Origin of the sequence: Exobacillus caeni, assembly GCF_005747095.1 — a bacterium.
GTDB lineage: Bacteria > Bacillota > Bacilli > Bacillales > Guptibacillaceae > Exobacillus > Exobacillus caeni.
The window spans coordinates 115,343-173,013 of record NZ_SWLG01000003.1 but is presented as its reverse complement, the minus strand read 5'-3'; the positions used below and the strand labels follow the sequence as shown (position 1 = coordinate 173,013).

Here is a 57,671-nt window from a genome sequence, read left to right as displayed (position 1 = left end):
TTAACGCAACGTCTAAATTGATGTTCTTTTCTTTCAGCCCAAACCCGCTTGCACCATTATCGTGGTCTCCGTGCCCTGCATCAACTACAAGTTTCTTTCCGGCTAAAACACCAAACCCATTTGTAAGTGATGTTGCCACACTGCCTCCAACAGAAGCAGATCCGCCTAAAATAGTAAAGTCTTTGATTCCTTTTTCAGTAATAACGTTTACTGTTGCTTCCGGCAAAGTATCAGTTTTAGTTAGAAGCAATGAACCATTTTGTTTGGCAGCTAGGACAGACCCAGTAAGAGCATCTGCAAATGAAAAACCGGTAGCAATGAATCCTCTTGCCGGTGTTAAGTTCAAGTCTCTTATGATATTGGCAGCTACTTCATAACGATCACTTCCGCCAATTCTATTTCTGCCTGGCAGTTGATTATAAACCTCAGCGCCTACACTACCTTCTCCTCCAACAACAATTGTTTTTGATTTTGAAGCAAGAACATTCTTAGTAGCATCTGGCAATCGATTTTGATATGTAAGTAAAATCGGATAACCGTTCTGTGCTGCGTATGGAGCTATTGCAAGAGCATCTGGGAAAGTAAGGCCATTAGCAACAACAGCTGTAGAAGCTCCAGATAACTGCTTTGCAATTTTCCCTGCTACTTCGAAACGGTTTTTACCATCTATTCTTTCAACTGTTGGAATAAAAGATTTCAGTTCTTTTTCAACACTTCCAGAAACACTTGCCGTACCACCTACAATGACTACTTTTCTTGCGTTTAACCGTTGAATTTCACTCTTAGTAACAGATGTCAATCGGTCAGGGTGCGTTAATAAAATAGGGGCATTCATACTGTATGCATAAGGGGCAGCAGATAATGCATCAGCAAATGCCAGGTAGTTAGAAATAACAACTGTATTGGAAGATGCCCATCCTTCCTTAGATACATTTACAGCAACTTCAAAACGATCTTTTCCATCTAAACGTTCAATTGAACTAGCGTCAGCATAACTTGCATTTCCTAGTAGAATTAACAACGGCAGCAATAGCAGAATAAAACCCTTTCTCAATTCTTGTTTCCTCCTGAAATTTTTATGTTTATGTTTTTTTCTTTTCGGGTATATAAAAAAATGGGTATATAAATATTAGAGTAAATAACATTGTTAAACCTGCCAATTCTGGCAGGTTTAACATACTGATCCAGAAATTATAAGTTAATTTAGATCTGTTCCTGGATAGTAATGACTAAGGATTTCCTGATATTTCTTTCCTGATTCAGCCATTTCCTGGGCGCCATGCTGGCTCATGCCAATCCCATGCCCATAGCCACGGCCAATAATCTTATAGCTGTCAATAGTCGAATCATAAGTGAAACTGTCTATTAAACTGCTTTTTATATTGCCAGCTCCAAACGCCGATCTCATTATAGTCGTATTGGAGATTGTTTTAGAGAGTTTCTTTAATTGCTTTTGCTCATTCATTACAAACTCTCCTGTGTCTGGATTTCGGACAAAAAATTCAACTACTATATTGGTTGATTTAGCTCTTGTTCCTGTACCAAGAGTAAACTCTGAAAAACCAACTATCTTGATATCCTGATCAGCGTATCCGTTACGTTTAATCCACGATTTGATACTATATGACACAGAGCTGTCTTTCTCGGATACAGACCACCACCAATGGCCGGGATTTTGCAGCGCATCATGCTCTGGATGCAGCTTTTGTAATTCATTTAAATCGATTTGGGTTTTATTAACTGTTAAGTCAAATTGGATCTTTGGATCGTATGGATCTTTTTGTTGCGGAAGATAAGGAAGAGGAGTCCCTCCCCATACATTTGCATTAGACTCAGTTAATCCACCGTTACTTGATGAGTAAAAAGCTCCGATCAGTTTTCCGTTATAGCGCAAAACTTTTCCGGTTGTTTCATTAACTGCTTGATTCGTTTTAGAATGCCAGCTGCCAAAACCACTATAGACCTGGTAACTCTGGTCATCTTTTACAACTTTTCCTATATCATCAAAGGAATAGGTTCTCGCTGCTACGGTTTGGGCTTTTAATGCTTCTAAACTCCAGGAAGCAGGCATTTCATTAGGAACAACTCCCTTTAAATAATCCTCAAAAGGAATATCCCTGTTAATTGGACGGACATACCCATTCTCTAGAGTGAATTCCATATCACCGATATAAGTACGGCTATTATTTAACATCATTCTAGAATTTGAAGTATATCGGTCCGGCTTTACAGTGAAAGATGCCCCTAAAGCTTTAACTCGTTCGCCACCCTTGTACAGAACAAGGTTTTGATCCGCGCTCTTAACATAATAAACTTTGTTTTGTTCAATTGGAATTCCACTTGGCAATGTAGACATTACCTCTGAACTAATAGAAGCGGTTCCTCCCAAAACAGAGAAGTTAGGAATAGATTTGTCAGTAATTAGACCAAGAGTTGCTTGCGGCAGGCGTTCTGGGCGGGATAAGAGCAATGGCGCTTCTTGTTTTGCAGCAAGTACTGAACCAGTTAAAGCATCTGCGAAAGTTAATCCTGTAGCTAAGAAAGCTTTTTCCGCAGGCAGGTTTAATTCTCTTACGATGTTCGTAGCTACTTCATATCGGTCAGCTCCCCCGATACGCTTTCTACCTGGCAACTGGTCATAAACGCTCTGACCGACACTTCCCTCACCACCGATAACTAAAGTTTCATTCTTTCCAGATAAAGCACTTTTAGTAGCTGTTGGCAACCTATTGTCAAGCGTTAATAGAATTGGATAACCTTCTTTGGCCGCATAAGGAGCAATCGCAAGGGCATCCGGAAACTTAAGGCCGTTAGCAATAACTGCTTTCGAAGAAGTTCCTAAATCCTTTGAAATGTTATATGCAACTTCAAAACGGTCTCCTCCACCTATTCTATCTACGTTACCTACTAATTGCTTAACTTGATTTCCAACATTAGTTGAGATACTAGCAGTACCACCTATTAGAATAACTCTTTCTGGATTGAGTCTTTTAATTTCTTCACGTGTAGCGTCTGTTAAGTTATTAGGGTGCGTTAGCAAAATAGGTGCATTTTCTTTATAAGCAAGTGGTGCTGCGGCAAGAGCGTCAGCAAAAGCTAAATAGTTAGCAATAATCACTGTTCCGGCCGTGCTTGTCCACCCCTCTTTTGAAACATTGACTGCCACATCAAACCTGTCTGATCCATCTAATCTTTCATTTGCACTTCCATCTGGTATCACAAAATCCCCGACAGTGTAAAAAGGAATCGAAGTTTTATTACCTATGTAGTTCACAAGTTTAACAGAAATCGTTGGATCAGCTGCTTTAGCAGCCTGGTAAGGAAAAACAGAAACAACTAACGTTAAAACGACAAATAAAGACAAAGCTTTCCTTCCAAACAACCTTTTATTTCCCCCTTATAAAATTCATTTTGTTTTTTAAAAAAACTTCCCTCTTTTATCCCCTCCTGTAAACTTTTGCTAAATAAAGTATAGCAAAATTCAAAATGAAAACATCACAAATCTCGAATTTTGCTAGAAATAGTAGTTTAGTTGTAGAATTATGTATATATGCTCGAATTATGTAAACAATTGCTAAAAACCTATAAAAAAGTCAGCAATGTAGTTACCCCACAATTCGTTTCCTTCTGCATTTGGTTTATTATTTTCATCTAAATATCTTTTTACCTCGTTGCTATCTGAGTCTGGCCATACCTCCCAATAATCCAAATAGGTAAAATTATTTTCTAAAGCATATTTTTTTAGTTCATTTGTGTTTCCTTGATAGTATCCCCCTTCATATATGGGATTGGAAGGCTGAATTACAATTTCTAAATCTTCTTTTTTATCCAATAGATAGTTTAGTAAGAAAGTAAGGTTTTGGTGACTGCTTTTAATTGGTATTAATTTATTATCATTCAAAACAAACGGTTCAATAATTAATATATCGGCATCAGAATAAGGAATATTTATATATAAGTTTTCTCTCACTATCTTATCTGACGTAGCGTTTCCAAAGCTAACTCTTTTAATTTTAAAAATATCTGGTCCGTAAGCAGCATTAAGTCGCTGTTGGAAGACTGAAGACCAGTTTGAGCTTTCATCAGAAAGTGCAGAAGAGCCTACAACAACTATATTGACTTCATTTTTGGCTTCGACTGCCTCCATAATTTTTCCACTTAAAGATGCAGGCAAATGTTCAGAAAGTTGTTCAATAGCTTTTTTATTTTCTTTATTAGATTGAGAAGTTTCTTTGCCCATGGTTGGATTTGATAGAATGGCATGAGCTGCCTTTCCTTTTTCATCGAGTTTATTATTGTAATGCTTTTCACCTAAAAAAAGGATCAGTATACTTATACAACAAAGGAATACGATAAACAGATTTTTCATAGTAGCTCCTTACTAAATATTTATTTTCTTTGATATAATCATAGCTTTTTATTACCAAAAATTACAAGAGGAGTATCGACAATAAAACACAAAAAACGCCGACTTCATTAGTCAGCGATTTTCCTGGATAACGTATTATGAAAGAAAAACAAACGATAGAACCACTGTATAAAAACTTTTGAAATTCAAATTTCGTGCCAGCCTGATTATTTTCTAAAAATAAAAAGCTTACTAGCGACATAGTTAAAAACAACCACTAAAATATTGGCAATAACTTTTGAAACAAAATCGTTCACTAACAAAAAATCAACAAGTAAAATCATTGTCACAATATCAAGGACATACGAGATCGCGCGAAAAGAAAAAAAGGAAAATATTTCTCTGCCTAACTTTAAGAGAGATGATTGCCTGCTGTTAAAAACATATCTTTTGTTTGTAAAATAGGCAAACAAAACGGAAACAATCCATGCGATGGTGGTCGATATTTTATAATCTAAATTAAAAATATACGCAGAAGCAGCATAAGAAGCCAGATTTACTAATGTTGTTAGTCCACCAAATAATAAATACAAAAGTATTTCTTTATTCCTTTTTATTCTTTGGATCAATTTATCTAACCTTCTTATCATTGTATTCATCTACAAAATATAATGGCCTCTGCTTGGTTTCGTTAAAAATTCTACCCAGGTATTCTCCAATGACTCCCAGAGACAACAGTTGGATACCACCCAAAAACAAAATAACAGTCATTAACGAAGGATAACCAGAGACGGGATCGCCAAATAAAAGGGTCTTGGAAATAATCCATATTATATATAAGAAAGCAAAAAATGATATTATCATTCCAAATAAAGAAGACATTTTAAGTGGAAACGTTGTGAAAGATGTGATACCCTCAATCGCAAGATCCATTAATTTAGCATAATTCCATTTCGTTTCCCCTGCTGCCCTTGGATCACGATCAAATAATATTTCTTTTTTATTGTAGCCTATCCAACTAAACATTCCTTTTGTATATCGCTGTGCTTCCCTCATTTGTTTTAGAGCTTCTACACAACGTCTATCTAAAAGTCGAAAATCACCGGTATCTTCCTGGATCGGCACTTTAGTAGTTCGTTGCAGAAAAGAATAAAACTTAGATGATGTCCACTTTTTAAACCAGGATTCCCCGGCTCTTGTGCGTCTTTTTGCAAACACATCATCATAGCCTTCTTCCCAATACTTAATCATATCCGGGATTAATTCTGGCGGATCTTGCAAATCAGCATCAATAATAATGACCGCATCACCTTTTGCATAGTCTAATCCAGCAATCATGGCTATTTCTTTTCCAAAGTTCCTCGATAAGTCAACGTATGAAACACTGGAATCCTCTTCCCTTAGCTGTTTTAAAATGTTTATTGTATCATCCTGACTACCATCATTTATTAATAGGATTTCAAATTTATAATTTGGAACTTCAGATATAACAGCCTGGAGCCTGGCATATAGATTATAGAGAACATCTTCTTCATTATAAGCCGGAACCATAATAGTAACTGTTTTCACAAAAATACTCCTTTCTACTGTTATCATTATCAATAGCTAATCATTATAACATATATAAAACTTCATCTTTTTTTCGCTTCCATAAATCTTTTAGTAATATATCACCTTTAAATATACTTAAAACCTCCTCTTAAATACAATTTCATAACCTTTAAAAGCATATTGGGAAAATAGGATTAAAAATACTCCGCTTATCTCACTAAAATTACGCGCTATTTCCCAACCTCTTAACTATTTTATTTACTTTGAAAATTAAGTAAACTATAATAAAATCGTAATAGGAGAAAGGATGCAATTTAAATGGTAGGGGCAAAAATACGTTATTTTAGACAGATGAAGGGGATTACACAGGAACAGCTTGCTGCCGGACTTTGTTCAATCCCTTATTTAAGTAAGATTGAACATGGGCTTGCACAGCCTAGTGCCGATCTACTGGAACATCTTTGTAAAGAACTAGGCGTTACGTTAGACCAAGTAGATAACGAGGAAAGAATTGAAGCCCTATCTCACAAACTTTTAGAATGGTATAGTGAGATGCGAATTCGTGATGTTGAGCAAGCCAAGAATAAAATGGAAACACTTGAAAAAGAATTTAAGTCTGTTGAGAACCCAGAGTTGTTAACTACATATTTACTTTTTAAATTTCGTTATTTTATCCTTATTCAAGAACTGGATAAAGCTAATACTTTGTTAGAAAGAATTTATGTAGTGCAGGAGAGCTTAACACCAAGTTTAGAATACTACTATCATTACTTTTTAGGACTATATTATTATCAGTTAAAAAAATATAATGAAGCGCTAGATTCTTATTTAAAAGCTGAAAAACTTAGCAAAGAAATGAATCAAGATAATGCTGAAAAAGCAGAATTTTATTATCAAAAGGCGCTTGTTCATGGAAGATTGCATCAAGTTACCTCCTCAAACAGTTATGCATTTAAAGCACTATCGATTTTTAATAAGGAATATAATTTTAAACGAAGTGCTGAAACTGAAGTCCTACTCGGAATAAATTTCTTTAGAATACTAAATTATGATGATGCCATAGTTCATTTTAAACACGCTTTAAAATATGCTGAATCTTTTAACGACAGACGACTAAAAAGCACGATATTCCATAATTTGGGGTTTGTTAATTCATCACAAAATAAGCCAGATGAAGCATTAAAACATTTTAAATTAAGTCTTCAAAATATAACTGATACGGAGGTAGAAGAGTATTCCCAAACGATATATATGATTGCAAAAGAGTATGGACAACAAGATGCCTATGAAAAAGCTCAAAAGTGGTTAAAAGAAGGACTTAGATTCGCTACAGAAAAAGAAGTCTTAGACTACATTTTTCATTTAAAAATATATAAACATCAACTAGAAAATAATATTAACGACGAATTTGAAGAATTGTTAAAAACCGAGGCAATACCTTACTTTTCTCAGAAGCAAATGTGGAGTTTTGTTACAAATTATGGTGAAGTTCTAGCAGATTATTATAATGATTTATCAAAACACAAAAATGCCAGTTATTATTATCGATTAGCAAATGATGCAAGGAAGAAACTTTTAAACTAGGAGGAATTTTTATGAATAAACTATTAAAAAAATTATTGGTCAGTCTTACTGTGACTTCATTTATTCTAACAGTAGGTTTACTTGTTAATGATCATGAGAGATTTCCTGATTCCCATGAGAGATTTCCCGATTCCTCTCCAACCAATTATTTAGCAAATGACCATGAAAGATTTCCTGACTCCAGCATAAGTAATACGTAAATTTCCAACACTAATAAAAACTAACCATCCTATAAAGGCAGGTTAGTTTTTATTTTTTTTACATTTTCATCTTTATATATAAATCAAACGCTTGATTAATTACTTTGTTCTTTCAATCTCAGTTGATCGTTTATGTTTTAGGGGTTCCTTCTCTTTTTAAAACTCAGGTATTAAGCTCAATCATTTCGTCTTTATCGTTCAATCACTACTTTTTCGATATAATAACAGCACTCCAAGTCTGATTGCTTAGCTACTTCATTGTTCCAACGCCATGGATGCATTTCTTTGATTTTCTTTCCCTTTAAAAGCTATACTTTTTATACAAAGCAGATAAAAAGGAGCGTATTAATGGCATTTTACATATTCGACGTTGATGGGGTTTTGACAGATGAACATGCAAGGCCCAATAAGGATGTACTTCATACTATTGAAAAACTGCACCAGCAGGATCACCAGCTTGCATTTATAACGGGACGTTCCCGACAATGGCTGGCAGAAAATATTTTTTCAGTTCTTGACTCTCAGGACTGGTCCTCCTTGTATTGTGTCGCTGAACATGGCGCGATCAAAGGAAAAGGTCCGGATATCAAAACCTGGGAGCTGGATCGGGACTTCGTAGTATCGGATGAGGTAAAAGAGAAGCTTTTAAAAATCAGCAAGCAATCAAGGTTTGAAGGATTAATCGAGTGGGATGATACGAAAGAATCGATGGGGACAGTGGAATCTATACACGGCAATCCTGGGGATCAGCAACATCTTGAAAAAACGAGACAGGCATTAAAGGACTATGCCGAAGAAGCAAAAGAAATCGCCGATGAATATGGCAAAAAGGTTGTCGTTTCTACTTATGGAGTGGATGTTATACCACCTAATCTATCTAAGAAAATTGGAACAGAGTGGGTGTTTAAGCAACCTTCTGTAAGTAACGGTCCTGTCTATGTATTTGGGGACGGGAAGGGTGACCTTGTGATGGCCGAAACCGCAAAGGAATACGAATTTAAAGACGTAACATTTTTCTGGGTTGGCGATGGAGAAACGCCTGAAAGTGAAAACAATAAGGTGAAATCAAAAAAGTCTTCAGAAAAATATGCTGCCGGTACCATTGAATTTTTGAACGAACTGGTTGAATAGCAAAAAGATGCGGTGAATTTCCGCATCTTTTTTATATTTAAAATTTTATTTTAAATATTAACCCATGTATACTCTCTTCCCCAGCTCTCTTTAGCAAGCTTCTCAATCTCTTCAACGATTTCATCTTCAACTGCAAACGCATCCCCTTGCTCATAAGGGTTATAATGAAACGCATACAGTCTGGAGACAAACTCATGGAATGGAAGCGATGATTCGCCTTCCAGTTCCCCGTTTCCTGAAACAGTAGGCTCGATATCCTGGCCCCAGTTTTGTGAACTGTCGTTATTCGGATTGTAGAAGTAAATTCGATAGTCGCCTGATGGAACCTGTGCGATTCTTAAAATCGAAACAGCATGGTAACCCAGCAATTTTCCATGAACGTTGGTAATGAAAATGCCGACAGGGTTTGGATAAATCAATTCATAGTCATCATTGTATTCCGGATGGTGTGTCGCATAGAATAACCGGACATAACCAGGATAATCTGTTACCGTTCCTGTAATCGGTTCGATCACATTACTGAATCCAGTCTGTACCCAGTTGCCATAAAAGGCAGGGTTAACCCATCTGTGCCCGTCTTCTCCGCGAAGCGCCACTCTTGTCATCATTTCGTTATAAATACGATCAAGATGTGGAACGAGAACCAGCGATACTGGATCTAGCTCCTTATGAAGCTCTGGCGCAAGTCCGCCTTTCAAATCCTTGGAATGGATCGGGGTGCCTTCAAATTTTAGGTCAATATCCCCATCCCTCGCCGCCCTTGGGATAAGCTCAAGCAAGTAACCTGGCGCATGCTGAGCCCACAAACTGATCCCCCTTGCAGATTGGCATGTCGGGTTCAATCCCTGGCCAACTCCCAGCGGTTGTCCAAGTACGCTTATAACACCAGAAAGCAGAATCGTGTTAGCCGTTAGCCCCTGCCTGTTTTGATAGGCGTTTAACAGGTCTTTTCTTACCTCGGGCTTAATGTCGAGCTCGATCAACCGGCGAAGGCCCGGTATAACCGGTGAATAGGAAAACACACCTCGGTCAAGCATCCTTGCAAGCCCATAAACAGCCTGCCCTGTCGCCGGGTAAATCCCTACTTTTATAAGCTGTTTAACAAGGTCAAAATGCTCCTCAAGATTCGCTTTTCCTTTATCAGAAAGCGAAAGGGCATCTGAGAGCATCTCGGGTTTGTTTCGGCTCAAAAATCTTACTAGAACCGCATGCTGAGGGGCCACTAATCCTGTGTCCTGCATAGAATTTGACAGCACTTCCGCTTCTTGCTTCAATTCTTCTTCTGACAGATCCTTTAGCTTTTTCCGATAATCGTTTAGATTTGAAGTATTCTCGCCCAAAGGAGAAGGACCTTCAATCGCTTTAATATACTTCTCCAACGCCGGGTGTTCTGTCTCTCCTGCCTCCGAATTATTAAGCAGTTTCTTTGCCATTTGAATCATCGAAATGACACGTTTGACCATGATTGGACGCTGGGCCATCAACCGTTCGATTTCTTCCCTTAGCGTTCCGGTCAAAGCATCGGAAGAAATCCTTGTAAAGAGAAATTGAAAGAAGCGTTGTGAACGGTCAAGCTGTTCAGCATTTTCTTCCTGCTCAATCCTTGCCTCTTCAGAATCGCCCGGGAAAAGAAGATCGAGATTTAACGCAAGCACTTCATTCAAAAATTCTGCCGCTTCCTCGCTGCCCATAGATGGATGGTCATAGTTTCCTTTTGCGATCGACAGCATCCTTAAATCACTGAGAATCTCAATAATCGATGCCAGTCCTTTTGTCTTTAAGGAACCGGCAACAAGTGGAGGCTGCAGCTTGGATGCATCTTCCCAGGGGCCATTGGCAAACACGCCAGCTTCTTCAAAACGATTGGCAAAATGGAAAAGCGTTTCCATCCCTTCCATCGTTTCCATCAAACGGCTTGCCTCCTGATACACATCTGTCTGATACATCGATTTGGCAAAAGCTGCTGCTTTATCCAGTTCATTCAGAGCATGGGTAAACCGGTCAACTTTTTTGTCGGTAAGTTCAGAAGACATTTTCCAGCTCCTTTACGATTAAGTTATTTTAAAATATGCCGATTTCTTATTTATAGAAATCATATTTTTCGTATTTTTCAAGCAGTTCTCGCATCGTCTCACTGTCTTCACCATACAAAAAGATCGTGCCGTAATGGTTTCCAAAACCGATCCGTTCCGCTACTTTTCCCTGTGAAGGCTCAAACATATCATGTTTTTCAAAATAAGGATGGTTTTCGAGCTCCTCGGGCACCTCGAGCTCCTGAATGTAATTCACATGCGGATGAACCATCAAACAACCTGCATAGCCATCTGCCTGTCCATTGTCTTCCGGGAAAAAGTTGCGAAGCTCTTCTTCTGTTGTATTCGGGTCACTGCATAAAATCTGGGCCTGGTAAGCACTAAAGCCATAGGCACGTTCGATAAGATCAAAAATATGGCCTCCCGGGACCCTTGCAGCAACTTCACCAAAATGCAGTGTGCCGTCCGGTGTTATAAAATACTCTGGATGAATCACACCGTATTCAATTTCAAAAGCATCAACCAGCTGCTGAATCGCATTGCGTATCAATGGGCGCTTATCCTCAAGTCCTGGAGATGCCGGAACGAAATTGGAATAGCCCAATTTCACATACTCGGTAATATTTAGAAATTGAATTTTACCTTTATGGATAAATGCTTCACAGGAGAATTCCTGTCCATCAAGATGGCTCTCCATTAAAAGAGGGAAATCAGCGTCTGTTAACGCTTCGATTTCTTCAGGGTTTTCAATCGCCCTGTGTCCGACAGATCCTGCTTTATCAAGCGGCTTCACATGAATTGGATCATTCTTGTCTCCCTCCACTTTTAAAAGAGCTTCATTTACACGTTTTAAGAAACGGCGCACATCTTCTTTACTATGCGCCTCTTCAAACACGCCTACTTTAATTCCAGCGATCTGGGCTTTACGCTTCATCATCCCTTTGTCGCGAAGCAACAGGGAACGGTTAAATACACGCGGCTCGTTACGGAATCGGGAATTGAGCGCACCTGCCCATTCTACGCATTCTTCATATAAAGGAACTGCTACCTCAGCACCTAACGCTTTGAGTTTTTTAAAAAGCTGGTCAGATCCTTCATTTAATTGGTCAAAATTCCAGCCTATGAACTTGATATCATTCTTTTCTGCAAACCCTTCGAACTCAGGTGGCCCAACTACAACAAAAGGCTTGTCCAGTTTGTCGCATGCTTCGATCGCTGGCAGGCTCCATCCGATCAGAGCCGTCAAATACGGCTTTGTTTCTTCATTCAAATTTTGCTGTGTTTGATTTTCAAGATCCAGGTGATCCAATCCCATTAAACATCTCTCCTTCACTTTTTAGTTTCCGGAAAAACTTCGGTTCTACCGTCTCTATCTGTAAAAAAACCCCTCTACTTCCATTATATCTAAATGTCTGAATATTTTAAAATAAAAGCCATTCAGAGAGTGGATTTTATTGTGAAATCATTCACAATATCGACACAGTATTTTCCAGCGATCGGTGCTATACTATAGATGTAAGGAAGAGATAAACAAAAATCTCACCCTCTCCTTACATCAGTTAACATCGCAGGAGACTCAACCATCCTGGTAAGTTCCGTTTTAACAAGATGGAAATAAAACACCAGGAAGTATTCCTGAACTGGAAAAGAAGAAAGCAGGTGGTCCCACCAACACACTTTCTGATTTGCCCAGATGAAAAAAGAACGAGTATATCAGCAAAGTTCAGTTAAAGCGATTGGAAAATCATTAAGCCTTTTAGGTTCCGCAAGACAGACGGAAAGTAACTACCGCCGATGAAGATTTCAATCAATAACAGCAGCAAAAGCAATTGATCGAACAGCTAGCTTGAAACTTAATGGATAATGAAGCAAGCTGGAAAATCAAAGGCCTTTGATCAAGCTAACGATTGTTGCTGTCGACGTGGTTACTAAAAAGCCTTCTATCCAGCTTTACCCTAAAACGCGAGATGAGAATCCAGGAACTTTAAACAACAGAAAAACTTAAAGAATTGGTAGCTCACAAAACTTTAAAAAGATCAGGACTAAACAAAGGGAAGTTTGAGTCTAAGCAGTAAAATTCAACTCACGCAGGAGAGAATAAAAAGCCTGCCAGCGGAACGAACACACATCCTTCACTAAAAGGGTGAACGCTTCCCCAGGCAGCCGAAATGGCTGCAAACATGATGATGAATCAGAAGCGAAATATTCACCTCCTCTTGAAAAGGGAGCAAAATGTTACCTGATTAAACAGGTTGAACATTCCCAATAGGATGTGGCATGGTTGAGTCCCCCGTGGTGTTAGCGAAAAAGGAGCCCAGCTGATCATCGATCAGCTGGGCTCCTTTTTAAATATTTGGTGCCAGGCACCAAATATGGACAGTTGTCCATTTATGGTGCCTGGCACTGTTTAGTAACCACCGTTTGATGTTTATCGTTTTACAGGCACACCCTTTTCTAAGGATTGGTAGCACATTTCAATAGCCTGAAGGTTTTTAACTGTCAATTCTCCTGAATAACTCGGAACTTTATTTTCCAGGACGCAGTCTGCAAAGTGTTCGACCATTATCGTATACTGAGGTCCGTCTACTTTTTCTTCTCGTGTTCCACCCTGGGCATTTGTAACTTTCACAACACTTTCAACCCCCGGACGGTCGGGACGGTATGCGTAAGGTACTTGAATGCTTCCTTTCGTTCCAACTACTTCATACTTATCGATCATCGGAAGCTCGAAGCTACTGTCAAAGCTCGCAACTACACCGTTTCCCATTTTCATAATTGCATTAGCGGACACGTCGACTCCAACGTCCTGAGGAACATCTCCTGTTACGTAAACTTTAACAGGCTCACTGCCGAGAATCATTCGTGAGCTGTGAATGCAGTAACAGCCAACATCGTACATGCTGCCTCCTCCAAGCTCTTTATTCAAGCGGATATTTCCGGTTCTGCCAGATAGATCGAATGAAAAAGTAGATCGCATCAGTTTAACTTCCCCGATCTCTCCAGAAGCAATGATATCTCTTGCCTTCTGATGCTGAGGATGGAATTGGTACATAAATGCTTCCATGAATACCACGTTATTGTCTTCGCAAGCCCTGACCATTTCTACAGCGTCCTCCGCTGTTACTGCAGCAGGCTTTTCACAAAGCACATGTTTGCCTTTTTTGGCAGCTTTAATCGTCCATTCTTTATGTAGTGTATTAGGCAGCGGAATATAAACCGCATCAATACTTTCATCCTCAAGCAATTCCTCATAGCTTTCAAATGAGTGCGGAATTTCAAGCTCTTTTGCAAACTCCTTCGCTTTTCCGCTGCCGCTCGCTACCGCAACAACTTCTGCATTTTCCGCATCTTTGATCGCTGGAATAACTGCCTTTTTTGCAATATTGGCCGTTCCAAGGATTCCAAATTTAATGGTCGTCACTTAAATCCCTCCATTTTTTTTATGATTTTATTGTAGCATGGCGAAATTTTGTTTGATAATGATATACCTACTGAGATGGTCATTATGACAAGCAAAAAAAAGACAGGCATTTATATTCGGAACTGTAAAAAACAAAATTATTCATATATTGGATATTAGCTCCTTTTGGGTAACTAAAAAATCCCCGGATTAATCCGGAGATTGCCCTTCTTCTTTATAAACAAAACGCTTAATCACTTCCATAAGTTCTGGACGGATTTGCCGCTCCAAATCTTTCACCTGGGCATCATAGCGAAGCCTTTTTTCCCGAAGATGCTGATTGGAACTATTTTTTAAAAACCAGTTTAACCATTCATTATCCTTTGTTTCAGCAAGCGTCTTTCGGTCCGCCTCTTTGGAATGCAGCTCGATCAGAAGCTCACTAAGACACAACTCAGGATTTTTCCTCCAATAGGATTTTAATGCATCAAGCATTATATCAATTCTTCGAGTGTCCTCAGTCATCTATACCACATCCTTACATACCATTACCCGTCTTTGAGAACTTCTATTCACTTAGTGTAACAAATCGCCTCTAGCATTTGTTTTCATATTTATATTACCAATTCCTTCTTCTGCTATTTTTCTACGTAAAAGTTCGAGGATATAATACTTCACCATTTCAGCATATTGTTCATCGGAAAGCTGCTGTGTGGTTTTTTCCAGATCAGTTCGTTCGTGCTCGTCCAACGCTCCCATAACCACCTCGTAAAGGTCCTCTTCATCTCCCGTTAGATGGTTTCGATACATAGCATAAAGTTCCTCAACCAGTTTCATCTGATCACCTCTAATTGGTAGTAATGCCCAATTAGGATGAAGAATATTAAAAGGGCTGACACATAAGTGTCGGGCTCTCTCCGTTTGGCACGATATCTAATTGAACATTACTGCAAATTCAACTAGATATTGTGTTGGAGGTGCCTGACACTTTGCTTTTGAGCCAGCCCTTTACTTTAATGCTTTTACAGTTAATTCTTAAATTAAACAATCACCATTAATAGTTAAACAGTGAAGAAGAAACAGAGCCTGTACCGCCTAATACAGAAATATTATTAATTGATTTCTCTGCAATAATCTTCTGAGTAGGTTCTGGCAAAACAGTGGAACGCGTTAGAATTAATGGAGCTTTCTCACGAGCAGCTATAACAGAACCCGTTAAAGCATCCCCGAATGTTGATCCAGTTGCGATATAAGCACGATTTGTTGGTAGTTTGAGCTGACGAATAATGTTTGCAGCTACTTCATACCTGTCTTTGCCGCCTATTCTTGTTACGGTGGGCAACACATCAGCAACAGACTGACTAACACTTCCCTCCCCGCCAACCACAATTGTTTTTTGTATCTTCTTTTCTATTAGACTGGCAGCAGTTTTTGGTGGCAACTCATCAGTCTTTGTCAAAAGAATAGGATTGCCGTTATACGCAGCATATGGAGCAATCGCTAGTGCGTCTGGAAATTTCAAACCGTTCGCTATCATCGCCGTGTCTGTTTCACCCATTTGCTTTGCTATGTTATATGAAACTTCAAAACGGTCATTTCCGCCTAATCTTTGCACCTCGTTAATTCCTAAGTTTTTCAACTCGGTTTCAATACCAGCAGAAATACTTCCTGTTCCACCAACTAGCACTACTTTTCCAGGCGACAATCTTTCTATTTCACGTAAAGTAGCATCCGTGATGTGGTCAGAATGTGTGAGCAAAATTGGAGCATTCAACTTATAAGCCATTGGACCCGAAGTTAAGGCATCGGCAAAAGCTAAATAGTTTGCAAGAATCACAGTATCTGCTCTATTTGCCCATCCTCTTTTTGAAATATTAACTGCTACTTCGAAACGATCCTTCCCGGCAATACGCTTTGGTAGAACAGCTCTATTGCTGTTAGAAACAGCTTGTACAAGCCCATATCCATATTGGGAATCCTTTCCTTTACTCCCGAGATCAATTGCCCTTCTCTGTACTAATTCTCTTATTTCCTGATTCGTTGCTAGAGGATATGCTTGTTTATAAAGGGCAAGGTTTGCTGAAACATAGGGAGCAGCCATAGAAGTTCCTGTATAGGTTGCATAACTATTATTTAAAAAAGTACTTTCTACATTTACACCAGGAGCAGATACTTCAAGTTCCGGCCCTGTTCCAGACAAACTAAGTCGTTTGTTTTCAACATCTGTTGCAGCAACCGCTATAACAGAACTATACTTTGCTGGGAACTCTACTTTATCTTTGTCATAACCATTCAAATTTCCGTGGTTACCTGCTGCACCAACTAACAAAATTCCTCTATTAAACGCTTCCTTTACATAATACTCTAAAACCGGAGAACCTACTTCAAATGTGAAACTCATATTAACAATGTCCATTTTGTTACGAATAGACCAATCGATTCCTTCAAGTACCTGGGATAAATATCCAGTTCCGTCTTTTCCCATAACTTTGACAGAGTAGATAGATGATCCGTAAGCTGCACCGGTTCCTCCAATCGTGTTCCTCTTTGCTCCAATAATCCCGGCAACATGAGTACCGTGCCCATTTTCGTCCTGGTTAAAGCCGGTTCCTTCTATAAAAGAAGCACCGCCTGCGGTCACTAGATCTTCATGTTTTTCGATCCCTGTATCGAGGACTGCCACTTTTATTCCTTTTCCATTAAAATTACTCTGCCAGGCTTCTTGAGCTTTAGTAGTTGTAATTCCCCAGTCTAAAAATTGCCCGCTGATTTCTACTTGTTTATCTCTTTCAATTGATAGGATACGAGAATCCCTTTTTAAATCATCGACCTTATTTACTGGTATCGAAACTTTTAATATTGGACTTTCACTATATTCCTGAACAATATCCCCGTCTAAAGACTGAATTACATCTTTATCTGTTTTTTCCTTAAACAAAACTAGAAAGTCTTCTTTGTCTGAAGCAATCGCTGAAGAACCTAACGTACTAAATGAAAGTGAGAAAACCATGACAAACGCTATAAGAATGGACCCAAACCTTTTTATTACAACCACCCTGCTTTTCTACAATTTCCTTCCATTATATTACTATAAATCCATTCTCTCAATAGTAGTTATTGAGGATATATGTAAATATAATAAATCGACTTTCCATCTTCTTAATAATCCTTTCCACCCATTACTAAAGTCATATTTTGTCTAGTTTTATCGAATCTATTTACTTTTTACTGAATTTTGCCATAATTTAACTATAATTACAATTTGGAGGTAAAAGCCCTAGTGTACACCAATCGAATGGAAGACTTAATCCTACTAGTAAAAGAAATTGAAAGCAAACGTCAGGAAATGACGAATTTTGTCCTCAGAAATGGCCTACATTGTTCTACAACTGTTAAGTGCAGCCAGGAACTCGATGTACTTCTGAATCAGTATGAACAACTTCAACAAGGAAAAAGCAGATAATCCTCACAAGACTTATACATAAAACCTTTTCATCCTCTCACTCCTTAGGTTAATCCTCGAATGAAGTCTAAAAATCAAAAGTAAAAAAACCTACTTCTTAGTATTCTCCATAACATTTACTCATTTTATTTCCCATGGTTCATATCCATCTTAGTTCTACTCACAAAGATTTATATACACAAAATTTCAGGGGTCTGACCCTCGCAAATTTGTGAATAACTTTTCAACCTATGATCACTCGTTAGTTTCGTGCAAAAAAGCTTGCGAGATAAATCGCAAGCTTTTAGCCGTGAGTGTTATTTGATTACTATTGTTGATGTGTTATAGCTTTTGTTATTGCTATCAGGATTATAACGATTCTCTACATTTCCTGCAGCATCCATCGAGAACCAGTTAATTGTTGTGGTTTTATCGACTAATAGAGTGCCTGCGCCTTCACGAACGTCTTTGATCTGGATCTTTGAAGATTCGAATGTTGGCCTTGAGCCGTCCAGGGTATAATAAATTGTTGCAGGTTCGCTGCTTTCAAATGCCATCTCGATCGGTTGCTTGTACTGGCCTTTGTCAGGAGTTAACTTTGATTTTGGCGGCTTTTTGTCTTTAGCATACTGATGTGCTACATCCAGCATACCGATTAGCCCGTTTGAAAATTCCAGTGCTTCTTGATGGCCTTCCTTAAATTCCGGCTGAAACCCAACCGATTCCCATTCTCCTGTTTCGGCATTCCAGATATCTGCTCCGACTTCAAAGTCCCAGGCATAGATGCCGTAGTTATACCATAACTCGTCCGCAGAGTTGCCGGCTGCTGAATACAATACATCAGGTACCGGACCAGTTCGGCTCGGAAGGATCACCGTTCCCCGGTGCTCTTTGATTTTATCCAGAATCACATCTGAAGCCTGCCAGAAGTATGCTTCTTCACCTGCAGTTGGGCGAGGGAGCGTTTCACGGGTTTCTGGTTTGTATGCTCCGGGAGGCCACATGAAATATCCTCCATAGCTATGGATATTCATCGCAAACTTAATGTTCGGATTGTTGTCAGCCAGCCAGACGATGTTTTTGGCTTCTGGTTCTGACGTTTCTTCTGGACCTGCAAATCCGAAGCTCGTACAGTTTAAAGAAGCACCTGTGTATCCATCAAAAACTGATCCAACGGAGTGGTTTCGGTTAAGGTCTACACCCCATAAATTTCGAAAATCCGGACTGGAATACACAGTATCCGCACAATAATTCGTCATGTTCTTACGCTGCCAATTATAATCATACATGCTGTAGTTATTTCCATCAGGGTTAACCGTTGGAATGATGAAAATATCCAGATTATCGACCAGCTTTTTAGTTTCGCTGTCATGGGCATAGTTTCTAAGAAGGCGTTCAGCTGTTTCGATACCAACCAGTGGAGTGACCCACTCTCTGGCATGTTCCTGGGAATAAGCCAGAACGCCCAGTCGAGAACCATCACGGTGCTTTCCAATTCGGATCGCTTTAACTGTAAAAGGGTCCCTTGAAATGCTATCGGGCGCGCTTAGAAAATCCGTTAGCTGTGCTAAGCCTACCGGTGATACAACGGCAGTTCCAGCGTTCCCTCTGTAGGTTGTTGCTTTTACTAGATCGCGAGCTTCTTTATTTAATGCATTCACTACTTGTGCCGCAGTACTTGTCACATTTCCCTCTTGGTCTGTTGCTAATTGGACCGTTATGTTATTTTCAGAAACTTTAACAGCCAGATCTCCATTAGCCTGTTCAGGCGCTGTTAATTTAATTGCTATCTCGTTGCCTCCTTCCGATCCATAGGCATTAGAAGTGATCACAACTCTAGAGGCTTCTTCATCTCCCAGAATAGTCTGGGCATGCCTTCTATATCCGTTTGTTTTGTTCGGCATCTCTACGATTTCTGCCAGTTCAGGAAATTCGTTCGCAAGAGATTCAATTCGTTCTGTAATTTCAGCGGCATCCATGTAATGATCGACAAAATCACTTACATAGTGTGGGCTCTGCTTGTCCGGCTTGCCATCTCCTACCCACTCCGTAACTTGAGCTATTTGAGATCCGCCCAGATTACTTTCTATTTTTAGTTGACGCGGGACCTTTTCAATTGGAATTAATAGACTGTGGTAAAGGTATTGGCCCATGTCATCCTGGCGCTGCAATGTCGCTTCTCCACCTGCACCAAGTTCTGTCCCTTTTCCACTGTCCCATTTAGCAGTTAAAGCCACATTAGCAGTGAGTCCGGCACTGGTTTTCGCTTCAACATACAAGAAGGTTCCAGAATAGTTCGTAAAGTAGTTAGCTCTTAAAATACTTACTTCATCCTGTTCAGCAGTGACTTTCGCAACTGCTTCAGCTTTGGTGCGGCTTTCGTTCATTCGCCTTTCAAGATCTTTTTTTGTATAAATTGTTTTAACGTCTAGCCCTTTTAATCTTAATCCCGCAAGCTCTGAAGGAGTAACAATAGCATGGACTTCATAACCTCCATCATGCTCCTGAACATGTTCTGCAAGGTCAATACCAGTTGCTACAAGCCTATCTAATTCTGTACGATCGGGCACAAAAAGCTTGACTAACTCTGTCTTTTCTTCTGATGCTATGTATTTATTCTCAGATGTAGCTCTTGCAGTCGTGGAGTCAAAGAAAGGCGTTGCTACCAATAATGCGGATAAGCCAATCAAAACGGATGACGCAAACGGCTTTTTCAATTTCATCCTTTTACCGACACCTCCTGATAAAATTCCCCTGATACATTCAGAACTCTACCTCCCCTCACTTTTTTTCGGGGCTCGAAATAAGCTTAAAATAAAGCTACTAAAAATGTTGTCTACTGATAGCGAGGCAGAATTCTCAATTTCGACACAGTTCAGGAAAAAAGAATCAGGAGAATGGTCAGGATATGAAGAGTTTTAATATAACGAAGCAGTATTACACTAACGAAAAATGTCAACGATTGCCGGGATGCATCGCAACTTTGTGAGATAAGTAGGGTAGCACTTGCTGTGAATTATCCACATTTTCATAGGGGTCAGACCCCTCCACGAACTGTTGATAATTTTCTGTTGAGGGGTCTGGGAAAAAGGAAAGAATGTGATCAGTGCGGACGAAATAGTTGGGGAAGCTTTTTCGGTAGGCCCAGAAGCTGCTCCAGGGGTAATCCTCAGGCTTATGGACAATCTGGGCTTCAATCGGATTTCTATGAATATACCTACTGACATCGATCTCATATTTTACATCATTAAGGAGTTCTGCCCCGTATCGCCCCTGGAAAACATGTCCCATAGAGCCATGTTTTTTGTTAAAGTACGTCGCATACCTGGAATTCACTGTTTTCATCGTCTTGCTCAAACTAATATCAATCGTTTCAATCTGGAGATGAACATGGTTTGTCATTAAGCAATAACTGTGTAAATAAAAAGGTTCTTTATCCTGCGTGTCCATCAGGATAGCGAGGTACTTGCGAAAATCTACATCATCAAGAAAAAGTGGCATCTGTCTGTTCCCGCGGGAATAAACGTGGTATTTTGCACCCGGAAACCAGGTACGAGGTTTTCTTGCCATAAAAGGCTCCTTTCGGGGTCTGACCCCATAAAATTTATGGATAACTAAAAAGAGGAGCAATAAAAGAGAAGTCGACAAAATTGATAGAAAGATCGTTGGTAAAATGGGCTTAAAACAGAATAGGATTAAGTGTGTTAATGAGCAGGAAGGTGTCAGCAATAAAGCGGAATGGTTGTACGGTAATTCGAAGTATTCGGTGAAAATCAAAGTGCTTGTTAGAAGTAAAAAATTGAAGCTAATTTAAATTTACCATAAAATCCCACAAAGGCAATAGCCTGCAGAAAATTTCTGCAGGCTATTTTGCCTTGGGGTCTGACCCCGCATATTTTGTGGATAACCTTTTCATGGCTTCAGGGAAGTGGTCGTTGGTTTGCTTTAGTGTTTCTGTGGCTTCTTCGATGGAGATCTGGAAGGTGATCATCAGGATGGCTGCCCGGGCATCGCCCTTTGCTTTGTCGCTGTATTCCCTGGCTGTTTCCTGACTGACACCGGTTACTTCCTGGATGATCCTCACGACACGGTCGCGGAGTTTTTCATTTGTTGCCTGGACGTTTACCATCAGGTTTCCGTAAACTTTTCCTAGTTTGATCATCACCGTTGTCGAAATCATGTTGAGGACCATTTTTTGGGCTGTTCCCGCCTTCAAACGAGTTGAGCCTGTGACGACTTCAGGGCCAACCATCACTTCGATCGGATATTGGACGATCTCGCTTAGCCGTGCACCAGGGTTGCAGGATACGCCTACAGTAAGAGCGCCAAGCTGGTTCGCTTTTTGAATCGCGCCAAGAACATACGGAGTCCTCCCGCTCGAAGCAATACCTACGACAGCATCCTTCTCTGTTACAACTGCCTCCACATCTTTATTGCCACCTTCTTCGCTGTCTTCTGCATTTTCGATCGCGGTTTTGATCGCCTTTTCGCCGCCAGCGATAATTCCATTAACGAGACCGGGATCAACGCCGAATGTTGGCGGGCATTCAGAAGCATCGAGGATGCCTAGCCGTCCGCTCGTTCCAGCTCCAATATAATATAGCTTACCTCCGTTTCTCATCACTTCGACGATCCGTTCCGTCGCAGCCTCGATTTGCGGGAGGCTTCTTTCAACAGAGTAGGCAACTGTTTTATCTTCTTTATTCATTATTTCAATGATTTCTCTTACCGAAAACGTATCCAGTTTCTCAGACTCTTTGTTGCGTTGTTCTGTCACCATGCTTTGATTTTGTTTCATAACTGTCCTCCCTGGTCACGTACTTTCCTATCCAAGAGCTCATGTTCTTTCCATGTATTGATAATCTGCTCTTTTTGTTCTTTTTCTATTGTTATCCCATCCTGATTCATGGCCAAAACATATGCCCCGACGACAGGAGGTACCTCTGGTATGGTCGCCTCTATTTTTCGAAGCTTTTTCCTTAACCTTTTTAAAAAGGTTTCTCGGAAAAACTCGGATGAAAACATACCACCGCTCAGCACAATCGGAAGACTTTTATCATCGGTTGTTTTTGATGCCAGAACTTCAGCCATTTCCACTAGATCTTCTACTGCTTCTTCTAAAATCTGGATCGCTATTGTATCCTTATCCTCAACCGCTTTCAGTACTATTTTAGAAAGCCCCGCAACAACCTTACGCATTTCGTTACTTTCATAAATCGCTGTCACGAGCTGCGGGGCATCTTTCAGTGCCAATGCAGTTAAGATTTTTTCAGTCAAAACTGTTTCGGGCCCACGGCCATCGTAAGCTCTCAAAACTGCAGTCAACGCTTTCCTTCCGATATCAAACCCGCTTCCTTCATCTCCCATTACATAGCCCCAACCGCCAACGCGAAGCTTTTTTCCAGTGGATGGAGCCAAACAATAAGCGATCGATCCTGTGCCGGAAATCAAAACACTTCCTGCTTCCCCCCATGTTCCAGCTGCCAGGGCTGAGAAAGCATCGTTTTGGACAACAACCTGTGCATTTTTTCTCACTTTATCCTTAAAAGAAGCGATGATCCTTGATTTATCCTCAGGACGGTCTCCGCCTGCAAGTGAAAAATATAAACAGTACACTTCTTCATACTTTTTATGGGAAGCATGTAAAACTCGCTCTATAAGCTCATGAAGCACAAGCTTTACTTCCTCCCAGGATTTTGATTTCATGTTGCTAGATTTCCCGACAGCGTAGGCTAAAATCTTCCCCGTACCATCGCCAAGCACACAGGTAGTTTTCGTACCGCCGCCATCGAGTCCGATGTATAAACCGTTATTTAACTGCACCTGCCGTCAACCCTTCCATAAACTGTTTCGATGCAATGAAGAACAGGACGATCATCGGAAGAGAAGACAGGGTCAAGCCCGCAAAAAGCGCACCCCAGTCAGCGGAATACTCGCCGAACAATGAGAGCATACCGACCGGAATCGTCTTTTTCACTTCTTCTGTTATAAAGATGAGCGGGAAGAAGAAATCGTTCCATGATTGGATGAAGTTGATGATCATCACCGTTCCTAATGCCGGGCGCATGATCGGCAGCAGCACATGCCAGAAAATTCGAATGTCAGTCGCACCATCGATTCTAGCAGCCTCCTCAAGCTCTTTGGGCATCGTTCGGAAAAACCCCGTCAAGATCAGGACAGACAACGGAATCCCTGTGGCCGTGTAGATGAATACAAGCGACCAGAGCGAATTGATCAAGCCGAGGTCCTTCATCAGCATGAACAACGGCACGATTCCTAGCTTGATCGGAATCATCATACCCAGCAAAAAGAAGAAAAATAACAGGTTGTTCCACCAGAACGTGTACCTTGCAATATAAAAGGAAGCAAGCGAACCGAACAACAGGATGAAAATGACCGAGATTACGCTGACGAACACACTGTTCCAGAAAAAAGTGAAGAAGGGAATCTGATCGAGCAGCTTCTGATATGTTTCAAGACTGAAAGACGTTGGAAACGACAACGGATTTTTAAAGATTTCTGCATTCGTTTTAAAAGATGAAAAAATCATCAACACGATCGGGTATAAACTGATAGAAGCGAACGCAAACGCAATGACATAATAAAACGACCTTGCTGCAGGATTTTGTTTCATTTTTCTCTTCTCCTCCTTCCTACATCTCAACTTCGCGCTTACGCAGCACGAGTAGGAATAGTGCTGATATCGATGCGATGATAAAGAACAGGACAACTGCAAGCGCAGATCCTAAGCCGATCGCAACCGAGTCTGCCCCGCCTGAACCGCCGAACGCCAATCGGTAAAAGTAAACAGCGAGCGTGTCGGTCGAATAATAAGGTTCACCCATTGATCCTTCCATCGCATAAACGAGTTCAAACGCTTCGAACGCATGGATAAAGGTCAAAACAGTCATGATCGTAATCGATGGAACCATCAACGGCAGAATAATTTTCCGAATCAGTTTTGGACCGGTTGCGCCGTCAAGCCTTGCCGCTTCGATCAAATCACCAGGAATCCCCTGCAGTCCAGCTAAGAAAATCAAGACAGCAAAACCGAGGCCAAACCAGGAGTTAACAAGAATGATCGAGATTAAAGCAGTATCAGGATCACCCAACCATGGTTTCGCCCAGCTTTCCAGGCCAATCTTATTTAAGAAGACATTCAACGCCCCGAAGTTAGGGTTTAAAATCAGCTTCCATAAAAAACCTACAATGATTACGGACAATAAACGCGGCAAAAAATAAGCGACTTTAAAGAACTCTGCAAAGCGAATCTTTTTGTAAATAACATAAGCCAGCATAAACGCGATTCCGTTTTGCACGACCATCTCGAGAAGAAAGTACCAGATGTTGTTTTGGAACGCATTCCAGAACATGCTATTGAAAGGTTCGGTCGTAAAAAGAGAAATAAAGTTCTCGATGCCGATAAAAGCTCCCCGTTTGATTCCTTGCCAGTCATAAAGGCTGTATGAAAATGCTGCAAACAATGGATAGATGATAAAAAGTATGTAAATAGCGAGGGCAGGGATCGGAAAAAGATGGATGACCCACTTTTTCCAATCCTTTTTTTGCTTTGATTTTGTCTGAATATTAACCTTTGATTCCAGCTCCATTTTACCTCGCCACCTTTAAGGATTAGTTATTTTTGAAACGGCTCATAATACGTTTCCGCATTTTCCTGAAGCTTTTTCGCAACTTCTTCAGGTTTGACTTTACCTAGATACATACCCTGAAGCTCCGTTTCAAGCGTTGCTTTTGTTGTCGGATTTCCTTCGTTGAAGTGAACAAGCATCAAGTAAGGGGTTGAATATTGGTTAGAAGCTTCTGCCATCGCTGTCACCAGCTCGTCACCTGTTTCGACTCCAGGAACCGCAGGGATACGGCTGAGTTCACTTGCGAATAATTTCGCGAATTTTTCAGTAGTCATAAATTCAAGGAATTTCTTTGCTTCTTCTTTATGCTCTGAGTTCACGTTCAATCCGTAAGATCCGTCTACCCACGTTGTCATTGTCGGCTCTTTTCCTACTGCAGAAGGCATCGGGAAGAAACCAAAGTCAAGATCTGGATTCATTTCACGAAGCACTTCGATTTCCCAGCTTCCTAACGGGAACATCGCTGCCTGCTCTGTAAAGAACAAGGTACGGATATCTTCCATTCCAAGGCCTTCATAGTTATCAGGGAAGTACTTTTTCAATTCATCCATCGCTTTAATAGAAGAAACGAATTCGTCACTCGTAAAATTCTTTTCACCCGCTGTGATCTGGTCAACAAATTCGTTCGCTCCGTAATGTGCCGGACCAACGATAGAGTGGCCAAGAGACAACAGCCAGCCTTCTTTTGTTCCAAGCGCAATCGGTGTCACACCTTCTTTTTTAAGCTTCTCATTGATCTCAATGAACTCATCCCATGTTTTAGGTTCTTTCAAGCCATGCTCTTCAAATATTTTTTTGTTGTAGAACATTTGCGCGGAGTTTAAAGAAAGCGGCACTCCGTAAATTTTGTCTTCTGACTTAGCTGCTGCAATAACATCATCTGCAAAAACGTCGATGCCGTTCAAATCGTCAAGAGGCTCTAAGTAACCTGCTTTTGCAAGCTCCATTCCTGGAGCATAAGGACGAAGCTGAATGATATCAGGGCCTTCTCCGCTTTGAAGCGCTGTGTTAAGAATGGTGTTGTACTCTGTGTTTTTGGACGGTTTGAATTCAACGTTAATGTCCGGGTATTCTTCGTTAAAAGCTTTGATAATCTTTTCATACGCTGCTTTGTCTTCTGTTCTCCAGCTCCCCATCGTCAGTGTAACTTTGTCTCCACCGCTGTCACTTCCGTTGTCACCTTCATTGCCGGAAGCATTCGAATTCGTTTCCGAGCTGCTACATCCAGCAAGAACAAGAGATAAAACCATCACTACCCCAAGAAACAAACCTAGCATTCGTTTCATGTTTAGAACCCCTCCTAATAATTAAAAATTATATAGTTACTCCCCGAAAAGTGAGGAATAAATACCAGTATGCAATTGTCTCCGCAAATCTTTGATCGGCGTGTTTCTACCGTAATGAACTGCGTTGGTTAAAAAGATAACACTCAAATCTTTTTCAGGATCGATCCACATGCTTGTTCCGGTAAAACCTGTGTGGCCGAAGCTGCCCGAAGACCATTTTTCTCCGCAGCTCGGCGGTTCGCCATTGCCGCTCCAGACCTCAAAGCCGTATCCCCGGTTGTCCTGGTGATGTGTGCGGCTTTCCACCATTAAGTCTTTAGGAAGGATCGATTGTTTTTCCGGGTAAAGCCACCAGTTGGCGTACTTGGTTAAATCATCTGCTGTTGAAAACAAGCCCGCGCTTCCTGCCGCCCCGCCTAAATGGTAGGTTTTTTCGTCATGAACACTGCCGTGGACAAACTTTCCGTCCACCTTTTCGGTTGGTGTGATACGCGCCTTTAATTTTTCCGACGGATTGAACATGGTATCTTCCATCTTCAAAGGCTTGAAAATATTCTGGCTGGCAAAAGACGATAGTGATTCACCATAGACAACTTCAATCAGTTTTCCAAGCAAGATCATTCCGAGGTCACTGTAGACAGTTACTTTTCCCGTTTGATCGGTGAGCGGCTGCTGATAGATTTCCTGCAGCACATCTCGTGTTTCATTCCGTTTCTTATATGGCAGCTTTGCCGCGAGCCCTGAATTATGTAATAGCAAGTTTTTGATGGTGATGTTTCGATGGTGAAAAGCTGGCAGGTAAGCTGCTATTGGATCGGTGAGATTAATCTGTTTACCAGCTACCAGTAATAACACAGATGGCAAAGTCGAAACTACCTTTGTGAGTGAAGCAACATCAAATATGGTAGAAGTTTCGATAGATCGGTAGGATCCCTCATTATCGGTATAGCCTCCGAAAGCTTTTTGAAGGACTATTTTTTTGCCGACCGAGATGTTGATTACCGCCCCTGGAATCTTCTTTTCATCCACCCACTGCTGTATCATGTGCTCAACCATCTTGCTTCGAGATCCTTACTGCTTTTCTAGTACGTTCTAACGCATCGACCGCTTCGTCATAATGCTTGCTGGTCATGCCGATGTAAAGGATATCGATAACGTTAAGCTGTGAAATCCTGGAGCTCATCGCCCCGCTTCGGATGCTTTTTTCAAGCGAGCTTGTAAAAAGGTTGATGTCTGCAAGTTTCGAAACAGGATTCGCGCCAAACTTTGTGAGCGAGATAATCTTTGCTCCCCGTTCTTTAGCGATTTCCAGTGAATGGATCACATCCTTCGTCTGTCCGGAGTACGAGATGCCGAATGCCACATCATCTTCAGTAAGGTTGGCACTGATGGTTCCCTGTGTGTCAAAGTCGAAGGCAGCCTCACACCAGCGGTTTGTCCTTTGCATTTTCTGTTTGAAATCCTGGGCGATGACAGCAGATGCCCCGATGCCATAGACGGCAATCTTTCTTGCATCGCTTAACACTTCAACTGCTTTTTCAACCTCTTCAGCAGATAAAACACTGAGCGTGTCGTTGATCGATTGGATGTTATTATGGGAAACCGATGCAATCATCGAAGAAATGGAACCGTTCGTCTTGATTTCCTGATATGTATTGCTGTTATTAGTAACCTGTGCAAGGTCACCTGCAATCCGCAGCTTAAGATCTTGAAAGCCTTTACAATTTAAAGATCGAGAAAGCCGAATCACCGTTGCTTCGCTGACCTTTGTTTGCTTTGCAAGCTTCTGGATCGACAGGTTCACCACTTCTTCCGGATGCACAAGAATATATTCCGCTACCTTCCGTTCCGAAGGCTTCAAAGATGGCATCGATTCCTGGATACTAATTAATCCGCCTTTTAACATAGACAAATCTCCTAACCTGATTTTCCGCCAAATTATTTTCGAAACTTTCTAACTTCTTTATACATAGCTTATAAAATATTATTACAAAAGTAAACAGGTTTTTAGGAAATTTTATTACTAACAAAACTTGAGGGGTCTGACCCCTCAAGTTTTGTGGATAACTTTTTCTTCAGATTTTTTTCTTCTACAGTCCTTTAAGCACTGTGATCTGATCGCGCAGTTTAGTAGATTAAATACTGTTCACGAACGTCCATGAATTGATCAAGATCATCCTGCCATTGGGCTTTGATTTCTTCGACTGATTTTCCTTCTTCGATTGCATCGCGAATCCAGCCATTACCTACCAGCAAATCAAAGAATGATACTCCTGCACTGTTTTCAGCGCGGAATTCGAAGTCTTCCGGGTACATATCATGGATTGTTTTTACAATGTATAGCCCTGTTTCAACTGCATTGTAATCTTCTTTATCCGTAACATGGATTTGAATTCCATGCGTTAATTTACCTGCATGCTTGGAGAACGTCGGTGTGAACGAAGCTGCTCTAAATTTAACGCCAGGCAAGTCCAGTGAATTTAATTCCGCTGCAAGATCAGTGCTGTTAATAAACGGCGCACCGATAAATTCAAACGGTCTTGTCGTTCCTCTTCCTTCCGATACATTTGTTCCTTCAATCAATGCAGCCCCAGGGTATACTAATGCTGTATCTTCTGTAGGCATGTTAGGGGAAGGAGGAACAAATTCCAATCCTGTGTCCTCATAGAACATATCGCGCTTCCAGTGTTTCATTTCCACAACAGTCAGGTCTGCGCCAATATTAAACTCGTTGTTGAACAGCTTTGCAAGTTCCCCAACTGTCATTCCATGGCGAAGCGGGATCGGGTACATTCCAACAAATGAAGAATAATCTGGATCGAGAACCGGGCCTTCTACATCTACACCACTGATCGGGTTCGGACGGTCAAGTACGATGAAAGGAATATCATTTTCAGCTGCTGCTTCCATCGCATATGCCATCGTATAAATGTACGTATAGAAGCGGGTACCAACATCCTGGATATCAAACAGTAGAACATCTACGTTCTCAAGCATTTCAGGAGTCGGCTTTTTCGTAGAACCGTATAAACTGTATACCGGAAGACCGGTTTCTTCATCGATATAAGATTCAACATATCCGCCTGCCTGAGCACTTCCACGGACGCCATGTTCCGGTCCATAAAGAGCCGTTAGCTCCACATCAGGATCGTTGTAAAGCAAATCTACAATACTATTAAGATCCTGGTCGACGCCAGTTGGGTTTGTAATTAAACCAACTCTTTTTCCTTCGATAAGTTCTTTCTGGTCATTTAGCAAAACTTCGACACCAAGCTCAAGCTTCTTCGCCTGCTTCTTATGGCCAAGATGCCTTCCATTATCAGCAAGCGCAACCGTTAACGAGGACAACACAAGGACAGCAGTTAGTATCGTGACAAGCCACTTCTTCACAAAATCCCTCCTGATTTATATTGTTGTTTTTTAACACCGAGGATTGCTTGGACAGTATATACGGCATTTCGAATCAATAAAATAACAGGGCCTTTTTTATAAAAAAACCGGCAGGAACTATAGCTTTATCTATTGCATAAGGGGGGGACGATAGACAAACCCTTTCCTGCCGGGCAAAAACCATATCAGTAAGTTAAACCAAATCCATAATCGTACAGAACACCGTTATCAAGATTCGGAATAGTAACAGGAAGTTTACCGGTCGGTGCATTTTCACCAAAGATCGTAGCAGCGGTTGCTTCGAAGCTCGCTGTTCTAAATCCGTATTGCGCAATGTAAGCATCAACATTCGGATAAGCCATGATGTCGTAAGGGTTGCGAATTCCAACTCCGATTACTGGCGCATCAGTTGCTTCGATGATCTTGTTGACCATCTGCATTTGCGGATGTTCAGGAGAGCGTGTCCAAACACTGTAACTGTATGTTCCTATAATCACTTTGTCCGCATCCTTAATTAGTTGGAGCTGGTCATCGGTTAAGTTATAGTCATCGGAATCAATGACAGTCGTGTTGACATGATGTGCTTTTACAGCATCACCAAGGCTTGAAATGTAAGAGTTACCTACAACCACCACACTATCCTCTTCATTAACATTCAAAGGCAACGCACTTTCATTCTTTAATAGCGTGATCGACTTGTTCGCTGCTTCTTGCTCGACTTGCTTATGCTCTTCAGATCCAACGACCTTTACTGCATTCGCGATTTTTTCATCGATCGGCTGAGGATTTTCTGCTTTGATAATTCCACGTTTTACTTTTAATGTTAGAATCCGTTCAACGGAAGCATTCAAGCGCTCGTCGGTGATTTCTCCACTTTCGACTGCGTCATAAATGCCGTTTGCAACTTTTTCAAGCCCTACAGGCATTAACGCGATATCGGTACCTGCTTTTACAGCACGAATCGCCGCATCGACTGGCCCAAAGTGTTCAGCAATTGCATTCATGTTTAATGCATCTGTGATAATAACGCCGTCGAAGCCCATTTCTTCACGCATCAATCCGGTTAATACTTTGTGAGAAAGAGTCGCCGGAATTGCAATCTCTGTTCCATCTTTTTTCGAAATAGCTTTAGAATCATCGATTTTCGGGAAGGTTACGTGCGCTGTCATCACAGCATCGATTCCAGCTTCCATCGCTTTTTGGAAAGGATATAGTTCAACTGCTTTTAAGCGTTCTTTGTCATGTGGTACTTCAGGCAATCCCAGGTGGGAGTCTACTGCAGTATCACCGTGGCCCGGAAAGTGCTTTGCTGTCGCCGCTACACCAGTACTTTGCAATCCTTTTGTATAAGCTACGCCCATTTCAGCTACAAGCTCCGGATTACTTCCAAATGAACGAACACCGATCACCGGGTTATCAGGATTGATGTTTACGTCCAGTACTGGTGCAAGGTTCATGTTGATTCCAAGCGCTGAAAGCTCTTCCCCAATTACTCGCCCAACGTTTTGGGAAATCTCTTCAGAACGGGTCGCACCGAGCGCCATGTTTCCTGGCATGTCTGTTCCTGACTGGAGACGTGTTACGATTCCGCCTTCCTGGTCGATCGTTAGCAACAATCCATATTTTTCAGCCGCTGCTTGATAGTCAGAAACAAGCTTAGCAGTCTGCTCAGTCGTTACCACATTTTCACGGAACAGGATAACCCCGCCAAGATGATACTCTTTAACAAGCTGTTCAATTTCAGGAAGCATCTTTGTTACATCTTTACCGTTCCATTTACGGAAGTCCGGCATTAGCATCTGTCCGACTTTTTCTTCCATCGTCATGTGGGAGATCGCGTTTTCGATAATGTCATAGCGATCACCTTCTTCTTTGACGAGCGAAGCTACGAATTCAGGCTTTCCTTTTTTGCCTTTTTCGTTAGATCCCGGTTTGTAGTCAAAAGCCATTTTGTCTTTAAACTCCCCATCGGTTACAGTGATGAATGTTCTGCCGGGATGTCCCAGAAATGTTACTGTTCCGTCCTCATCGACAGAGGCAACATTTTTGTTTGAAGACTTCCATTCGAGATTTTCCTCAGTCAGCAAAAACTGTCCTTCATTGTAAATGTGAAGTGCATCAAGCTGTACCTGTTCACCTTTCACTTTGGTGTTAACCTCAGGAACATTTTGAAGGATGACAAGATCACTGACTTCTTCATTCCCTGCTGCCTTTGCCTGTTTTGCTGGAGTGCCTGCGAGCATCTGCGCAAGAATTAACGTAAATGCAAGCATCGAAAGAAGTAACGTCTTTTGAAGCTTTTTCATTTCAAGTCCCTCCATTTTTTGTAATGTCATCTAATCTTGAATTTTTTATTCAAAGGCAGAGTCGATAAAAGGATTCTACTCCGCCTCTGTAAGCTTAATAATCTCTTAATGTCCAACCGTTACCTGCAAGCTCTGGCTCAATCTCTTTTCCATCAGAAGAAGTGATTTTCACGTTATCGACATACCAGCCCCTGCCGTTCGTGTAGCTGTCAGTATGGTACCTGAAGCGAACAAATTTTGTTTCAGCCGGGACAACCACTTCTACATCCTTCCAATCGACACTGCTTCCAGTGAATACTTTTGCTTTTGTCCATTTCTCTCCATCTGCAGAAACCTCTACAAATCCATGGTCGTAATCAGCTTCTGTTCGATACCATGTATCAAATGAGAGTGTTGCAGGGCTGTCAAGATCCACTTCCGCTGTTAATGACCGCTGCAGGTTGTCTCCATATCCAGAGAACCATGCTTCTCCTTTATCAGGAATTGCTACCGGAATCGCATCTGCTACCTTGCGAGCAAGCCCTCTTCTGGCCGGGTTGGTGGAAACTGTGTTCCGTGTAGGATGCACACGGTTTGTAAGCAAGATCGTGATCGTATCATTATTACGATTTACTACGATCGACGTGCCAGTGTACCCTGTGTGGCCAAGTGTCGATCCTTCGGAAAGAGCATCCATGAACCACCCTTGAGCAAGCTCCCATCCAAGGCCATGATCGTCACCAGGGAACTGCGGAATCTGGTTTTCCACCAACAGCTTTACGGTTTCCGGCTGTAAAATTTGCTTGCTGCCATAACGTCCGTCGTTAATATACATGTGGGCGAACTTCGCCAGGTCGCTCGCTGTTGAGAATACGCCTGCATGCCCGGCGACTCCATCCAATGACCAGGCATTTTCATCATGTACCTGCCCCCAGACAAGCCCCCGGTCTGTCCACGGCTGATATTCCGTTGCCGCAATCCGTTCTTTTAATGAAGCAGGAGGATTGTACATCGTGTCTTCCATTCCGAGTGGTTCAGTAATGTTTTCTTTTACAAACTCATCCAGACGCTGGCCCGACAATCGTTCAACAAGGGCACCGAGCGTGATCATGTTTAGATCGCTGTATGTATAGGTGCTGCCCGGTTCATTCTTCAAAGGATGTTCAAATACGATTTGAAGCCTGTCTTCACGAGTTTCCCCCTGTGTGTAAAGAGGGATCCATGCCGTAAAACCGGAAGTGTGCGTCATCAATTGCCTGATCGTCACATTCTCTTTTCCGTTGGCTGCAAATTCCGGAATGTATTTTGCTACCGGATCATCAAGTTCAAACTCACCCTGTTCATATAGCTTCATCGCAGCAGTCGTAGTGAAAATTTTACTGATCGAAGCAAGATCAAAAATCGTATCTTTTTGCATTTTCACAGGTTCATTCATTTCAGTGAAATTATCGTCGGTGTAACGGGCCGCATAACCATAAGCTTCATGTTTTACAATATGCCCACGCCTTGCAACAAAAGCGACGGCACCTGGCATAACCTGGTCTTCAATCATCTGGTTCATCAACCCATCGATTTCATTCAGAGGCTGCTGAACCATTCCGGCTCCCCTTGCTGATCCGTTGTGCAAAACTGGAGACGTTGGTCCCGGCTGATCCCAGGTAAACACAGGATGTGGCCTCTGGTGAGAAACTTTTGCATCGCCTTTCTCGATAGTCGGCTTAACACTGTCAGGTCCTTCGGCATGAATCATGGTTCCTGCAGGTAAAACGGTCGAGGCACTAAGAAACGCAGCTAATGCAACAGACAGAAATTTTTTCTTCATACTTCCTCCTTGTTTGAGCTTTTCACTCAATTTTTTTGGCGTAATAAAAATGAAGTTTGTTATGCTTTGTCTCTTCCAAGATAAAAATGGAAGGGCTTACAATATCTACTTGTAGCGTATCGAAGCCTGCTTATAGTTGTCTATACCGCTTAAGACCCAGCCCATAAAAAACAGGCCTTTTTTCAAGACGTTCGGCCTGGGACATTCTATTCATTTTTGTAATATTGTGACATTTATTACTTTTTAGTTTGTAAATAATGTTTCATCCACCTAAAAAACGACATAAAGAAAGGAAGGCCATAAGCCTCCCTTTTTCATCCTACTTAATATTTATAATGCCTTTTGCCCCCTGCTTTACGTCCCCGGTTTGCTTAATTTGAACTTTTTCTTTTTCATCCAGGTTAGTAAAGACAATCGGTGTGACAGTTGATTTTGCTTTGTTCCCAATCGTTTCAAGATCAATTTCGAGAAGCTTCTGGCCCTGCTTCACTTCGTCCCCGGCTTTTACATATGTCTGGAATCCTTCGCCCTGAAGGTTTACGGTATCAAGTCCAACGTGGATCAAGATCTCATAGCCCTGTTTGGATAGAATGCCGATCGCATGCTTTGTCGGGAACACATTCAATACCTCTCCATCAACAGGAGAAAATACTGTTCTGCCAGTTGGTTCGATCGCGAATCCGTCACCCATCATTTTTTCCGCAAAGGTAGGATCATCAACTTCTGTGATCGGAATGATTTTTCCTTCGATCGGTGCAACAAAGTCACTGTCTCCTATGGGAGATTTGTCTCCATCAGACTCCTCTACTGGTTCTGCAGGCTGGTTTGTCGTCGGAGCTTTCTTTCCCATCTGTCTTTGCATCGCAGTTGCGACGAATTCCACGTTTGTTCCAACAATAACTTGAAGGTTCGTGCGGTCAACTTTCATGACGCCCTTCGCACCGTGCTTTTTAAGCTGTGTTTCATTTATCTTAGACATATCATCCACTTTCATCCGAAGACGAGTCGCACAGTTATCAATCGCTTTAATGTTTTCCTGGCCGCCAAGCGCAGCAATATAATAGTACGCCATTTCATCGTACTTGCTGCCGGCAGGCTTGTCTCTGTCAAGTGCATCATAATCCTGAAGCGCCTCCTCAGATACCTCTTCATCGTCATCTTCACGACCAGGAGTCTTAAGATTAAGCGCTTTAATCAAGAAGTAGAAAATCACAAAATATATAACCCCGTATACGATTCCTATACCAAAGAGCAGCCATGGTTTTTCTGCTAGCCCGAGGTTCAAGAAAAAGTCGATCGCCCCGGCTGAGAATCCAAATCCATGCCGGATATCAAGAACATAAGCCACGATCATCGCACTCGCTGTTAAAAGCGCATGCACAACATATAAAAGTGGTGATAAGAACATGAATGAGAACTCGATCGGTTCTGTGATACCAGTTAAGAAAGAAGTGAACGCGATACCGACTAACATCCCTGTTACGGCTTTACGCTTTTCTTTTTTCGCAGTGGCAATCATCGCAAAACATGCTGCCGGAAGACCGAACATCATGATCGGGAAGAAACCTGCCATGAAGATTCCCGCATTAGGGTCTCCTGCGAAGAAACGGTTCAAGTCTCCAGTCGCCCCTTCAAATTCACCGAATACGAACCATACCAAACTGTTCAGTACATGGTGCAATCCAACCGGGATCAAGAGACGGTTTAAGAAACCGTACAATCCTACTCCTGCAGCACCCGCTCCGATGATCCATTCACCGATAGAGTTGATGAACTCCTGAATCGGCGGCCAAATAAACCCGAAGAGACCTGCTAATATTACCATCGTGGCAGCGGTTACAATCGGGACAAAACGCCTTCCCCCAAAGAATCCTAACCAATCCGGCAATTCAATGTCACTGTAACGGTTGTAAAGAAGCCCGGCAACAATACCAGACAAAATACCGCCAAGAATCGCCATGTTGATGTTTTCGTTAATCGCCTGTGTTCCCTGTGTTAAAACAAAGAAACCAACGGCACCGGCTAGACCGGCTGCACCATTGCCGTCTTTTGACAATCCGATCGCTACCCCGATAGCAAACAGGATCGCAAGGTTATCAAAGATCGCAGCACCAGCAGCGGCAACAAAAGGAATATCCAATAAGTCCGGTTGTCCTAAACGGAGCAATAAAGCTGCTGCAGGCATGACGGCGATTGGAAGCATTAACGCTTTACCAATACGTTGTAAAAATCCTAACATCTTTTTCATCCCCTTTTCTTATGTATTTTTAAATTTTCTGAAAACATCTTAACATAGTTATGATAGAATTTATATAACAATTGTCACAATCCTTCAGTAGTATTGACTAAATCACGAAACAATAATACAAAAGTTCTATCGTACCAATGTTAAAATGAATCCAGAGTTATGGTTGTCTATACCAACCTCTTACTTATGATTTTAGACATAGTTCACCATGCTGTAAAGCGAAATCTATGAAATACTGCCTATGAAAATATCTGGAAACTATCGTTGGTTTACTAATCTAAGGGGGAGTTCGATGTTAACATCTGAAGTAAAAAAACTGCTGGTCCAAATAGTCGGCCAGGAAAATTATAAAGATTCCAATGAGATGAGGTTAGTCTACTCTTATGATGCTACCCCTACGTTCCAATCGCTGCCGGACGCTGTTATATCTCCGAGAAACAAGGAAGAGATCCAAAAGATCCTCCAACTATGCAATGAACAACAAATCCCAATTGTTCCTCGTGGTTCCGGGACAAATCTTTGCGCCGGAACGTGTCCGACCCAGGGTGGCATCGTTTTGCTTTTTACCCATATGGATAAGATTCTTGAAATAGATGAAGAAAACCTCACCGCTACCGTTCAGCCCGGCGTCATTACTCTCGACTTGATCAATGCTGTAGAAGAACGGGGACTTTTTTATCCGCCAGATCCAAGCTCCATGAAGATCTCAACGATCGGCGGTAACATCAATGAAAATTCCGGCGGGTTGCGTGGGCTTAAATACGGGGTGACACGTGATTATGTGTTGGGGTTAGAAGCAGTGTTGCCAAACGGGAATATCATCCGGACAGGCGGTAAGCTTGCTAAGGATGTGGCAGGCTATGACTTAACCCGGCTTTTTGTCGGTTCTGAAGGTACCCTCGGCGTGGTTACGGAAGTGTTATTAAAGCTGGTTCCGATGCCGGAAACGAAAAGTACGATGCTTGTATTATATGAAGATATCGATGCGGCGGCACGTTCTGTATCGAAAATCATCTCCAACCGGATCATCCCAACAACCCTTGAGTTCTTAGACAAACCTACTCTTGAGGTTGTCGAGGATTTTGCAAAAATCGGACTCCCTACACATGCTAATGCTGTCCTTTTAATAGAACAGGATGGGCCACCAGAAATCGTCTCGCGCGACATGGAAAAAATAGCCATGGTATGTCGAGAAGAACAGGCATTGTCAGTTGAGATGGCTGCTACTGAAGAAGAAGCAGATGCGTTGAGGACAGCAAGGCGCTCTGCCCTGTCAGCACTCGCACGCATGAAACCGACAACCATCTTAGAAGATGCGACTGTGCCCCGTTCGAAAATTAGCGAAATGGTGAGAGCGATCAACGAAATCGCTGCAAAATATGATCTTAACATTTGTACGTTTGGGCATGCCGGCGATGGCAACCTTCACCCTACCTGCCTGACAGATGCTAGAAATGAAGAAGAAATGGAACGGGTCGAACATGCCTTTGCAGAAATTTTTGATAAAGCGATCGCCCTTGGCGGAACGATAACAGGCGAACATGGCGTGGGAGAAATGAAGTCCCCTTACCTGGAATGGAAGCTTGGAAAAGAAGGCGTCGAAGCGATGAAAGCGATCAAGCAGGCATTCGATCCGAACAATATTATGAATCCCGGCAAAATGTTTGCGAAAGACAGCAGAAAAAGGGTGTTAGTCTAATGAGAAACATTGAAAACTACGCTTCAGAAGTGCAACAGGAGTTAAAAGAACGGCTCGATTATGATGAATTGATGAACTGTATGCGTTGCGGATTCTGCCTCCCCTCCTGCCCTACCTATACACAGACAAACAAGAACGAAGCAGCTTCACCCAGGGGCAGGATCGCGTTGATGAAGGGTGTTGTAGACGGGGTCATCGAACCGGATGAAGACTTTGAAGAGCAGCTTAACCTATGTCTCGGATGCCGTGCCTGTGAACCTGTTTGCCCTTCAGGTGTTAAGTATGGGCATTTATTAGAAGAAGCGCGGGATGTGTTGGAGCAGAAGAAAAAACATAAATGGCCGGTTAAAGTGATGCGACATCTTGTGTTTGAAGAATTTTTCCCGAAGAAGGATCGGATTCGCAGGTTAAATAACCTGCTGTGGCTTTATCAGAAAAGCGGGGTCCAAAAAGTCGTGCAAAAAAGTAAGGTGCTAAATGTTCTACCCGGTAATCTTGCAAACATGGAAAGCATCCTACCAGAGATTCCGGCACCTAAGGAAATGAAAAATAGGCCTGAGCATTTAGATCCGTTTAATGTTGAAGCCCCAAAGAAGCGTGTGGCATTTTTTGCTGGCTGCTTGATGGATACGATGTTTATGCCGACGAACGATGCGACAGTTAAGTTGCTGCAGCTTGCTGGGTGTGAAGTGTTTATCCCACCTGCACAGGGATGCTGCGGTGCCCTGCATGCCCATAGCGGTGAGAAGAATGGCGCGAAAGAGCTGGCAAAGCAGAACATTCGTGCTTTCGAAGAGCTTGATGTTGATTATATTATTTCTAATGCCGGCGGTTGTGGGGCGTTTTTAATAGATTACGATCACCTGTTGAAGGATGACCCAGAATGGTATGAACGAGCAAAAGCATTTGTTTTAAAAACCAAAGATATATCTGAAGTGCTTGTCGAGCTGGATTTCCATGAAAAACCGTTGGCGGTCCAGCCACAGGTTGTGACCTATCAAGATTCCTGTCACCTCAGAAATGTGATGCGAACCTCTTCAGCACCAAGAAAACTATTGAAAAGCATCGAAGGCGTGACGTTTAAAGAGATGAAAGACCCGGATCAATGCTGTGGTTCCGCAGGTGTCTATAACATCGTGCAGCAAGACATGTCGATGCAAATTCTCGATAGCAAAATGGAAAAAGCAAAAGCAACACAGGCGCAAACGATCGTAACAGCGAACCCCGGATGCCTGTTGCAAATGAAGCTGGGCATTAAGCGTGAGAAAATGGAAAGCAATGCTAAAGCTGTTCATATCGTCGACTTGCTGCTTGAGGCTTATGAAGGTGCCGCGAGCGGAGAAGATAACATACGAGAAGTTGCTGTAACAGACAGTTAGATGCAAACTTGTAGATTAAATAAAATATCCACAAAGATGGAGGGGTCTGACCCCTCCATCTTTGTGGATAAAACTTAACCCAAACTGTTAGATCCCTGCAAAAAATAACACCAGGAAGATGATTGCCAAAAAGACTAATATCCCGATTGCTATTTTCCTCAACGCAGGAGGAAATCTATCACTTACTGTTGCTTTTGCCAGGACAAGTATTAAAACTAGTGAAAGGCTGAAGAGTAAGAGGTATCCCATTTATACACCACCGGTTTATTTATGAGTTCCTTGTGACCTTATTCCCTTTTCCCGGCATTTTTAACAAAAATAAAAGCATCTCCTTAAGATTCCTATTGGTTCCCTATCTCACTTTCAGCAAGAAGGCAATGTACTGAATGCAACCAGGGTACTTTATTCATATGTATATATTAGAAAACTAAACAATCTTACATTTTTTAGATTCTACTAAAAAGGGCATGTCATAGACTCCTTCTCCCTTTTGTAGCTCGCAATAGCCATTATCATATATCCATATAACGGTGTGAATTCCCCCCTATAGCACACCCTATCACCAATCTTCATAAAATGCCCCCTTGTACCCTTTAAAAAGAAAATGAAAGTAGAGGTATTACTGTTCTTTATATTGAACAGTTAATTTCATTATAACAAAAGAACTAGTATTAATAAAAATATTTTTAAAAACAACTTAATTCAAATGTATAAGAGATTACTTCATAATCAAAAAGAGCTATCCCTTAAAAGAAATAGCTCTTTTCACTATATTTTTTAAAAATCCCCTCTAGTCGTTGGATCAGAGATTCTAAACGCAGCTTCGGGAATATTGTCATAAATAGCCGGATCGACATTATGGATCGAACCATCTGCCAATTTCTTTGCCACTTCATAAATCGGCACTGAAACTGTAGATTTGAGCATACCGATCTGCTTCTGGCCAAGCGTCTGGCTTTGCCCTTTGATTTCAATCAGCATGATCGAAGCATCGTTTAACGCGAACGCGCCGAGTGCTGTACCCGGCAAATCTACTTTTGGATACTTCTGGATGGCACCGAAAGATGAAAAGCCACGTTGCAGTGATTCATGGGCAACAGCGTTGACTTGTTTTCCTAGCTTTAACACGTCTTTATCAACTGAATATTTTTTTCCAGAGAATGGATCCGTATAATCTCCTGCTACGTCAGCTGCCACCTGAATGGAGACCTGACGATTATCTTCTTCCGATAACTTGTTAAACCCGCGATGGTGAACATCGATATAAACATCAGGTTCAAACTGTTTAAACACCTCGGTTACAATTCTTGATTCTGCAGTAACGTAAAAGCCGCCATAATCACTGCTGTTTTTCCCGTTATGTGCTTCATACCAGTTTCCGTTTTCATCCTGTTTCCATACATCTTGATCATTTAATGCATCAGCAATTTCACTGGCAGAATAATCGCTGACCCTGAAGTCCAGGTTAGGGTTGTAATCACGGTTTTCATCATATCCGGGAACTCCGTAAACAACACGGCCATCATTATTTTGCGCTCTTTCACTTCCATCAGAATTATAATACCATGGAGCTAACGTTTCCGCTGGTAAGCCAAGCGCCTCAGGAGCCCAGGTTTGATGTGTATATCTAGCAGGGTACCATTCACCATCATACTGATTCATCGCACCTTCTGGATTAATTCTTGGCAAGAACCAGATAGAGACTTTTTCTAAGATTTCATCTACTTCTTTTCCTCCAGCTGCTAATTTTTGCATTAAATCTATGGCTCCCTCTGTTGAGACCAGTTCGTTACCATGTATTTGGGTTGTTATTAGAATCTTCTTTTTATCAGGGTCATTATCCCCGAATTTTGCCAAATAAATCGGATCACCTTTTTCTTCTTCAGTCCAGTAGTTATCTGGTTCAAAGACATTCGAGTATCCGGCTATTTCAAGTTCCATTTTCCCGTGGGAACTTCTTTCGATCTTTTCTAATGCACTATAAAGTTCTTCGTTAGTCATAAAGCTTGAGAAAGATAGATTTTGTTCATCCTCTACCCACGGCCCGTTTGGTTTTGACTGTGGATTAGCCATCGCGGTCGAAGTAAAAGCAAGCGACATAGCTAAAGTGGTCGGTCCAACATACCTCAAAAGCTTTTTCATAAAAATTAATAACCTCCTGTTATATTTTATTTCCCGTATAAAAATTACGGGTTGCTAAATAAAAGAAAAAAATAAAACAGCAAACCCAATTGCCATTTCTCAATAATGTGTTGTCCACAAATATGAGGGGGTCAGACCCCTTACTTAATGTGGAAAACTCTTAAAAAGTACATAATAAATTTATTGAATATTCATAATAAAAACTCTATTAAAGATTTATGTTTTAATCAATCGACCAACCGGACCACTTTTGGATATAAATGGAACAGGCCTTATGTATCAATCTGCTAAATTTATAAGTATAAAGAACCAGTCAGTTTGCATTGTTCAGCTTTTTTATAGTTCTAAAAATAGTGTCATGGTCGATTTTTGTCATATAATTTCGCTGTGTATTCTTTGTTTCTAGTGATAAGATTCAACTATATATAGGTAATTAGTATGGGTGGAGTGAAGTGTATGTGGAAAAATAGACCAATATGGGCATGGGTGGTTGTGGGTTTTGCGATTTTATTTTTACTGGTGGGCCGTGGGCCGATGATATTCTTCTATCCTCTTCTAATATTAGGTTTAGGGGAGCGTCCTTTCAATCCAGGATTTTTCAACATTTTTTTCTTCGTGACAGGTTATGGAATATTAGCTGTTTTCATTTATTACGTTATCAAGGCAGTGAAGATTTTAGTAAAAAAAAGCGAAGACCTTCAGGAGAATACTATTTCAAAGGCTAGTGAAGCCAATGAACAAGATAACCTTAACAAACCATTCAAAAAGAAACAGCCAGTTTGGGCATGGACTGTCGTAATTATTGTGGGTTTGCTTGTTGTAGGAACGGGTCCAGGAGTTATATTAGTTCCTGTTATGCCACTAATGCTTGCTGCCTTTTCAACTGATAGCGGCAACTACCCGGCATTTCTGCCAATTACTATTGTATTAGTTGGTTATGGTCTTTTAATTGGAATCACCTGGCTTACAATTTTGGCTATCAGAACTATAAGGAAGACTGCTAAAATGAATAAAACAATTGATTAACAATGAAAGAAGGCTACTTGTTGTTAGCCTTCTTTCATTCTATTACTCTATAGAATTGTTAATATTGGTAAACTTCGCTGTAATACATCTTTCAGGGTTTTCTTTAGGGCAAAACGAAATAACAAAAAATATATAATCGCATAGAAAAAATGACTCGGAGAAAATTAAATATCCTAAAATAGAGGTTAAGATTCCACTAAGTTTGTTGAATGCATAGATGATAGGCAACTTGCATCTAAAAAAGAGCATCTGTTCAGATGCTCTTTCATTGTATTAATTAGATTAAAATACTTTCTTCGCTCCAAGGTAACGCGGTCCCCAATAATAAGGGCTATCAACGTCAGAAACAGTTACCCCTTTTGAGGTACTTGCATGGATCATTTGGCCGTTACCCAAATAGATTCCTGCATGGGAAACACCGCTCCCGCTCGTGTTAAAGAATACCAGGTCTCCTACTTTAGGATTTGAAACCGTGCTTCCGGAACTCCACATACTAGTTGTCGTCCTTGGCAGTCCAATACCATGTTTAGCATATACATACTGGATAAATCCACTGCAGTCAAATCCTGAAGGTGTTGTTCCTCCCCAGACATAAGGGGTTCCCATGTACTTTTTAGCAGTTGCCACAATTGCATCAGCTTTAACTGTTGAATCGGCTACTTTTGGTTCTGGTTCTGGGGCTGGTAATGGAGTGAAGATATCTTCTCTAACAGATCCAGTGCCACCCAATATAGTCACATCATTTATTCCTTTTTCATTAACAACCTTTTCAGTAGATGCCGGCAATGTGTCTGGGCGAGTTAATAGTAAAGGGGAATTATTTTTCGCCGCTAGAACTGAACCAGTTAAAGCATCTGCAAAGGTGAGCCCATTTGAAAGATAAGCTTTTTCAGCAGGCATATTCAAAACTCTTATAACATTTGCTGCTACTTCATATCGATCTTTCCCGGCGATACGATTCGGAGATGCAAGCTGGTCCTCAACAGACTTGCTAACACTTCCTTCTCCACCAACAATAAGAGTTTCCGAAGCTCCCTGTAATGCTTCCTTCGTTTCAGCAGGAATTCTATTATCAGTAGTTAATAGAATTGGCATTCCGTTTTTAGCAGCATATGGGGCAATTGCCAGTGCATCAGGAAATTTCAAGCCGTTAACTACTACCGCTTTTGAAGATGAGCCTAACTTATCAGCAATGTTATGAGCTACTTCAAAGCGATCCTTTCCTCCGATACGATCTACAGCTATATTTGCACTTACTTGTTTTACCTCGGAGATTACTTGGTCTGATACACTTCCAGGTCCACCTATAATAATCACTTGGTCAGGTGATAGACGTTTAATTTCATCTTTCGTTTGTCCTGTTAACTTATTTGGTGCGGTTAATAAAATTGGCGCATCGTATTTATAAGCCAAAGGTGCAGCTGCAAGTGCATCAGCAAATGTATTGTAGTTTGCAAGTATAACAGTTTTAGAACTAGTAGACCATCCACTGTTTGAGATATTAGTTGCTACTTCAAAGCGGTCTTTTCCGGATATCCGATCTGTTTGTATGTCAGCTGCAGAAGCAGTATCTGTATGTCCAATAATTCCCGCTGATGTTAAAAGCAGCGCACACGTTAATCCTACTTTCTTAAACATTATGTATTTCCCCCTAAAAATAACTTTTAAACCTATTTTCTACTCTGATTGCTATATTACACCATAAATGTAACAATTATATTACAATGGAATTACAAATTAGGATATTTTCTGACATCTTTTTCAGGTTTTTAGGATTTTTATATAAAAAAGCCTTCAAAAGGCCTTTGCCTTCGAAGGTTGTAAAAGACTTTCTACATATTGTTCAAGAAAAAACCATATCTATTATTGCCGCCAATTGAAAAAAGCACCCTTAACTGGTGCTTTTATATTCTACTTCATCATCTTTTTCATCTTCTTTAAACATTTTCCTATAAAGTTTTATTATTAGAATCGCTGTAAACTTTATCAAAAGAAAGATAGAGAAAAACGCCAGGAAGCCTTTCAACCCAATAATAGCATCATCGAACTCCATATTCCCTCTTCCAGTAATCTTTTGTTGAATCTCTATGGCAAACACTATTACAAGCAAAACCGTAAACGTATAAATGAATGAAATAGCTGTAATGCTCCACTTTGAAAGTATCCTAAACAATAATTGTACAAAGAAGAAACCAACAATTCCTATGATCCCAATGATCCAAAAATGAAGCTCTTTATCATTGAGACTATAGCCTAATGTTTCGAAAACTTCTATTAAAACATCATGCACATCGTTCACGACCGCTGTTATTAATTTTATAAATTCACCCATATATAATCTCCTAACAAAAAACCCAATTATTAACTCTATTGTATTGATGTGCAGTAAAATTAGCAACTAGATTTATAGTGCCTGACCCCAAAAATTCTGTGGACAACTCCCTTAATATCTTGATTGGTATTTATTAAAAAAATTTAGAGCATATTACCTGCTGTAAACAAACGCTTCTTTAAGGTAAGATTATTAATTGAAACTGTATTAACAAATTTCGACAAATGTATTAAACAATTCTTTGAAGTTGTCGATACTATAACTAAATCGCATGAGAAGGGCAAAACCGTTGAAAAGCGGCGACGCAAAGCTAGAGGGGCTTTTTGAAAAATCAAAGTGCCAGCCAGCTGCCAATGTGGGACCTCCGGCGATTCGCAAGAAATATAAAGGAGGTATTAAGTTTTATGAAAGAAAAATGGCTAACACCAGAAGAGATAAAAAGGAGAAAAGAAATAAAGAAAAAACTCTTTTATCTGTCCATTCCATTAATTGCAGCAGCAATCGGAGCAGCAACTTCCATTCTCTCTAACATGGCAATGCAATAAATAACATAACTATGAGAGCTGGGGACATCCTCTTCAAAAGAATTACAAACTAGTACCCAGGAATCTAATTTTAGCTATACTCATAAAAATTGGCATCCAAACCAATAGGTTCGGAATGCTAATTTTTATTTTTAATTCTAATAGGATATCCAGGGGTTATAAGTCGTGTCGTTAAAATAAGACTTAAATCATGACTTTTTACTAAATATCTCCAAAATTAGTCAAAATATTTAAATTAACCCTTTAAACTTTTATAACACTTTGATAATATAGTTTCAGTAAATTATTCCTATAAAGGAAAAGGGAGAAAAAGATGGTTTTTGATGGTATTTTACTCTCTGTTGTAATCGGTTTCTTGAGAAAAGGGAGTTTAAAAGGATTTGCTGCTCTTCAATTTAAATGGGGAGTGGTTTTCCCTATTTTACTTTTACTGGAGATTTTCATTTTTTACTTCCAGACAAAATTCAACTGGCTTGGCAACAGTAGCGGTATCATTTTTATAGGTATATACATCGTCGGTTTGTTTTTTTTATGGGTAAATAGAAAAGTAAGTCCTGGTATCTGGCTATTATTTATTGGAGTACTTTTAAACTTTATTGTTATGGCTGCAAATGGCGGTAGAATGCCAGTTTCCCTTGAAGCTGCGAATGTTTTAGATCCTTCCTATGCAGAAGCAATTAAAACCAGCCTTTATGGTAAGCACACTGTTCTGACAAACACAACCTACTTTGGTTTTTTAGGAGATGTAATACCAATTACAGACCCCTATCCAAAAGACCAGGTTATCAGTATAGGTGACATTTTTATGAATATTGGAGTTTTTATATTTATCCAACAAGTAATGGTGCCTAAGAAAAAACAGACTAACCAATTAAAGACAGCTTAAATTAATGGGGGAGGTGAAAAAATGAAAGAAGAGAAAAAGCATGGAATCAAATTAACTGGCGCTTTAGTAAACCTTGCAATCATTGCTACTGCAGTAATAGCATTAACATCTGGATTTAGATTGGTTTAATTGTAGGAAGGAGAAGCAAAGTTGCTTCTCCTAATTTATTAAATGAGAGTTGATGAATATGCAAAGCAATCTAGTGAATAAACCTATAAACTTATACCTTGGGTTAATTTCTTTAACTGGAATTTTACTTTTTATATCATTTTATAAAGCAGTAGTGTTTTCACCTGGTGATTGGCTTATAGTTATTTCATTGATAATCGCCACTTCATTGTTAATCCATTTTACTATTTTGTTGCCGCCTAGCGGAAACTCTCTATCTATGGATTCCTCCATTTATTTAGCTAGCTTATTTATACTGGGATTAACCACAACTTTGACTGTTCATCTAATTGCTTCGCTGATACATGGATTGTACCAGCGGAAAATTGTTTGGTGGAAACATGTATTCAACTTTTCTATATATACAATAATGATTTTAGGTACATACTTTACTTATCAACTAACCGGGGGAAAAGTAGGAACTATCGAAGTAATGAATCTTCATCTATATTTCATTTCCATGGGTGCTTATTTCCTTCTGAACGTTTTATTAATAGGTATATTCTTTTTAATCTCCGCTTCTGATAGTCTTTACGAAATTTTTAAAGGAATTTTTAAAGAAACAATGTCCAGTTATTTAATCACACTGGTTCTTTCGATAATCCTGGCTATATTAATGTTGCGACAACCAATCCTTGGCATAGTGCTCTTTACGGCGGTTGCTCTCTTGCTATCCTTAGCATTTAAACAATATTTCGAGCTCTACCAGGAGGTTTCTGAGAAAGCTAATCTCGATCATCTTACAGGTCTGAATAATCACGGCTATTTTAAAGAATTGTTAGAGAAAGAAATACAAGCAGCTAGAACTACCGGTTCCCCTTTATCTATAGGGATACTGGATCTTGATGACTTTAAAAAATACAATGACTTTTATGGACATCTGCAAGGAGATGAACTTTTAAAAAGGTTCGGTACACAGTTAAAAGAAAGTGTAAAAAAAGATTATATTACAGCGAGGTATGGTGGTGAAGAATTTATTGTTCTATTTCCTGGAACGAATGAACAGGAAGCTTTTAAATTCTTTAACCATCTTCGTAAACAGGTTAATGATACCCATTATAACGGTGTGGAAATTTTTCCTCATGGCTGTTTATCATTTTCTGCCGGAGTTATAGAATTTGACCGTGAAATTTATGATTCAGCAGATTTACTGGAAAAAGCTGACAAGGCGATGTATTATGCCAAGAATAAGGGCAAGAATAACGTTTGCCTTTTTGATGAAAACGTTACCCACGAAGATTTGTTGAACATTGATCATGAAATGGAACTGATTGAGCAACAGTTAAGAATCTTTTTATATAAAGACGTTTACACATATCGTCACAGTAGACGGGTGTACGAATATGCAATTGAGTTTAGTAATAAGCTCCTTTTAAGTGAAGCAGAAAAGAAAACTTTGATTATGGGGGCTTTAATACATGACATAGGGAAATTAGAAATTCCTAGAGATATCCTTAATAAAAAAGGAAAACTTGATGATCATGAGTGGGAAATGGTTCAAAAACATGTTACTTTCGGAAAAGATATCGTCTCGACTAACAGAGAGCTACATGATTTGCTTCCGTTAGTAGAACTGCATCATGAACGCTTTGACGGCAAAGGCTATCCTTATGGTTTAAAAGGCAATGCCATTCCAAAGTTAGTTAGGATTTTGACAGTCATCGATTCCTTTGACGCAATGACAACAGAACGGCCATACCAAAAAACCAAAACCTTTAAAGAAGCTCTGGAGGAACTAAAAGCCTGTGCCGGCACCCAATTCGATCCAATACTAGTAGAATTGTTCACAGAAATGGTGGGGTCTGACCCCACAAAAAATGTGGATAACGTACTAATCACTGCTAATTAAAGGCTGCTTTGCAACAGGAAAGCAGCCTTTTCCATTTATGTATTTAATTTTACACTTGGTTTCTATGAAGTTCTTTAAATTCTTACTCAGTACGTACATTATCCCTATAGTGCGCCCTTTAAAAATGAACTCCTATTGCCATTCACATTTTATCCAGACTTTCTTAAAGTGAATCTACATTTAGGATAGTTACTACAACCAACAAAGCAGCCGTGCTTCCCTTTTCTTTCTATCAGATCCCCCTGGCATTTTGGGCAGGTTTGCTCATTTATTTGTTGTTCCTTTGTATTCATATTCTGCTTAATAACACGAATATGCTTCTCTTTTAAAGGCTTAAATTCTTTTTTAACTCTTTGTTGATGCTTAGTTAGCTTCTGATATAACTCACTTACTTCTGTTTCGGATAACCGAAAACGAGTAAAGCTTTTTATTGTTTTTATTAATTTTGGAGTTTGAATAACAGGAGTAGCAGTATTCATTTTTTTAATTGTTGACTTAGAAGTAAAACAAACAATCGATGTATACACCGCAGGGGATATCTCTTTTCCCATAAACTGTTTTAAAGCTGAAATATGGGCATTATTTTGCTTAATAGGACTATAAAACTTTTCTTTCTTTTTATAAATTACTTGTGTCCAGTATTTACTGGTTTCGTCTCCAAATATCCAGCCTTTAAAGTTTTTTGTTTCGATTACAAAAATTCCATATTTGGAAATCACTACATGATCAATTTGGACAGTCTTCCCTACTTCATTTGTCGGCAGCATAACGTCATGCAAGGATATATATTCTTTTCCCAATTGATTAAGCAACACAGTAACAGCTTTCTCACCAATGTAGCCTTTGACCGATGGATTTTGCAGAAAAGCCAGGGTAATAATTAATACAAAGATTAGAAATAATGCCATGTTCAATTTTCCTTCCTTAATATAATTAGTTTTAAAATTAGGGAAAGTCCATATAGTTGAGACTTTTATAAAACCATCATTTGCATAAAATCAATTTATGACTAATTTCCCCTATTATATTTTCGGATAAAAGGCCTGAGATTTTTAGAGGGAAATCTACTTATGAAACGAAACAAAAAAGTGCAGCTTTTTTAACTGCACTTTCTTACCATCACCTATCCACGGAATCCATTTGGATTATTCGACTGCCATCTCCAGGAATCTTCTGACATTTCTTCGACTCCTTTTTTAGCTTCCCATCCAAGTTCTGCTTTAGCCTTGCTTGCATCAGCATAGCTTTCCGCTACATCACCCGGTCTTCTTTCAACAAAAACATATGGAATCTTTTTACCACATGCTTTTTCAAAAGCTGTTACCATTTCAAGGACACTATTCCCTTTTCCAGTTCCAAGGTTATAAGAATTAACTCCATTAGATTCCATTACTTTTTCCAGGGCTTTTATATGGCCCATAGCAAGATCTACGACATGGATATAATCCCTTACGCCTGTTCCATCAGGAGTATCATAATCATTTCCAAAAACTTTGAGTGTATCAAGTTTTCCAACCGCCACCTGTGACACATAAGGCATCAGATTATTTGGAATACCATTAGGATCTTCCCCGATTTTACCACTCTTATGTGCACCAAATGGGTTGAAATATCGAAGTAAAGCTACACTCCATTCGTTATCAGATACGAACAGATCATTTAAAATCTGCTCAATCATTAACTTAGTTCTGCCGTATGGATTTATAGGATTAAGCGGCTGATCTTCAGTCAAAGGAACCTGTTCAGACATTCCATAAACCGTTGCAGAGGAACTGAACACTATGTTCTTCACATCATATTTTTGCATGACTTCACAAAGAATAAGAGTCCCTGTGACATTGTTTTGATAATAATAAAGTGGTTTTTCAACTGATTCTCCCACTGCTTTTAATCCTGCAAAGTGAATAACTGCGTCAATAGAATTTTCAGAAAAAACCTTTTCCATTCCTTCTCTGTCAAGTAAGTTCACGTTATAAAACTTAAAATCAGAACCAGTTATTTCTTTAATCCTTTCTATTGAAACTTCACTACTGTTTGATAAGTTATCCGCAATTATGATTTCATGTCCTGCATTAATCAATTCAACACAGGTATGGCTTCCAATATATCCCGCACCGCCTGTTACAAGTACTGCCATTGTCGATTACCTCCACCATCTCCAATTTACTTTGAAGCACGTTATGTATGATCTTTTATAAAGAGTTTCATATTATGAACCATTTTAAAAATACCATAGTTAAAGCAAAAACAGAACAGTTTGTGTAAATCTTCCAATTAAAGTTCAAGCCTCAGATATATATTACTCCATAATTTTAGGCTTAAATGGTTATTCAGATAAATTTCGTGGAAACAAACTATTAACAATTAATTTACAATTAATTTACATAAATTCCTTTTATGGTAAAATTAGGAACTGAATAGTCGTCAGGAGGTATTTTCCTTTGAAGTTTTCAAAAAAAGTATTTAGTTTTCCATTTATAATTTTCACTATCTCTATCTTTTTGAAAATTTATTTACTCTACTTTTTTATTTTTGATACTATAACTCTGCAATCTGGTATCTTGTATGAGTCAGCATATTTCCTCTTTCTTTTTGCTTTTATAGAAATTTACTTTAAAAAGGGAAAATGGGTTTTTTATTACTCGATTGACTTATTGTTTTCAATATTTAGTTTCGTTTTTGTCCTTTATGTCGATTACTTTGGCACATTGCCAAGTTATTATGATCTTCAGCAATCAAATCAGGTCGGCTCTATTTCTGAAAGTGTCCTGCTATTGATAAGCCCCACTTATTTTGTATTTTTTATCGACTTTGTTATCATACCTATCTTATATTTTGTATTCAGAAAGCAACATAGTATGTGGATAACAAACCGCAAAGCTATTCTACCAGTTTTTTTATTGGCACTTTCTTTAATTATAGGTAACTTTATTGTCAGTAAAGATAACCGCTTGCTGGACCCAATCGGTTTTGCCCAGTCCAACGGGATTATAACTTTTGAATCCATGCAAGTGTATAAGGATAAAGCTAAGCCGGCAATGGCTACATCGAATCAGGGCATTTCTAATAGAAAAATCTATGATCTTAAAGGAATTGAAATGGTACCTAAAAACCAGCGTGAAAAATTCGGCATCGCTGAAGATAAAAACCTTATAATTGTCCAGCTCGAATCGCTCCAGGATTTTGTTATCAATTTAAAAGTAGATGGAAAAGAAGTTACGCCTAATTTAAACAAACTGGTTAATGAAAGTTACTATTTCACCGATATTTATCAACAAATTGGAGCCGGAAACACTTCTGATGCAGAGTTTTTAATTAACACATCGATTTATCCAGCAGGAAATGTGCCTTCCTCAAGAGTATATGTTGATAAAAGAATTCCAAGCCTGCCCAGACTTTTAAGCGAAAGAAGTTATAGTACGGCTACCTTTCATGCAGATGATGTAAGTTACTGGAATAGGATTAAGCTCTATCCAGCCCTTGGTTTTCAGGATTACTATGATAGCGAATATTACGGAAAAGAAGACTTAATTGGCATGGGATCCTCCGATGAAATATTTTACGAAAAAACACTGGAAGCTTTAACAAATATAAGCAAAGAACAAAAGAATTTCTATGCTCATGTGCTATCTTTGTCAAGTCATACTCCTTTCGAGTTACCTGAAGATAAAATCAAAATTAATCTTCCCGAAAAATTTGACAATACCCTGGTTGGCAATTACCTCACCTCTGCGAACTATGCAGATTTTGCTCTAGGTAAGTTTATCGAAGGGCTTAAAAATGAAGGATTATTAGAAAACTCCATATTAGCAGTATATGGAGATCATTCTGGTCTTCACATGAAAGCAGGAACTGACAAAGACAAAAAGCTAATTAATGAATTGCTTGGGCATCAGTATGATTTGGTAGATCGTTTTAACATTCCACTTCTTATTAGAGTTCCTGGAGAAAATGAAAAGATTATTGACCAAGTAGGAGGTCAGATAGATATTATGCCAACTCTTACCAACTTAATGGGGATTTCCCTTGAAGATTATCTTCATTTTGGCCAGGACCTTTTAAATCACAATCAAAATTTACTAGGAATGCGATATTACCTGCCTACCGGATCGTACATTAGTGATGATTATCTTTATGTGAATGATACAGCAGCAACTAAAAAACCCCTTTATAACCTAGATACAAAGGAGCAAGTCCCTTCTGGGGAATATCCAGAGAAAAGATTAGAAGAAAACAAAGAAAATATAATAGAAATAATAGATTTAGCAGATTCTTACATGCAGCAACTTCCTTCTAGACAGTAAAAGTACTTAAGGATACCTTTCCGAAGGGTATCCTTTTCTTTTTTAGAAAACATCACAAAAAATGTAAAGGTTATTCTGTTTTGAAGGGGCTCTTACTAAAAACAAAAGTAATTATCCAATAGCAGCATCATTATTTCAAAATATATCTCAAAACGATATTTGTTTAATCTCATTTTGAGATATATAATGGTTTACAACAAAGAGAAAGCGGTTACAACACATATAAACACACTGAGAAATATTTGGAGGGGAAAGAATAATGAGCCAAATCGTACGAAGCAAAATGGTCGAACGTTTGTGCAAAAGCTCCACTTTGAAAAGAGAAGATGTAATGAGAATGTCTGATGACGAAGTTGAATATTATCATTGGTTCTATGTAGAAGACACTATACATGATCTTATGTAACAAAAATAATTGAGGGACTGGCTGAAGGAATATTTCCTTTATAGCCAGTCCCTTTTTGGTCGAATTTTTAATCAAGCATACGGCTTATCGATTGCTGGTTCTGCACTCTTTTAATGGCTTCCCCTAGCATAGGAGCAATGGAAAGTACAGTCATCTTCTCTGTCTTCATTTCCTCTAAGAGTGGAATAGTGTTGGTTACTACTACTTCTTTTATGATCGATTCTGTTATCCGGTTGACCGCCCCATCCGATAGAACGGCATGGGTAAAGCATGCATATATATCCTTTGCCCCATGAGCTTTCAAAACATCAGCAGTCAACACTACATTGATTGCCGTATCGACCATATCATCGATGATAACCGCAGTCTTTCCTTCTACATTTCCAATGATACTAAGTTTCTCTGGGTCATGAATCTCATAGCTGCGCCTGTCGATGAAGGCTATCGGCATGTTGAGACGGTTTGCTAACTTCCTTGCCCTGAGCACGCTGCTGTTATCCGGCGCGACTACAACAACATCATCAAGGGCTTTTTCTGCGATATAATCTGCCAGAATCGGAATTCCTGTCAACTGGTCCACCGGTATGTTAAAGAAGCCTTCGATCTGGGCAGCATGAAGGTCGACCGTAATCACTCTCGTTGCGCCAGCTTCCTCAAGCAAATTCGCAATAAGTTTAGCAGTAATAGGCTGTCTCGCTCCCTTTTTCCGATCCTGACGAGCATACCCATAATACGGAAGCACAACATTTATTGTTTTTGCCGAAGCCCTGATCATCGCATCGATCATGATTAGGAGCTCCATTATGTATTCATTGCCGTTACGGCCCAGAGACTGAACCAAATACGTATCATATCCTCGAACGCTTTCCTCAATATTCAAATGAACTTCCCCATCGCTGAACCGCTTGACCGAACTGTCCCCCATCTCTAATCCCAGATAAGATACGATCTCTTCTGTCAATTCTGGATTGGAGTTCAGTGTAAAAACCCTTACTTTAGAATCGAAGTTTCCCATCTCTTCCTCCCCTTAAAAATATTCAAGAATTTTTTTTGTTTTCTATCCTCTTCCAGAACACTTCCTCTACTAACATTATACTGCCTGAAAAAGAATTTTAACAGCAAACAATATATGGACAACTGTCCTTACTGCTCGTTTTCACAAGTAATCATAAGGTTGGTTTTTGAAGATCGCCAAGTTTACCAGCTTAAACAAACGTTTGTTTAACTTAAAGGACCTAAAAACACCTAAGCCTTAAGGCCTAATCAAAACAAGACCTCAGCTCGGTTTCAAACTTCCTAAATCCGATTATACTCTACATAGGTTCGGTGCCAGGCACCGCAAAAAGACAACTGTCCATTTATGGTGCCTGGCACCACATGATGGCACCAACATCAATTATAAGGAGTCGAAGAGCAATTATGAATTCATGGGTTAAGTTTTCGCTGAAGAACGCTGGGGTTATTATCATTGGTATGATTATGGTGATTGTTGGCGGGATTTATTCCGCTTCAAGCATGAAGATGGAGGAAATGCCGAATGTTGATATCCCTTATATGTATGTGGAGGTCGCCTATCCCGGGGCAACACCTGAGCAATCGCTTGAAGATGTTGGCAAGCCACTAGAACAGGGTTTGTCCTCTCTTGATCAACTGAACAACTTATACATCGAAGCACATAACAACTACGCGTTTGCGATCATGGAATTTGATATGAAAAAGTCGATGGAAGAAGCAGAAAAGGATGTAAACAGCAAACTCGCTGCCATCGACCTTCCAGAAGGTGCCGAAAAGCCGGAGGTGTTTAAAGACGGTCCTTCTGCTGCACCGATCTACTCTTTCGCCGTTTCCGGAGATGAGCAGCAGTCAAACCTACAACAGTATGTCAATGAAGAAATCAAACCGTTATTTTCATCTATCGAAGGAATCGCTTCGGTCGATGTACGTGGCTCTTCAGAGAAAAAGCTATTCATTAAGCTAGATCCAGAGAAACTTCAAGAAAAGAACCTCACCATGGATACCATCAAACAGACACTGATGGCTAACAACATTTCCATTCCTGCCGGCGAGATAACACTCAACGAAAAAACGATGAATATTGAAGCGAGCCACCAAATCCAATCTGTCGAACAATTAAAGGATACTAACATTAGTGCAATGTCCTCCCAGGGGAAATTGCAAACCGTTAAATTAAGTGAAATAGCTGATATTTCGTATGAGGTTGGTAACGAAAAAGTCCTTACTCGCTATAACGATAAACCAGCTGTACTTGTGGAAGTAAAAGCCCAGCCAGGTTCCAACGCTGTCAACATCGTAAAAGAAATCAAATCAGAACTGGATAACTTTCCGTTAAATTCAGATTATGAGCTTTCAAATCTTTACGACAGCTCAGTTCAGGTTAAAAAATCAGTAGACAGCATGCTACGTGAAGTATTGCTTGGAACTCTTTTCGCAGTCATCGTTACTTTTGCGTTTTTAAGAAATATCCGCTCGACACTCGTAGCTGTTCTATCGATACCGTTATCGATCTTCGCCTCGTTGATGACGATGCAATGGCTCGGCTATAGTTTGAACATGATGACTCTGGCAGGCATCGCTGTAGCAGTAGGACGTGTGATCGATGACTCGATCGTAGTTATAGAAAATGTGTACCGCCGAACTCTAACAAGCAAAATTCGAAACAGCAATTTAATTTTAGAAGCGACAAAAGAGGTCGGAAATGCGATTACCTCATCCACCTTAACAACAATGGCCGTCTTCCTTCCACTGTCCTTTGTACCCGGGATCGTCGGAAAGTTCTTTGCCCCGTTCGGCATAACCGTTGTTATCGCACTTGCCTTTTCACTAATTGTTGCTGTTACGGTGGTTCCGTTATTGGCAAAGCTGTTCTTCCCTGGCATCAAGCATCATGAAGCGAAGGAAAATTTTCTGCAAAGAAGCTATCGCACTCTCCTTTCCTGGTCATTGAATCACAAAATTGTCATTATGCTGCTCGCACTGTTAGTTTTCGGAGGCTCTCTTGCCCTTATCCCGGCGATACCAAAGAATTTCCTTCCGTCAGAAAAAGCGGTCTCCTATCAGCTTAGCACATCGATGCCAGTTGGAACTTCAGTCGAAAAAGCGAATAACACCGCTAAAAAAATTGAATCCATTTTAAAAGATGAAAATGAAGTGAAAGACTACCGTACAATCGTTACCGGTGAAAACGTCAGCTTCCAGATAACGCTGGATGAAGAGGCTACTAAAGAAGCAGTAAAAGATTTTGAGAAAAGTATCGAAGACCAAACTACAGAACTAGGAAAAGGAATCGAATCAGCTCTTACTCCGATCGGTGTTACCGGGACAGGCGGATTCATGGTCGTTGTTAATGGTGGAAAAGGCGAATTAGAAAAAGGCGCGAACCAAATTGTAAAAGAAGTGGAAAAGGTGGATGGATTAACAAATATCCAAACAAACCTCACTGCGGTTAAGCCACAACTTTCCCTTGATATCGATGATCAAAAAGCAGCAGAAAAAGGGTTGACCCCTGCCATGGTAGCGGCTCAAGTCAGGGAACTAATCGCCGGAAACAGCATCATGGAAGTTGCGATCGATGATAGAACAACCGAGGTGAACCTTGGACTTAAAGTAGATGATCTCGATTCGATCAGTGAGATTGAAAAACAGGAAATCGCTACACCGACTGGTGAAAAAATTAAGCTTTCAGATGTAGCAACCTTAACAGAAGAACCTGGCCCAACTGCCATCAATCGTCTTAACCAGAAGGAATACGTCCAGATCACTGCAAGGATGACTTCCGATAACCAATCCGGCATCCAGGCAGATGTTGAAAAAAGGCTAAGCAAGCTAGATCTTCCTGAAGGGGTAACCTACAGCTTTGAAGGTTCGGCAAAAGCGATGAACGAAGGATTTCGCAACATGTTGATCGCGATGGCTGTTGCCGTTGCACTTGTCTTCATCGTTATGATGATCGCGTTCGGTGAACTGATCGCACCACTAGCCATCCTGTTCTCATTGCCGTTCATTTTCACAGGAGGATTGCTTGGACTTTATATAACAAACGGCACACTTGGCATGCCTGCACTGGTAGGATTCCTGATGCTGATCGGTATCGTTGTAACTAACGCGATCGTCCTCGTTGACCGTATTTTGCAAAACCAAAAAGAAGGTATGAGAATCAGTGAGGCAATAATCGAAGCAGGTTCAACAAGAATTCGACCGATCCTCATGACCGCGCTCGCTACGATCGGTGCATTAACGCCATTAGCCCTTTCCAGTGACGGAGGAATTATTTCTAAAGCACTTGCAATCGTCGTAATTTCAGGCTTGTTGACTTCAACATTGTTGACGCTGGTTATCGTCCCTGTTGCTTATAAAATTCTCTACGCAATGAGAGAGTTCTCTAGAAGGAAAGGCAAAAAAAGGGAAGAAAAGCTTCAAATAGAAAAATCGGCATAAAATAATGAAGAAACAGCTGCCCTGCTTTAAATTTTGGGGCAGCTGTTTTTAATAGAGTGTCTGTTTTAAGTATTCTACACGGCTGATGCGATGTGTTTCGCAAATAGCTCT

General features: G+C 40.3%; 44 protein-coding genes and 1 riboswitch (2 of these 45 running past the window's edge). Of the genes, 13 read left to right on the top strand and 31 right to left on the bottom strand.

From position 1 onward, the window contains the following. The 5 genes from FCL54_RS04945 to FCL54_RS04925 form a co-directional block, all read right to left on the bottom strand. On the bottom strand, positions 1-1,054 hold the 5' portion of the coding sequence (locus FCL54_RS04945; RefSeq protein WP_138123815.1) for an N-acetylmuramoyl-L-alanine amidase. The gene continues 440 nt to the left of window position 1, outside the view; only the first 1,054 of its 1,494 coding nucleotides appear in the window; its start codon is at positions 1,052-1,054; its stop codon lies off the left edge, out of view. 144 nt (positions 1,055-1,198) lie between these two features. Next, positions 1,199-3,382 carry a SpoIID/LytB domain-containing protein gene (locus FCL54_RS04940; RefSeq protein WP_138123813.1) on the bottom strand — a complete coding sequence of 728 codons (2,184 nt, stop codon included), beginning with the start codon at positions 3,380-3,382 and terminating at the stop codon, positions 1,199-1,201. 192 nt (positions 3,383-3,574) lie between these two features. After that, entirely contained in the window at positions 3,575-4,369 is a 795-nt protein-coding gene (locus FCL54_RS04935) for an SGNH/GDSL hydrolase family protein (protein ID WP_138123811.1), read from the bottom strand. Between the two features lie 206 nt (positions 4,370-4,575). Further along, entirely contained in the window at positions 4,576-4,977 is a 402-nt protein-coding gene (locus FCL54_RS04930; protein ID WP_246055139.1) for a GtrA family protein, read from the bottom strand. A gap of 1 nt (position 4,978) precedes the next feature. After that, positions 4,979-5,917, bottom strand: coding sequence for a glycosyltransferase family 2 protein (locus FCL54_RS04925; RefSeq protein ID WP_138123809.1), 939 nt, complete (start codon positions 5,915-5,917; stop codon positions 4,979-4,981). Between the two features lie 300 nt (positions 5,918-6,217). Here FCL54_RS04925 and FCL54_RS04920 point away from each other — a divergent pair, with 300 nt between their 5' ends. The 3 genes from FCL54_RS04920 (at position 6,218) to FCL54_RS04910 (ending at position 8,814) form a co-directional block, all read left to right on the top strand. Beyond that, complete coding sequence (locus FCL54_RS04920; RefSeq protein ID WP_138123807.1) at positions 6,218-7,483, top strand: helix-turn-helix transcriptional regulator; 1,266 nt, start codon at positions 6,218-6,220, stop codon at positions 7,481-7,483. A gap of 11 nt (positions 7,484-7,494) precedes the next feature. Continuing rightward, a complete protein-coding gene (locus tag FCL54_RS04915) occupies positions 7,495-7,683 on the top strand; it encodes a hypothetical protein (RefSeq protein WP_138123806.1) in 189 nt (62 codons plus the stop codon). 348 nt (positions 7,684-8,031) lie between these two features. Continuing rightward, positions 8,032-8,814: an HAD hydrolase family protein gene (locus tag FCL54_RS04910; protein ID WP_138123804.1), complete on the top strand. Its 783-nt coding sequence runs from the start codon at positions 8,032-8,034 to the stop codon at positions 8,812-8,814. Positions 8,815-8,864: 50 nt separating this feature from the next. Here the strand turns inward: FCL54_RS04910 and FCL54_RS04905 are convergent, their stop codons facing one another. From FCL54_RS04905 to FCL54_RS04880, 6 genes are all read right to left on the bottom strand, one after another. Next, complete coding sequence (locus FCL54_RS04905; RefSeq protein ID WP_138123802.1) at positions 8,865-10,847, bottom strand: hypothetical protein; 1,983 nt, start codon at positions 10,845-10,847, stop codon at positions 8,865-8,867. Positions 10,848-10,893: 46 nt separating this feature from the next. Then, on the bottom strand, positions 10,894-12,162 hold the full coding sequence (locus tag FCL54_RS04900; RefSeq protein ID WP_138123800.1) for an ATP-grasp domain-containing protein: 1,269 nt from the start codon (positions 12,160-12,162) through the stop codon (positions 10,894-10,896). Positions 12,163-13,275: 1,113 nt separating this feature from the next. Continuing rightward, positions 13,276-14,268: a Gfo/Idh/MocA family protein gene (locus FCL54_RS04895; RefSeq protein ID WP_138123798.1), complete on the bottom strand. Its 993-nt coding sequence runs from the start codon at positions 14,266-14,268 to the stop codon at positions 13,276-13,278. A gap of 189 nt (positions 14,269-14,457) precedes the next feature. Then, positions 14,458-14,772, bottom strand: coding sequence for a DUF1040 family protein (locus FCL54_RS04890; RefSeq protein WP_138123796.1), 315 nt, complete (start codon positions 14,770-14,772; stop codon positions 14,458-14,460). Positions 14,773-14,823: 51 nt separating this feature from the next. After that, entirely contained in the window at positions 14,824-15,084 is a 261-nt protein-coding gene (locus tag FCL54_RS04885) for a DUF6154 family protein (protein WP_138123794.1), read from the bottom strand. Between the two features lie 217 nt (positions 15,085-15,301). Next, on the bottom strand, positions 15,302-17,302 hold the full coding sequence (locus FCL54_RS04880; RefSeq protein WP_171016683.1) for a cell wall-binding repeat-containing protein: 2,001 nt from the start codon (positions 17,300-17,302) through the stop codon (positions 15,302-15,304). A gap of 240 nt (positions 17,303-17,542) precedes the next feature. Here FCL54_RS04880 and FCL54_RS24560 point away from each other — a divergent pair, with 240 nt between their 5' ends. Then, a complete protein-coding gene (locus tag FCL54_RS24560) occupies positions 17,543-17,710 on the top strand; it encodes an aspartyl-phosphate phosphatase Spo0E family protein (RefSeq protein ID WP_138123997.1) in 168 nt (55 codons plus the stop codon). A gap of 296 nt (positions 17,711-18,006) precedes the next feature. On the opposite strand, the gene FCL54_RS04870 is transcribed toward FCL54_RS24560, so the two are convergent. The 13 genes from FCL54_RS04870 to nagE form a co-directional block, all read right to left on the bottom strand. Beyond that, on the bottom strand, positions 18,007-20,412 hold the full coding sequence (locus tag FCL54_RS04870) for a M14 family metallopeptidase (RefSeq protein ID WP_138123790.1): 2,406 nt from the start codon (positions 20,410-20,412) through the stop codon (positions 18,007-18,009). Positions 20,413-20,644: 232 nt separating this feature from the next. Continuing rightward, positions 20,645-21,259, bottom strand: a complete 615-nt coding sequence (locus FCL54_RS04865) for a transposase (RefSeq protein WP_246055138.1) — start codon at positions 21,257-21,259, stop codon at positions 20,645-20,647. A gap of 295 nt (positions 21,260-21,554) precedes the next feature. Further along, complete coding sequence (gene murQ, locus FCL54_RS04860; RefSeq protein ID WP_138123788.1) at positions 21,555-22,487, bottom strand: N-acetylmuramic acid 6-phosphate etherase; 933 nt, start codon at positions 22,485-22,487, stop codon at positions 21,555-21,557. Continuing rightward, positions 22,484-23,512, bottom strand: a complete 1,029-nt coding sequence (locus tag FCL54_RS04855; RefSeq protein ID WP_138123786.1) for an N-acetylglucosamine kinase — start codon at positions 23,510-23,512, stop codon at positions 22,484-22,486. Before FCL54_RS04855 ends, murQ begins: the two co-directional genes overlap by 4 nt. Continuing rightward, complete coding sequence (locus tag FCL54_RS04850) at positions 23,499-24,323, bottom strand: carbohydrate ABC transporter permease (protein WP_138123784.1); 825 nt, start codon at positions 24,321-24,323, stop codon at positions 23,499-23,501. The genes FCL54_RS04855 and FCL54_RS04850 overlap by 14 nt, the downstream gene beginning before the upstream one ends. A gap of 19 nt (positions 24,324-24,342) precedes the next feature. Next, the gene (locus FCL54_RS04845) at positions 24,343-25,299 is read right to left on the bottom strand and encodes a carbohydrate ABC transporter permease (RefSeq protein ID WP_138123782.1); all 957 of its coding nucleotides are present in this window, start codon (positions 25,297-25,299) and stop codon (positions 24,343-24,345) included. Between the two features lie 26 nt (positions 25,300-25,325). Then, a complete protein-coding gene (locus tag FCL54_RS04840) occupies positions 25,326-26,624 on the bottom strand; it encodes an ABC transporter substrate-binding protein (protein WP_138123780.1) in 1,299 nt (432 codons plus the stop codon). Between the two features lie 36 nt (positions 26,625-26,660). After that, complete coding sequence (locus FCL54_RS04835; protein ID WP_246055137.1) at positions 26,661-27,668, bottom strand: serine hydrolase domain-containing protein; 1,008 nt, start codon at positions 27,666-27,668, stop codon at positions 26,661-26,663. A gap of 4 nt (positions 27,669-27,672) precedes the next feature. Beyond that, on the bottom strand, positions 27,673-28,530 hold the full coding sequence (locus FCL54_RS04830) for a MurR/RpiR family transcriptional regulator (protein WP_138123776.1): 858 nt from the start codon (positions 28,528-28,530) through the stop codon (positions 27,673-27,675). 221 nt (positions 28,531-28,751) lie between these two features. Then, positions 28,752-30,014 carry an exo-beta-N-acetylmuramidase NamZ family protein gene (locus FCL54_RS04825; protein WP_138123774.1) on the bottom strand — a complete coding sequence of 421 codons (1,263 nt, stop codon included), beginning with the start codon at positions 30,012-30,014 and terminating at the stop codon, positions 28,752-28,754. Positions 30,015-30,199: 185 nt separating this feature from the next. Beyond that, complete coding sequence (locus FCL54_RS04820; RefSeq protein ID WP_138123772.1) at positions 30,200-32,320, bottom strand: glycoside hydrolase family 3 protein; 2,121 nt, start codon at positions 32,318-32,320, stop codon at positions 30,200-30,202. A 94-nt stretch (positions 32,321-32,414) separates the two neighbouring features. After that, positions 32,415-34,121 carry a serine hydrolase domain-containing protein gene (locus FCL54_RS04815; RefSeq protein WP_138123770.1) on the bottom strand — a complete coding sequence of 569 codons (1,707 nt, stop codon included), beginning with the start codon at positions 34,119-34,121 and terminating at the stop codon, positions 32,415-32,417. 319 nt (positions 34,122-34,440) lie between these two features. Next, positions 34,441-36,360 (bottom strand): N-acetylglucosamine-specific PTS transporter subunit IIBC, encoded by a 1,920-nt coding sequence (gene nagE, locus FCL54_RS04810; protein ID WP_138123768.1) that lies wholly within the window; start codon positions 36,358-36,360, stop codon positions 34,441-34,443. A 301-nt stretch (positions 36,361-36,661) separates the two neighbouring features. On the opposite strand from nagE, the gene glcD reads away from it, so the two are divergent. Continuing rightward, a complete protein-coding gene (gene glcD, locus FCL54_RS04805; protein ID WP_138123766.1) occupies positions 36,662-38,068 on the top strand; it encodes a glycolate oxidase subunit GlcD in 1,407 nt (468 codons plus the stop codon). Beyond that, positions 38,068-39,447 carry a (Fe-S)-binding protein gene (locus FCL54_RS04800; RefSeq protein ID WP_138123764.1) on the top strand — a complete coding sequence of 460 codons (1,380 nt, stop codon included), beginning with the start codon at positions 38,068-38,070 and terminating at the stop codon, positions 39,445-39,447. Before glcD ends, FCL54_RS04800 begins: the two co-directional genes overlap by 1 nt. A 777-nt stretch (positions 39,448-40,224) precedes the next feature. Here the strand turns inward: FCL54_RS04800 and FCL54_RS04795 are convergent. Next, on the bottom strand, positions 40,225-41,589 hold the full coding sequence (locus FCL54_RS04795) for a M14 family zinc carboxypeptidase (protein WP_138123762.1): 1,365 nt from the start codon (positions 41,587-41,589) through the stop codon (positions 40,225-40,227). A gap of 456 nt (positions 41,590-42,045) precedes the next feature. On the opposite strand from FCL54_RS04795, the gene FCL54_RS04790 reads away from it, so the two are divergent. Continuing rightward, positions 42,046-42,615, top strand: coding sequence for a hypothetical protein (locus FCL54_RS04790; RefSeq protein ID WP_138123759.1), 570 nt, complete (start codon positions 42,046-42,048; stop codon positions 42,613-42,615). Between the two features lie 282 nt (positions 42,616-42,897). On the opposite strand, the gene FCL54_RS04785 is transcribed toward FCL54_RS04790, so the two are convergent. Continuing rightward, positions 42,898-44,253, bottom strand: coding sequence for a cell wall-binding repeat-containing protein (locus FCL54_RS04785; protein ID WP_138123757.1), 1,356 nt, complete (start codon positions 44,251-44,253; stop codon positions 42,898-42,900). Between the two features lie 253 nt (positions 44,254-44,506). Beyond that, positions 44,507-44,947, bottom strand: coding sequence for a hypothetical protein (locus tag FCL54_RS04780; protein ID WP_138123755.1), 441 nt, complete (start codon positions 44,945-44,947; stop codon positions 44,507-44,509). A gap of 269 nt (positions 44,948-45,216) precedes the next feature. Further along, positions 45,217-45,302, top strand: a riboswitch (cyclic di-GMP riboswitch). A gap of 49 nt (positions 45,303-45,351) precedes the next feature. Between FCL54_RS04780 and FCL54_RS23820 the strand changes: the two genes are divergently transcribed. From FCL54_RS23820 to FCL54_RS04770, 3 genes are all read left to right on the top strand, one after another. Further along, positions 45,352-45,492: a hypothetical protein gene (locus tag FCL54_RS23820; protein ID WP_171016682.1), complete on the top strand. Its 141-nt coding sequence runs from the start codon at positions 45,352-45,354 to the stop codon at positions 45,490-45,492. Between the two features lie 313 nt (positions 45,493-45,805). Continuing rightward, positions 45,806-46,378, top strand: a complete 573-nt coding sequence (locus FCL54_RS04775) for a DUF5317 domain-containing protein (RefSeq protein ID WP_138123753.1) — start codon at positions 45,806-45,808, stop codon at positions 46,376-46,378. 187 nt (positions 46,379-46,565) lie between these two features. Beyond that, positions 46,566-48,395: a diguanylate cyclase gene (locus FCL54_RS04770; protein WP_138123995.1), complete on the top strand. Its 1,830-nt coding sequence runs from the start codon at positions 46,566-46,568 to the stop codon at positions 48,393-48,395. Positions 48,396-48,544: 149 nt separating this feature from the next. On the opposite strand, the gene FCL54_RS04765 is transcribed toward FCL54_RS04770, so the two are convergent. Further along, positions 48,545-49,303, bottom strand: coding sequence for an NERD domain-containing protein (locus FCL54_RS04765; RefSeq protein WP_138123751.1), 759 nt, complete (start codon positions 49,301-49,303; stop codon positions 48,545-48,547). 215 nt (positions 49,304-49,518) lie between these two features. Beyond that, a complete protein-coding gene (gene galE, locus FCL54_RS04760) occupies positions 49,519-50,532 on the bottom strand; it encodes a UDP-glucose 4-epimerase GalE (RefSeq protein ID WP_138123749.1) in 1,014 nt (337 codons plus the stop codon). A gap of 304 nt (positions 50,533-50,836) precedes the next feature. Here galE and FCL54_RS04755 point away from each other — a divergent pair, with 304 nt between their 5' ends. Continuing rightward, positions 50,837-52,699: an LTA synthase family protein gene (locus FCL54_RS04755; protein ID WP_138123747.1), complete on the top strand. Its 1,863-nt coding sequence runs from the start codon at positions 50,837-50,839 to the stop codon at positions 52,697-52,699. A 259-nt stretch (positions 52,700-52,958) separates the two neighbouring features. Then, complete coding sequence (locus FCL54_RS23815; protein ID WP_171016681.1) at positions 52,959-53,105, top strand: hypothetical protein; 147 nt, start codon at positions 52,959-52,961, stop codon at positions 53,103-53,105. Between the two features lie 67 nt (positions 53,106-53,172). On the opposite strand, the gene FCL54_RS04750 is transcribed toward FCL54_RS23815, so the two are convergent. Beyond that, positions 53,173-54,120, bottom strand: a complete 948-nt coding sequence (locus FCL54_RS04750; RefSeq protein WP_138123745.1) for a ribose-phosphate diphosphokinase — start codon at positions 54,118-54,120, stop codon at positions 53,173-53,175. A 404-nt stretch (positions 54,121-54,524) separates the two neighbouring features. Here FCL54_RS04750 and FCL54_RS04745 point away from each other — a divergent pair, with 404 nt between their 5' ends. Continuing rightward, the gene (locus FCL54_RS04745) at positions 54,525-57,560 is read left to right on the top strand and encodes an efflux RND transporter permease subunit (protein WP_138123743.1); all 3,036 of its coding nucleotides are present in this window, start codon (positions 54,525-54,527) and stop codon (positions 57,558-57,560) included. Positions 57,561-57,634: 74 nt separating this feature from the next. On the opposite strand, the gene FCL54_RS04740 is transcribed toward FCL54_RS04745, so the two are convergent. Further along, positions 57,635-57,671, bottom strand: partial view of an ArsA family ATPase gene (locus FCL54_RS04740; protein ID WP_138123741.1) — the 3' end only. Its footprint extends 902 nt past the window's final position; 37 of the gene's 939 nt are visible here — the last part of the coding sequence; the start codon falls outside the window, past its right edge; its stop codon occupies positions 57,635-57,637.

Coding starts and splice junctions, on each gene's coding strand:
- FCL54_RS04750 (WP_138123745.1), bottom strand. CDS start 54,120: ATGGGAAACTTCGATTCTAAAGTAAGGGTTTTTACACTGAACTCCAAT.
- FCL54_RS04920 (WP_138123807.1), top strand. CDS start 6,218: ATGGTAGGGGCAAAAATACGTTATTTTAGACAGATGAAGGGGATTACA.
- FCL54_RS04775 (WP_138123753.1), top strand. CDS start 45,806: ATGGTTTTTGATGGTATTTTACTCTCTGTTGTAATCGGTTTCTTGAGA.
- FCL54_RS04820 (WP_138123772.1), bottom strand. CDS start 32,320: ATGAAAAAGCTTCAAAAGACGTTACTTCTTTCGATGCTTGCATTTACG.
- FCL54_RS04850 (WP_138123784.1), bottom strand. CDS start 24,323: ATGAAACAAAATCCTGCAGCAAGGTCGTTTTATTATGTCATTGCGTTT.
- FCL54_RS23815 (WP_171016681.1), top strand. CDS start 52,959: ATGAGCCAAATCGTACGAAGCAAAATGGTCGAACGTTTGTGCAAAAGC.
- FCL54_RS04910 (WP_138123804.1), top strand. CDS start 8,032: ATGGCATTTTACATATTCGACGTTGATGGGGTTTTGACAGATGAACAT.
- murQ (WP_138123788.1), bottom strand. CDS start 22,487: ATGAAACAAAATCAAAGCATGGTGACAGAACAACGCAACAAAGAGTCT.
- FCL54_RS04900 (WP_138123800.1), bottom strand. CDS start 12,162: ATGGGATTGGATCACCTGGATCTTGAAAATCAAACACAGCAAAATTTG.
- FCL54_RS04745 (WP_138123743.1), top strand. CDS start 54,525: ATGAATTCATGGGTTAAGTTTTCGCTGAAGAACGCTGGGGTTATTATC.
- FCL54_RS04770 (WP_138123995.1), top strand. CDS start 46,566: ATGCAAAGCAATCTAGTGAATAAACCTATAAACTTATACCTTGGGTTA.
- FCL54_RS24560 (WP_138123997.1), top strand. CDS start 17,543: ATGGAAGACTTAATCCTACTAGTAAAAGAAATTGAAAGCAAACGTCAG.
- FCL54_RS04935 (WP_138123811.1), bottom strand. CDS start 4,369: ATGAAAAATCTGTTTATCGTATTCCTTTGTTGTATAAGTATACTGATC.
- FCL54_RS04905 (WP_138123802.1), bottom strand. CDS start 10,847: ATGTCTTCTGAACTTACCGACAAAAAAGTTGACCGGTTTACCCATGCT.
- FCL54_RS04790 (WP_138123759.1), top strand. CDS start 42,046: ATGTGGAAAAATAGACCAATATGGGCATGGGTGGTTGTGGGTTTTGCG.
- FCL54_RS04870 (WP_138123790.1), bottom strand. CDS start 20,412: ATGAAATTGAAAAAGCCGTTTGCGTCATCCGTTTTGATTGGCTTATCC.
- FCL54_RS04765 (WP_138123751.1), bottom strand. CDS start 49,303: ATGGCATTATTTCTAATCTTTGTATTAATTATTACCCTGGCTTTTCTG.
- FCL54_RS04830 (WP_138123776.1), bottom strand. CDS start 28,530: ATGTTAAAAGGCGGATTAATTAGTATCCAGGAATCGATGCCATCTTTG.
- glcD (WP_138123766.1), top strand. CDS start 36,662: ATGTTAACATCTGAAGTAAAAAAACTGCTGGTCCAAATAGTCGGCCAG.
- FCL54_RS23820 (WP_171016682.1), top strand. CDS start 45,352: ATGAAAGAAAAATGGCTAACACCAGAAGAGATAAAAAGGAGAAAAGAA.
- FCL54_RS04785 (WP_138123757.1), bottom strand. CDS start 44,253: ATGTTTAAGAAAGTAGGATTAACGTGTGCGCTGCTTTTAACATCAGCG.
- galE (WP_138123749.1), bottom strand. CDS start 50,532: ATGGCAGTACTTGTAACAGGCGGTGCGGGATATATTGGAAGCCATACC.
- FCL54_RS04845 (WP_138123782.1), bottom strand. CDS start 25,299: ATGGAGCTGGAATCAAAGGTTAATATTCAGACAAAATCAAAGCAAAAA.
- FCL54_RS04865 (WP_246055138.1), bottom strand. CDS start 21,259: ATGGCAAGAAAACCTCGTACCTGGTTTCCGGGTGCAAAATACCACGTT.
- FCL54_RS04835 (WP_246055137.1), bottom strand. CDS start 27,668: ATGATACAGCAGTGGGTGGATGAAAAGAAGATTCCAGGGGCGGTAATC.
- FCL54_RS04840 (WP_138123780.1), bottom strand. CDS start 26,624: ATGAAACGAATGCTAGGTTTGTTTCTTGGGGTAGTGATGGTTTTATCT.
- FCL54_RS04885 (WP_138123794.1), bottom strand. CDS start 15,084: ATGAAACTGGTTGAGGAACTTTATGCTATGTATCGAAACCATCTAACG.
- nagE (WP_138123768.1), bottom strand. CDS start 36,360: ATGTTAGGATTTTTACAACGTATTGGTAAAGCGTTAATGCTTCCAATC.
- FCL54_RS04780 (WP_138123755.1), bottom strand. CDS start 44,947: ATGGGTGAATTTATAAAATTAATAACAGCGGTCGTGAACGATGTGCAT.
- FCL54_RS04815 (WP_138123770.1), bottom strand. CDS start 34,121: ATGAAGAAAAAATTTCTGTCTGTTGCATTAGCTGCGTTTCTTAGTGCC.
- FCL54_RS04795 (WP_138123762.1), bottom strand. CDS start 41,589: ATGAAAAAGCTTTTGAGGTATGTTGGACCGACCACTTTAGCTATGTCG.
- FCL54_RS04915 (WP_138123806.1), top strand. CDS start 7,495: ATGAATAAACTATTAAAAAAATTATTGGTCAGTCTTACTGTGACTTCA.
- FCL54_RS04890 (WP_138123796.1), bottom strand. CDS start 14,772: ATGACTGAGGACACTCGAAGAATTGATATAATGCTTGATGCATTAAAA.
- FCL54_RS04800 (WP_138123764.1), top strand. CDS start 38,068: ATGAGAAACATTGAAAACTACGCTTCAGAAGTGCAACAGGAGTTAAAA.